The sequence below is a fragment of the Acidobacteriota bacterium genome (genome assembly GCA_040754075.1).
Lineage (GTDB): Bacteria > Acidobacteriota > Blastocatellia > UBA7656 > UBA7656 > JBFMDH01.
This window is the reverse complement of sequence record JBFMDH010000024.1, coordinates 1-57,671: the sequence shown is the minus strand read 5'-3', so window position 1 is coordinate 57,671 and position 57,671 is coordinate 1. Positions and strand designations below refer to the sequence as shown.

The 57,671-nt window shown below is 46.1% G+C and carries 48 protein-coding genes and 1 riboswitch (1 of these 49 running past the window's edge); of the genes, 26 read left to right on the top strand and 22 right to left on the bottom strand.

Translation table 11 applies throughout. From position 1 onward, the window contains the following. Together tyrS and AB1757_22240 are read right to left on the bottom strand one after the other, a co-directional pair. A protein-coding gene (gene tyrS / locus AB1757_22245; GenBank protein MEW6129777.1) for a tyrosine--tRNA ligase crosses the window boundary here: on the bottom strand, positions 1-527 show its 5' end (the start). The gene continues 748 nt to the left of window position 1, outside the view; the window shows 527 of its 1,275 coding nt (coding positions 1-527); it begins with the start codon at positions 525-527; its stop codon lies beyond the left edge, outside the window. 149 nt (positions 528-676) lie between these two features. After that, positions 677-1,291, bottom strand: a complete 615-nt coding sequence (locus AB1757_22240) for a hypothetical protein (protein ID MEW6129776.1) — start codon at positions 1,289-1,291, stop codon at positions 677-679. Positions 1,292-1,328: 37 nt separating this feature from the next. Here AB1757_22240 and pruA point away from each other — a divergent pair, with 37 nt between their 5' ends. The 3 genes from pruA (at position 1,329) to AB1757_22225 (ending at position 5,438) form a co-directional block, all read left to right on the top strand. Next, positions 1,329-2,882 (top strand): L-glutamate gamma-semialdehyde dehydrogenase, encoded by a 1,554-nt coding sequence (pruA, locus tag AB1757_22235; protein ID MEW6129775.1) that lies wholly within the window; start codon positions 1,329-1,331, stop codon positions 2,880-2,882. A gap of 89 nt (positions 2,883-2,971) precedes the next feature. Further along, positions 2,972-4,786, top strand: coding sequence for a hypothetical protein (locus AB1757_22230; GenBank protein MEW6129774.1), 1,815 nt, complete (start codon positions 2,972-2,974; stop codon positions 4,784-4,786). A 199-nt stretch (positions 4,787-4,985) separates the two neighbouring features. Continuing rightward, a complete protein-coding gene (locus AB1757_22225) occupies positions 4,986-5,438 on the top strand; it encodes a hypothetical protein (protein MEW6129773.1) in 453 nt (150 codons plus the stop codon). 180 nt (positions 5,439-5,618) lie between these two features. Here AB1757_22225 and AB1757_22220 read toward each other — a convergent pair whose 3' ends face one another. Continuing rightward, a complete protein-coding gene (locus AB1757_22220; protein MEW6129772.1) occupies positions 5,619-7,190 on the bottom strand; it encodes a trypsin-like peptidase domain-containing protein in 1,572 nt (523 codons plus the stop codon). Positions 7,191-7,333: 143 nt separating this feature from the next. Between AB1757_22220 and AB1757_22215 the strand changes: the two genes are divergently transcribed. Continuing rightward, complete coding sequence (locus AB1757_22215; GenBank protein MEW6129771.1) at positions 7,334-8,530, top strand: hypothetical protein; 1,197 nt, start codon at positions 7,334-7,336, stop codon at positions 8,528-8,530. A gap of 4 nt (positions 8,531-8,534) precedes the next feature. Here AB1757_22215 and AB1757_22210 read toward each other — a convergent pair whose 3' ends face one another. The 3 genes from AB1757_22210 to AB1757_22200 all read right to left on the bottom strand — a co-directional run bounded on the left by AB1757_22210 (position 8,535) and on the right by AB1757_22200 (position 11,632). After that, the gene (locus tag AB1757_22210) at positions 8,535-10,727 is read right to left on the bottom strand and encodes a tetratricopeptide repeat protein (protein ID MEW6129770.1); all 2,193 of its coding nucleotides are present in this window, start codon (positions 10,725-10,727) and stop codon (positions 8,535-8,537) included. 113 nt (positions 10,728-10,840) lie between these two features. After that, positions 10,841-11,188 carry an STAS domain-containing protein gene (locus AB1757_22205; GenBank protein MEW6129769.1) on the bottom strand — a complete coding sequence of 116 codons (348 nt, stop codon included), beginning with the start codon at positions 11,186-11,188 and terminating at the stop codon, positions 10,841-10,843. 15 nt (positions 11,189-11,203) lie between these two features. Further along, a complete protein-coding gene (locus AB1757_22200) occupies positions 11,204-11,632 on the bottom strand; it encodes an ATP-binding protein (protein MEW6129768.1) in 429 nt (142 codons plus the stop codon). A 76-nt stretch (positions 11,633-11,708) separates the two neighbouring features. Here AB1757_22200 and aroA point away from each other — a divergent pair, with 76 nt between their 5' ends. After that, positions 11,709-13,055: a 3-phosphoshikimate 1-carboxyvinyltransferase gene (gene aroA, locus AB1757_22195; GenBank protein MEW6129767.1), complete on the top strand. Its 1,347-nt coding sequence runs from the start codon at positions 11,709-11,711 to the stop codon at positions 13,053-13,055. Here the strand turns inward: aroA and AB1757_22190 are convergent, their stop codons facing one another. Further along, positions 13,056-14,438, bottom strand: a complete 1,383-nt coding sequence (locus AB1757_22190; GenBank protein ID MEW6129766.1) for a rhodanese-like domain-containing protein — start codon at positions 14,436-14,438, stop codon at positions 13,056-13,058. A 179-nt stretch (positions 14,439-14,617) separates the two neighbouring features. Here AB1757_22190 and AB1757_22185 point away from each other — a divergent pair, with 179 nt between their 5' ends. From AB1757_22185 to AB1757_22175, 3 genes are all read left to right on the top strand, one after another. Next, on the top strand, positions 14,618-14,968 hold the full coding sequence (locus tag AB1757_22185; protein ID MEW6129765.1) for a metalloregulator ArsR/SmtB family transcription factor: 351 nt from the start codon (positions 14,618-14,620) through the stop codon (positions 14,966-14,968). Then, the gene (locus AB1757_22180; GenBank protein ID MEW6129764.1) at positions 14,965-15,498 is read left to right on the top strand and encodes a shikimate kinase; all 534 of its coding nucleotides are present in this window, start codon (positions 14,965-14,967) and stop codon (positions 15,496-15,498) included. The genes AB1757_22185 and AB1757_22180 overlap by 4 nt, the downstream gene beginning before the upstream one ends. Before the next feature lie 117 nt (positions 15,499-15,615). Continuing rightward, positions 15,616-15,767, top strand: a riboswitch (cyclic di-AMP (ydaO/yuaA leader). Positions 15,768-16,017: 250 nt separating this feature from the next. Next, positions 16,018-16,944: a molybdopterin-dependent oxidoreductase gene (locus tag AB1757_22175; protein ID MEW6129763.1), complete on the top strand. Its 927-nt coding sequence runs from the start codon at positions 16,018-16,020 to the stop codon at positions 16,942-16,944. A gap of 98 nt (positions 16,945-17,042) precedes the next feature. On the opposite strand, the gene AB1757_22170 is transcribed toward AB1757_22175, so the two are convergent. From AB1757_22170 to AB1757_22160, 3 genes are all read right to left on the bottom strand, one after another. Continuing rightward, positions 17,043-17,954: a hypothetical protein gene (locus AB1757_22170; GenBank protein MEW6129762.1), complete on the bottom strand. Its 912-nt coding sequence runs from the start codon at positions 17,952-17,954 to the stop codon at positions 17,043-17,045. Between the two features lie 66 nt (positions 17,955-18,020). Further along, entirely contained in the window at positions 18,021-19,070 is a 1,050-nt protein-coding gene (locus AB1757_22165) for a cytochrome c peroxidase (protein ID MEW6129761.1), read from the bottom strand. A gap of 90 nt (positions 19,071-19,160) precedes the next feature. Further along, on the bottom strand, positions 19,161-20,789 hold the full coding sequence (locus tag AB1757_22160) for an acyl-CoA carboxylase subunit beta (protein MEW6129760.1): 1,629 nt from the start codon (positions 20,787-20,789) through the stop codon (positions 19,161-19,163). A gap of 319 nt (positions 20,790-21,108) precedes the next feature. Between AB1757_22160 and AB1757_22155 the strand changes: the two genes are divergently transcribed. Both AB1757_22155 and AB1757_22150 read left to right on the top strand, forming a co-directional pair. Next, positions 21,109-22,008, top strand: coding sequence for a VWA domain-containing protein (locus tag AB1757_22155; GenBank protein ID MEW6129759.1), 900 nt, complete (start codon positions 21,109-21,111; stop codon positions 22,006-22,008). An 81-nt stretch (positions 22,009-22,089) separates the two neighbouring features. Next, positions 22,090-22,713: a DUF2238 domain-containing protein gene (locus AB1757_22150; protein ID MEW6129758.1), complete on the top strand. Its 624-nt coding sequence runs from the start codon at positions 22,090-22,092 to the stop codon at positions 22,711-22,713. Between the two features lie 36 nt (positions 22,714-22,749). Here the strand turns inward: AB1757_22150 and AB1757_22145 are convergent, their stop codons facing one another. From AB1757_22145 to AB1757_22130, 4 genes are read right to left on the bottom strand one after another with little or no spacing between them, the layout of a single operon-like run. After that, positions 22,750-24,417, bottom strand: a complete 1,668-nt coding sequence (locus AB1757_22145) for an FtsW/RodA/SpoVE family cell cycle protein (protein MEW6129757.1) — start codon at positions 24,415-24,417, stop codon at positions 22,750-22,752. Between the two features lie 30 nt (positions 24,418-24,447). Further along, positions 24,448-25,701 (bottom strand): di-heme oxidoredictase family protein, encoded by a 1,254-nt coding sequence (locus AB1757_22140; GenBank protein ID MEW6129756.1) that lies wholly within the window; start codon positions 25,699-25,701, stop codon positions 24,448-24,450. An 18-nt stretch (positions 25,702-25,719) separates the two neighbouring features. Then, positions 25,720-27,504: a penicillin-binding transpeptidase domain-containing protein gene (locus tag AB1757_22135; protein MEW6129755.1), complete on the bottom strand. Its 1,785-nt coding sequence runs from the start codon at positions 27,502-27,504 to the stop codon at positions 25,720-25,722. Between the two features lie 58 nt (positions 27,505-27,562). After that, entirely contained in the window at positions 27,563-28,366 is an 804-nt protein-coding gene (locus AB1757_22130; protein ID MEW6129754.1) for an FHA domain-containing protein, read from the bottom strand. A gap of 141 nt (positions 28,367-28,507) precedes the next feature. Here AB1757_22130 and AB1757_22125 point away from each other — a divergent pair, with 141 nt between their 5' ends. The 4 genes from AB1757_22125 to AB1757_22110 all read left to right on the top strand — a co-directional run bounded on the left by AB1757_22125 (position 28,508) and on the right by AB1757_22110 (position 32,016). Next, positions 28,508-29,281, top strand: coding sequence for a GNAT family N-acetyltransferase (locus AB1757_22125; GenBank protein ID MEW6129753.1), 774 nt, complete (start codon positions 28,508-28,510; stop codon positions 29,279-29,281). A gap of 11 nt (positions 29,282-29,292) precedes the next feature. After that, on the top strand, positions 29,293-30,405 hold the full coding sequence (gene menC / locus AB1757_22120) for an o-succinylbenzoate synthase (protein ID MEW6129752.1): 1,113 nt from the start codon (positions 29,293-29,295) through the stop codon (positions 30,403-30,405). Between the two features lie 281 nt (positions 30,406-30,686). After that, positions 30,687-31,433 (top strand): 3-oxoacyl-[acyl-carrier-protein] reductase, encoded by a 747-nt coding sequence (gene fabG / locus AB1757_22115; protein MEW6129751.1) that lies wholly within the window; start codon positions 30,687-30,689, stop codon positions 31,431-31,433. A gap of 22 nt (positions 31,434-31,455) precedes the next feature. Beyond that, positions 31,456-32,016: a GNAT family N-acetyltransferase gene (locus tag AB1757_22110; GenBank protein MEW6129750.1), complete on the top strand. Its 561-nt coding sequence runs from the start codon at positions 31,456-31,458 to the stop codon at positions 32,014-32,016. A 47-nt stretch (positions 32,017-32,063) separates the two neighbouring features. Here the strand turns inward: AB1757_22110 and AB1757_22105 are convergent, their stop codons facing one another. Then, positions 32,064-32,651 (bottom strand): phosphoglycerate mutase family protein, encoded by a 588-nt coding sequence (locus tag AB1757_22105; GenBank protein ID MEW6129749.1) that lies wholly within the window; start codon positions 32,649-32,651, stop codon positions 32,064-32,066. Positions 32,652-32,772: 121 nt separating this feature from the next. Here AB1757_22105 and AB1757_22100 point away from each other — a divergent pair, with 121 nt between their 5' ends. Further along, positions 32,773-33,489 carry a PilZ domain-containing protein gene (locus AB1757_22100; GenBank protein MEW6129748.1) on the top strand — a complete coding sequence of 239 codons (717 nt, stop codon included), beginning with the start codon at positions 32,773-32,775 and terminating at the stop codon, positions 33,487-33,489. A 216-nt stretch (positions 33,490-33,705) separates the two neighbouring features. On the opposite strand, the gene AB1757_22095 is transcribed toward AB1757_22100, so the two are convergent. The 6 genes from AB1757_22095 to AB1757_22070 form a co-directional block, all read right to left on the bottom strand. Further along, positions 33,706-34,365, bottom strand: a complete 660-nt coding sequence (locus AB1757_22095) for a hypothetical protein (protein MEW6129747.1) — start codon at positions 34,363-34,365, stop codon at positions 33,706-33,708. Between the two features lie 62 nt (positions 34,366-34,427). Then, complete coding sequence (locus AB1757_22090; GenBank protein MEW6129746.1) at positions 34,428-35,831, bottom strand: NAD(P)/FAD-dependent oxidoreductase; 1,404 nt, start codon at positions 35,829-35,831, stop codon at positions 34,428-34,430. A gap of 8 nt (positions 35,832-35,839) precedes the next feature. Then, positions 35,840-37,204, bottom strand: a complete 1,365-nt coding sequence (locus AB1757_22085; protein ID MEW6129745.1) for a coproporphyrinogen-III oxidase family protein — start codon at positions 37,202-37,204, stop codon at positions 35,840-35,842. 151 nt (positions 37,205-37,355) lie between these two features. After that, positions 37,356-38,387 (bottom strand): hypothetical protein, encoded by a 1,032-nt coding sequence (locus AB1757_22080; GenBank protein ID MEW6129744.1) that lies wholly within the window; start codon positions 38,385-38,387, stop codon positions 37,356-37,358. Between the two features lie 53 nt (positions 38,388-38,440). Continuing rightward, the gene (locus AB1757_22075) at positions 38,441-39,886 is read right to left on the bottom strand and encodes a DUF1501 domain-containing protein (protein ID MEW6129743.1); all 1,446 of its coding nucleotides are present in this window, start codon (positions 39,884-39,886) and stop codon (positions 38,441-38,443) included. 58 nt (positions 39,887-39,944) lie between these two features. Next, the gene (locus AB1757_22070) at positions 39,945-43,115 is read right to left on the bottom strand and encodes a PSD1 and planctomycete cytochrome C domain-containing protein (protein MEW6129742.1); all 3,171 of its coding nucleotides are present in this window, start codon (positions 43,113-43,115) and stop codon (positions 39,945-39,947) included. A gap of 164 nt (positions 43,116-43,279) precedes the next feature. Between AB1757_22070 and AB1757_22065 the strand changes: the two genes are divergently transcribed. The 11 genes from AB1757_22065 to AB1757_22015 all read left to right on the top strand — a co-directional run bounded on the left by AB1757_22065 (position 43,280) and on the right by AB1757_22015 (position 55,503). Then, positions 43,280-44,767 (top strand): sodium:solute symporter family protein, encoded by a 1,488-nt coding sequence (locus AB1757_22065; GenBank protein MEW6129741.1) that lies wholly within the window; start codon positions 43,280-43,282, stop codon positions 44,765-44,767. Then, complete coding sequence (locus AB1757_22060) at positions 44,764-44,910, top strand: hypothetical protein (protein MEW6129740.1); 147 nt, start codon at positions 44,764-44,766, stop codon at positions 44,908-44,910. Before AB1757_22065 ends, AB1757_22060 begins: the two co-directional genes overlap by 4 nt. A 7-nt stretch (positions 44,911-44,917) precedes the next feature. Beyond that, positions 44,918-46,297 carry an ectonucleotide pyrophosphatase/phosphodiesterase gene (locus tag AB1757_22055; protein MEW6129739.1) on the top strand — a complete coding sequence of 460 codons (1,380 nt, stop codon included), beginning with the start codon at positions 44,918-44,920 and terminating at the stop codon, positions 46,295-46,297. A 28-nt stretch (positions 46,298-46,325) separates the two neighbouring features. Next, positions 46,326-46,625 (top strand): putative quinol monooxygenase, encoded by a 300-nt coding sequence (locus AB1757_22050; GenBank protein MEW6129738.1) that lies wholly within the window; start codon positions 46,326-46,328, stop codon positions 46,623-46,625. Between the two features lie 38 nt (positions 46,626-46,663). Then, entirely contained in the window at positions 46,664-47,494 is an 831-nt protein-coding gene (locus tag AB1757_22045; GenBank protein ID MEW6129737.1) for a hypothetical protein, read from the top strand. 74 nt (positions 47,495-47,568) lie between these two features. Beyond that, positions 47,569-47,907: a hypothetical protein gene (locus AB1757_22040; protein ID MEW6129736.1), complete on the top strand. Its 339-nt coding sequence runs from the start codon at positions 47,569-47,571 to the stop codon at positions 47,905-47,907. Next, the gene (locus AB1757_22035) at positions 47,904-49,283 is read left to right on the top strand and encodes a Gfo/Idh/MocA family oxidoreductase (GenBank protein ID MEW6129735.1); all 1,380 of its coding nucleotides are present in this window, start codon (positions 47,904-47,906) and stop codon (positions 49,281-49,283) included. Before AB1757_22040 ends, AB1757_22035 begins: the two co-directional genes overlap by 4 nt. 33 nt (positions 49,284-49,316) lie before the next feature. Beyond that, entirely contained in the window at positions 49,317-52,505 is a 3,189-nt protein-coding gene (locus tag AB1757_22030; GenBank protein ID MEW6129734.1) for a DUF1553 domain-containing protein, read from the top strand. 4 nt (positions 52,506-52,509) lie between these two features. Continuing rightward, positions 52,510-52,860 (top strand): four helix bundle protein, encoded by a 351-nt coding sequence (locus AB1757_22025; protein ID MEW6129733.1) that lies wholly within the window; start codon positions 52,510-52,512, stop codon positions 52,858-52,860. A 152-nt stretch (positions 52,861-53,012) separates the two neighbouring features. Further along, the gene (locus AB1757_22020; GenBank protein MEW6129732.1) at positions 53,013-54,479 is read left to right on the top strand and encodes a DUF1501 domain-containing protein; all 1,467 of its coding nucleotides are present in this window, start codon (positions 53,013-53,015) and stop codon (positions 54,477-54,479) included. A 64-nt stretch (positions 54,480-54,543) separates the two neighbouring features. Further along, the gene (locus AB1757_22015; protein ID MEW6129731.1) at positions 54,544-55,503 is read left to right on the top strand and encodes an MBL fold metallo-hydrolase; all 960 of its coding nucleotides are present in this window, start codon (positions 54,544-54,546) and stop codon (positions 55,501-55,503) included. A gap of 90 nt (positions 55,504-55,593) precedes the next feature. On the opposite strand, the gene AB1757_22010 is transcribed toward AB1757_22015, so the two are convergent. Continuing rightward, positions 55,594-57,465 (bottom strand): trypsin-like peptidase domain-containing protein, encoded by a 1,872-nt coding sequence (locus AB1757_22010; GenBank protein MEW6129730.1) that lies wholly within the window; start codon positions 57,463-57,465, stop codon positions 55,594-55,596. Between the last annotated feature and the right edge of the window lie 206 nt (positions 57,466-57,671).

Genomic DNA, 57,671 nt, shown 5'->3' with positions numbered 1-57,671 from the left:
TCATAGGCTTGCAGCAGGGAATAGCTGAACTCTGTAAACGAGATGCCCTCTTCTTTTTCGAGGCGACGTTTGACCGATTCTTTATCGAGCATTGAATTGACGGTGAAATGTTTTCCCACATCGCGCATGAAATCAATCATCGAAATCGAAGCCAGCCAGTCGGCATTGTTGATGATTTGCGCGGGGTTGGTTGCGCTCTCGAAATCCAGGAACAATTCCAGTTGTTTCTTTATGCCTTGCAAATTTTCTTCGACCAATTCTTTAGTGAGCAACAGACGTTCTTTGGCTTTGCCGCTGGGGTCGCCGATTAAACCTGTGCCCCCGCCGACAATGGCGATGGGTGTGTGTCCATATCTTTGCAAACGAGCCAGGCACATAATGGGCAGCAGCGAACCCACATGCAGACTTGCTGCAGTCGGGTCGAAGCCAATGTAGGCGGTCACTTTTTCACTGGTGACTTTTTCTTTAGCGCCTTCAGTAAAATCATAAATCAAACCTCTGGACTGGAGGTCATCAAACAAATTCATCGAACCGTTCTCCTTTTAACAACTGGCAGTTTTGAATAAAGAAGAAATGAAAGCACACCAAAGTAGGAAACGCAATCAATGGGAATTTCCAAATGAGATAAAGTGGATTGAATCGACGGGCTGAAAGTAGAATCAATCAGCCCGGCTGTTTATTGAGAAATCAGGTAAGGTTTAATTTCCGTGTATAATCCATCAGCCGCGCCGACGATATTTTTCAGATTGGCGATAAAATCTTCTGCGGTCAGGGTGTCAATTTTTCGTTCAACCCGCACAAACAAATCATCGTCGTTATCAAAACCGATTTTGGCGAAATCACGTTCGTGATTCAATTTCAAAAGTTTGTAAAGAAAGTCAGTTGAAAGCTTGAGATTTTTCTTGTTTGCCATGACCACGCCGATAACCACGACGCCCTGGTTGGTGGCGACCAACATTTCAAAATTCGGCATCGCTTCGCCTTTAGCTTGAACCACCCAGACTTCGTCGGCAGCCTGTTTGTATTGAAAGCCCGATTGTTTCAACCACTCGCCGACTTTGGTTGGCGCAGGTCTAAATGGTGTCGGGCTGGCGAAAGTTGAAAGACTGAAAAGCAATGTTGTTAAACAAATCACCAAGGTTTTTTGCGCGATACCGGTTTTCATCATTTCGACATTCTCCCACATAAATTTGAATATGCAACAGGTGATAATTAATTGCTCAAAGTTGAGCAAGAGTTTTATCTTGCGGCGTAGTTGACGCCAGAACAGGGCGATTGATACCTTTTTCATTCAGAGTCTCAGCACATTCAGAAAGGAAACAAAATCCATGCTACCTCCCTTTGCCAATGAACCGTTTACTAACTTTGCGGATGAACGCCATGCCGCTGCCATGCGTGAAGCCATTGCCCATGTTGAAACCCAACTCGGGCGTGAATATTCCCTGATAATCGGCGGCAACCGCTATACAACCGGCGATATGCTGATTTCGCCCAATCCATCGAACTTCAATGAAATCATCGGTAGTTGTCACAAAGCTGACATTGCGCTTGCCGATCAAGCGATGGATGAAGCCACTAAAGCCTTCAATGAATGGAAACGGGTGTCTGCCGAAGTTCGCGCACGAGTTTTACTGAAAGCCGCCGCGATTATGCGGCGTCGAAAGGCAGAGCTATCAGCATGGATTATTCTCGAAGTCGGTAAATCGTGGGCAGAGGCTGACGCAGATGTTGCCGAAGCCATTGATTTTGCCGAATTCTATGCCCGCGAAGCCATCCGTTATAGTCGCGGGCATGAATTAACCCCGTTGGCGGGTGAGCAAAATGAACTCTATTATATTCCGCTCGGCGTTGGCATCGTCATTCCCCCCTGGAATTTTCCATTGGCAATTATGGCGGGAATGACGATGGCGTCTGTGGTTACGGGCAACACGGTTATTTTAAAACCATCGAGTGACAGCCCGGTGATTGCTGCAAAATTCGTAGAGATTTTAGAAGAGGCAGGGCTGCCGCCCGGAGTAGTGAATTTTGTTCCCGGTAGCGGCGGACGCATCGGCGATTATCTGGTGGGCAACGCCCGCACTCGTTTCATCGCCTTCACCGGTTCCAAAGATGTCGGCTTGCATATCAATGAACTCGCGGCAAAAACCGCCGAAGGGCAATTATGGATAAAGCGTGTGGTCGCTGAAATGGGCGGTAAGGATACGATAGTGGTTGATGAAACGGCGAACCTAAATGACGTGGTTGATGGCGTGGTGGCTTCGGCATTTGGATTTTCCGGTCAGAAATGTTCAGCCTGTTCGCGTTTAGTTGTGGTCGAAGATGTTTATGATGAAGTGGTGGGTCGGGTAGCGGATCGCGCGGCGAAAATCAAAGTCGGTCCGACCAAAGACCAAACTAACTGGATGGGTCCGGTTGCCAGTAAAAGCGCCTATGAATCTATCACGAATTACATCGACATCGGTAAAGGGGAAGGGCAACTTAGAACCGGCGGCGTGCATGTCCCAGGATTGGAACAGGGGTGGTTTATTCAACCAACCGTGGTTTCCGAGGTTGACCCGATGGCGCGCATTTCTCAGGAAGAAATATTTGGCCCGGTTCTCGCGACCTTTAAAGCCAAGGATTTCAATCAGGCATTGAATATTGCCAATAACACACAGTTCGGACTGACTGGCGCAGTCTATTCAAATGTTCGGGCGAGGCTTGAACAGGCGCGACTCGATTTTCATGTTGGCAATCTTTATCTAAATCGCAAATGTACAGGCGCATTGGTAGACGTTCATCCGTTCGGGGGATTCAATATGTCCGGTACGGATTCAAAAGCCGGTGGACGGGATTATCTCTTGCTCTTTATGCAGGCGAAATCGGTATCCGAAAAGTGGTAACAATTTTATGTATGAGAGAACGAGACAAGTTTGTGTTCAGGTTTCGTTCTCATTTTGAACCCAATTTCAATCAGAAAAATTACGAAGTTATGAGAAGATTTTTTTACTTGTTGATTATCGCAGTGTTGTTACAACCCAATTTCAACGCGCAACAACCGCAACCTAAAACTGAAAGTAAACCACCAACAACAGCGAGTAAGCCGGCGCAGTCAGTGACCCAAACCGGCGGCAGCTACATCGTCCCGGCAGATGTCAATGTTCGATTAGAATCCGATGTTCGGACGTTTGTGGTGATGGCAGCAATCAATGCGGCGGGTTTTGACTATGAGCCAGGCGGGCAACCCCTGTCGCCGGCGCGCGCCGAACTCAGAAAAGACCTCGAAGGACGTGTTCCTGCGGATGTAAAGCAGAAATTAAAAGCTTTTTATCAGGCTAACCGGCGTCAGGGGGTAGATGAAGGCGCAGATGCAGCGCGTTATGCGGCGCTCAGTTTGATGATGAACCCGCCGCCTTCGTTCACGATTTATACACGTGAAGGCGTCAATGTGCCGGAAGATTTAAAAACCTTAATGCCATTTAGCGACCTGGTGCGCGAATTTTATATTCGCTCGAATATCAGAGAACTGGCGCAAAAATACCTGTCGGTTTCGGAAGCCTACGCCGCCGAATATCGCCGTCCGGTCGGGTCGTTGATTTTCCAGATTCTTGAATATTTCAAAGTGCGACCGGAAACCGTGGTTAATATGAAACCGTTGGTGTTGACTCAGGAGCAACAAGGGGCAAAGGTGAAAAAAGAGATTACGGTTGCCAGAACCCGCACACGTCAGGTGTTTATTGTTCCTGATCCACTGGCTTCATTGAATTCGGCGTTTGCGAGAGATGATTTATTAAATGCCCGTGAAGATTTATCGCGTCGTGTAGGCGATGATTATAACGTCGCTTTTGGTCCATCCAAATTTGTCAACCTGGATGCGATTCGCAATGCCTTGATTCGCTTTGTTATCGACCCGATGATTGAACGCAAACTCAAGACCTCGCTTGCTTACCGAGACCAGATGTTGAAGCTGGTGAAAAGTGTACCGTCAACCTCGAAAGAATTTCAGGCAAGCGTCTATCAAATCGTTCGCGAGTCATTGGCGCGGGCTGCGGCTGCGAGAATGAAGCGTAATAGTTCAAATTTATCCGACCCCTACACCGAAGATGAAGCGACCTATGATATTGCTCAGGCATATCTGAGTGGCGCGGTATTGGTGTTCCATTTCTATGAACAACTCAAAGGGTTGGAACAGGTCGGCATCGGAATTGAAGATTTTTACGATCAAATGCTGGCTACGGTGAAATGGGAGAGGGAAGAGAAACGCCCCGATGAGTTTATGGCAGCGGTCAATCGCGTGATGGCAGCAAGAAAGAAAGCCAGCGAAACCAGTTCATCGGTTGGCGAACCGGCGATGACTGCAATTGCGAAAAAAGTCATTGAATCGGATGACCTGATTCGCCAGAAACGGTTTGTTGAAGCGCGCGCGGTTTTGGAAGAGGTATTGGCTGCTGACCCGAAAAATGCCCGTGGACTTTATGGCATGGCGCGCATTATCAATCAATCGCTGAGCAAAGCCGAAGAGGATGCAAAATCCGATGAAAACGATATGATTCAGGCGCAGCATGACCGATTGGAAATGGCGATTAAACTTTATCGTCAGGCAATTGCTAATGCTTCGCCGGAAACCGAAAGATGGCTGATTCAATGGTGTCATGTTTTGATTGGTCGCATTTACGATTTTCAGGAATTTCGCAAAGATGCGCTCGAAGAATATGAGAAGGCGATTGCCCTTGGCGACAATATCCCTAACGGCGCATATAAAGAAGCGTTGGAAGGCAAACAAAAACCTTTCGGACAAAAGCAATAATCACACCGAAGTTTGAAGAAAATTGTTATAAAATTATTCTTCAAACTTCGGCAACTTGACTCCGCAAAAAACAATCCATATTATCTCACGCAGGTTTGAGGAAAAATCAATAGACTCTGCCCTGCGAATATTAATAAACAACCTCACAATAAAATACTCCTCACAAAAAATTTGAAATCATACATAGCGAGGTGAAGACATGGCTGTGAGTTTGCAACCCAGCAACTCTGCTGAAATTACGGTGGTCGCGGGTAATAAGTTGATGCTCAGAATTCGTGCAAGTGACCCGGCAGGCATCCAGAAAATTTATGTTCAATGCTTTCAATTCAGTGTTTCTAACACCAGTAAAGCAAAATTTGCCTATGGTGAAGTCCACATCCCGCCGGAAGCAATTTATCAATATTCGCTTTTTGAAATACCGGTTGAAATCCCGGAAAACGCTGCCCTCGGAAAATGGGGAATTCAGACCATTGAATTTACCAACGGGAGAGGCCATCGAACGGCTTTTTATCGCGGGCAAAGCAAATTTGATAACATTACCTTCGATGTGGTTTCTCCGCCGACCAAAGAAGATGAATTATTGAAATTCAGCGGTGTGGAAATTGCCAATTGGAATGATGAGAGTTCGCTGACCCTCAATCACAACTCTTAATTTTTATAAAACTAAAGTAAAGCCAAAATTTGGGTTTTTACGAAGTGGTATTTCAGATGAACTTTGAATTGAAAATGCTCTCCCAAAGTTCATCTGGAGTACCAAACTGTTACGCCGGTGGGTTTGCACATCCGCTAAAGAGGTTAGATAGCATTGCCGGGAATTGACCCTCCACAGAACTTACTGTTTCTGAAAAGCAAGGAGCAAGTCATAGGTGGCTTTGATGGGAACCCCAAAATTTGATCCGCCAAAACTTTGTCCGCCATCAGTCGGCGTCAAGATTGCTGAATTGATGGCAATCACTCTGCCTTCACGATCAAAAATCGGACTGCCGGAACCCCCTTCAGTCGTTTGGGCGCTGTGAACCAGCCGGTTCGGTAAAGCGTCAGTGACATTTCCGGTGGTCGTTAGCGGGCGAATCAATCCACGGCTGGCAAGTCCGACCGCCACATCTTCAGCCGACGCGCCGTGTTGACGCAATATTTCCCGGCGCATTCCTTCATCGTCTATGCGTTGTAAAAGCCCATCAACACCGGTCGGGTAACCGAGCACGACCACTGATTCACCGATAATTGAACGCGGATCATCCGTACTCATGGGAATTTCCGGCAAAGCGGTTTCGTCCTGTTCAAATGAACAGAGCGAAATATCATACTTATCCGAAGAGATAGCTTCTTTCAAATCAAACTCTTTTTTAATCGAAGGAAAGAATGCCGCGAGTTTATCCAGTTGGGGGCGCAGATTTGAACTTTGACTCAAGATGAGTTGCGCCACCGAATCGCTCGCCCAGGGCTTTACGATATGGCGATTGGTGGCAATCATTCCCTGTTTAATCACAAACCCGGTTCCGGTGTAATCAATCCGCACCGGTTCACCCGCGCCGTCTACGGATGCCAGCAGATTGCCATTTTTATCAATTGGCGCGCCGCTCGAATTATCTACGGTTTCATATTTCAAAACCTTGCCGGTGCCTTTTTCAACAAAGGTATAACTGCCGACAATCAAACAAACGCTCTGGCTGAATTGTTCGGCAATGCGTTGGGTAAATTGTCTGGATTGTTCGGTAATATCACGTAAACGTTTTATCTCATCCTGTTGCTCCTTGATGATTTCCTGATCCTGTAGGCGTGTAGTTTCCGATTTTTCCGCTTGCTTTCGCAAACTTTCAATCTGTGTGGTATTGCGATGAAGAATCAAAAAATTAAAAAAGATGATAAACAGTAAAATTAATGTCAGTATACCAACCGAACCCAGTCCGATGAGTTTGATTTTGCGTGGCACCTCAGCCCATAAACTGGCTGACAATTCTTTTACAAATAAGGTCGCAGTTAAGGGGTGTACGGGTTGCGGGGAGGGCGTCGGGTCTAATGCCCTGCGTCCCTGATGAACCAGACTGGCAGTCGAAAAATTTTCAGGCATTACCTGAAATAAAATACTGGCGCTCGATAGCCCGTGCCCGAAATGAATGGTGTCGCCATCCTGCAATTCGATGCCATTCATTTCCGGTGAAACCGGTTCCCCGTTTATCGTAATGGGAAAAAAATCGGTTTTATAACGGGGTATCAATTTAAGAATGTCGTTCGGCTCGTTAGTGATTTCTGCAATTAGCCCTTCAGGTAATAAACCACCTTCTTCGGCAACCAGCGTCAGGTCATAGGAGTCTGAGGTGCCGATGGAAACGGTTGATTGAGTAAAAATTCTGGTTTTGCCTTTTTCAGTTCCTGAAAGGAAAACGAACATCAAACGACTCATAATGATTTACCCTCTTGAAATTTGAATCATAGCATCGAAAAAACCGAAACTAAAGAGAGGCATTTGAGGCGGAAATGAATCTCCAAGTTGCTTGTGGAAAATTGAAGTGGCATCATTTTTGAAATCCAATTTTAGGAAATAAAATGAAAAATAAATCAAAGCAATATACTGTCTGGCTTGCCCTGGGATTATACCTTGTGAGCGTTTTAACGTTGAATTTTGCGGCATTTGCACAAAAAGACAAGAAGGAGGAGAAAGACAAACCGCTGCCGGAAAAATTTGCGGTGAAGAAATTAACGGTTGGGGTTGGATTATATGCCATCGGGTCGATTTCACCGGATAAAAAATACCTGGCATTCATCGCGAAAAAACCGAATTTTCCGCCCAATCTCTATGTCATGGATTTGACTGACTTTTCGGTTCGCGCACCGCTTACCAACATGAAATGGGGCGCAAACGACCCTGCCTGGTCTCCTGACAGTTCGACCATTGCCTTTGCCGGTTTCGGCGATATGGGAAGTTTCGCAGACATTTATACAGTGAAACTGGATACCGGGACGATCAAGCGATTGACCGCCAATAATTTCACCGATAAAGAACCGGTCTTTGCACCGGATGGCAAAAAAATTTTTTATACAACCGATGAAAGCCCGCTCGAAGGCGCGGCTTTTGGCATCTTGCACATCGCTTCGATTGGCTTAACCGGCGGCAAAGGCGAATATTTCACCGATGATGAAGCCTCCACGATTCGGGCAACTATACTCAAAGACGGCAAATCCATTTTTCTGGTTAAAATTGAAGAATCCAGCGGTCGGCATTCGCTCTGGGAGTATGACTTGAAAGGCAAACCGCTTCGCGATTTAACCGAAGACCGTCTCGCTCGCATTCATAAATTTGTGTTTATTCCACAAAAAAATTCCGTAGTGCTTTGGGCACAGAAACAACCGGAACAACAGGACAATCTTTATCTGCTGGATATGGCGACTCTGGAGATAAAAGATTTCCCGGAACCTGATTTGCCGAAATATGCACCGGCGGTTTCTCCTGATGGTAATTTAATCGCTTTTATTGCGCCTTCGGAAAGAGGCGCGCATCTCTTCATGTACGATTCAACTACTCAACAAATCATCCGATTAACCACCAAAGGCTATAACATTCATTCACCGGTTTTTTTAACCAATGAGCAGATTATTTTTGGCGGCGAACGGGAACTGCCCAAACCGCCGATTCAAAAGCAGGTTTCAAAAAATACAGTAACCTTGGAAGACCAGGAGCCGGACAAGGAAATTTACTTGATTAACCTGTCGCAAAAAATTGAAGAAGAAAAAAAGAAAAAGTAGAGAGCTATTGTTTGCTGCGTAACTCTTTGGCTTTTTGATACTCGCGATTGGCTTCGTCGCGCAAACCTTGACTATAAAGCGCGTGACCTAATTTGGTATGCAAGGTGTCATCGTAGGGTTTGAGGTTTACCGCTTTGCGATAATTTTCTGCCGCCTGTTGCCATTTGCTTTGTGAAAAATATTCATCACCAAGCGCAAGAAATATCGCCGCATTTTTGCTTTCAACTTTTGCCGCCTGCTCAAATGCGCCGAGCGCTTCCTCTTTTTTCTGAGCGCGAAAAAGCAAGCCTAAATTGTAATGCGGCGCAAACCAGTTGGCATCCTGCGCAATGGCATTTTGGTAAGCACGTTCGGCTTTCCAATAGTCCAGCCGCCCGGCGTATACCAAACCGAAGGCATTTTCAACGAATGCCGATTTAGGTAATTGCATCAGTGCCCGCTCGGCTTCATCGTAAAATTGCAAAGCGAGGAGGGCTTGCGCGGCGCTCAGTTTTTCAAGCAGCAAAGCCTCGTTAGTTTCAGGTGAAAGCGCGCGGGCTTTGGAAAACATTTGTCCAGCCCGACGAATATCGTCCACACGATCCGACACCGAATCGGTTGTTGAATAGCTGCCAATGATTTCTTTCCCGCCTTTTATTAAGGCTTCAGTCAAACGGAGTTTTAATTTATACACATCAGCCGAAGCATTCGCTTGCGTGCTCAGTTGTTGATAGTAATCCCAGGCGCAATTGCCTTTGGGTTCAAGCAGGCGAGCGGTTTTTATCGCCTCTTCAAATTCAAAAAGCATAGGCGATGGCGGAGCCGCAGTTTCTTTAGAGGTAGCGATAACACTGGGTGCATTTGGCGAGGTTTTTACCGCACTGGGCGTTTCGCTGGTAATGATTGCGGGTTTGGGAACCTTCACCGGTTCCGGTTTAGTGATAACTTTCGGTTCCGAAATTGTAGGTTGTGCAGGCGCTTTATTGGGTTGAGCAGATGATGTTGGAGAATTAGTTGCCACCGATTTAGGCGGCTCAACCTTGGTTGTCGGTGAAACCGGCGGATTGGACTTGGCGATTTGCGCAGGTTGATTCACGGGTGGCGTTGTAGTCTGAGGCTTATTAACCGGTTGTTGCTTGGGTTTTGGCGCTTGAACTTGGGGTGCCTCAATCACTGATGGACGGTTGATTGGTGGTTGTGGTGATTGCTGATTCGTCGTGGAATTAATCTGAGGTGCCGCAGGTGAAGGTTTATTTTCCGGTGCTTTGGTTTCAACTTTTGCTGTTTCCAGTTTCGGAATTTGCGGCTCTTCGGCTTTGGCTACGATTACCGGTTTGTCAGGTTTTGTAACCGCATTGACGGGATTCGACGAAACACTCTTTTCCGGTGAACCTGCAACCTTTGCCCAGGCGATTTCTGAAAACCCATTTCCTAAACGTGTTGGATGCTGTTTATTGGAAGTGTCTTGAGAAATTCTCGAGGCGATGAAATCGAAAAGTTCATCCCCGTTTAAGACGCCATCGCGATTTTTATCCGAAGCCTTATTGATTGCTTCAAGCACATACCGTGTAAAAACGCCGTGTCCTTCCCATCGTTGACCTTCGCGGGAAAACTCGCCGCCTTTATTGGCAAGCAAACTTGAAATACCGGAACGCGACTCGGTTACTTGATCGATTGCCTGAACAAAATTTTTCGACGCATCGCCATATTTCTCGCTATCAAAATAATCCTGTCGCATGGCGTCGGCAATTAGTAATACCCGGCGGGCGCGCACACGTTTACCAATTGCATAGGCGAAATCTTTTAATGAAACAGCCGATGAGTAGGGAACATTGGCATCCGAATCGAAGGTTAAAAAATAGGATTCTCCGTATTCTTTTTCATAAAATCCGTGACCGGAAAAGAAGATGTAAACCGTATCGTTTTCGGTAGTCGAACGCGCCAGCCAGTTACCCACGGCTTCCTTAATCGAGGAAACTGTCGCTTCCTGATTGATAAAGGTGCGAACATTATCACCGCAGATTTTCCGCATGGCTTCAGCGAAAGCCAATGCATCTTTATCGGCAAATTGGATTTGGTATCCGCCGGGAAGTTTTGGATATTTAGAAACCCCAATAACAACTGCCCACGATTTAGATGGAGGGGAAACGGGCTGGGTGGTTTGTGCGTAACCCAAGGGAAGCCACACGAACAGAAGGTTGAGTAGAAAGAATCCCATCCCTATTCGTCTGCTTTTAGATTGACTCATGATGCTACTTACAAAGCAAAAAGGCGCGGCATTCTCGTTCAGGAATCTCGCGCCGTTTTGGGTTCAAAGATGATTGGAAGATTTTATTTAAAGCTGCTTAAAGCGGTGCCTTCATCTTCATGAATTTCAAATACCGTGAGGAGTTTGGTAATCGCCAGAAGGTCTTGAATTTTTTTTGTCAAATTTAAAAGTTTCAACTGTCCACCGGCTTTATTTACGGTTGTATAGGAACTGACCAATTCACCGATGCCTGAACTGTCAACATAAGAAACATCACCAAGGTTCAATAAAATTTTATTTTTGCCGTTATCGAGTAATCCGCGAACCGCTTCGCGCAATTGCACGCTTCCTTCACCGATGGTGATTTTTCCTGATAAATCCAAAACCGTTACATCACCTGCTTCCCGTTGTTTGAGACTCAATTGAGACATTTTCTTATTCTCCTTTTAAGCTGATTGTTGTTGGCGCTTCCATTTTTTTAATCGCACAATGGTTCCCCCTTCGGGGTGCAATGAATGCTCGACTTCGTCCATGAAAGTACGCATATAAAAAATTCCCCGACCACTTGGTTTCAACAAATTATCGACATCCGTTGGGTCTGGCAATTGCGTTGGATCAAACCCCTCGCCTTTATCGCGTATGTAAACCGTCAAGGCATCATCTTCAATGATAAGCTTGACCTCGACCTTTTTCACATCTGAGTGTTTATTGCCATGTGTAATCGCATTGATTACTGCTTCATGAACCGCCAATTCTACCCAGTTTGCATCATCATCTTCAAATCCGATTTTGGCTGCAGCAATTTTTACCTCAGAGCTAACCGTTTCGGCAGATTCCAATTTGCTCGGAAGGGACAGGTCTAAAGTTTCCGTCATCAAGCGTCAGCCTTTCTTAAACCTAAAAACTGAGTAGTCACGAAGCGCGTCATTGTGTAACATAGCGAAAGTTACCATGTCAAGAAACATAAGAATCAGAGGCAATTCAAAGGTTATCGGAACCGTTCAAGTCCCCGGTGATAAATCCATTTCCCATCGTGTGGCAATGTTGGCGTCGATTGCCGAGGGCTGTTCAACCATTCAGGGATTTGCATCGAGCGCCGATTGTCACGCCACCCTCGATTGTATAAAAAAACTGGGAATCGCAGTCGTCGAAAATAATCAAACCATCGAAATTCATGGTCGCGGTCTTCGCGGTTATCAGCCGGCAAAATTACCGGTTGAATTATTTGTCGGCAATTCCGGTTCGACCATCCGAATGTTAAGCGGCATCCTTGCCGGGCAAAATTTTCAATCAATTGTTGACGGGGATGCCAGCATCCGACGAAGACCGATGAAGCGCATCATTGAACCTTTAACCCTGATGGGCGCGACGATTACCGCGACTGAGGGGAATTTTGCTCCCCTGACCATTCACGGAAACCGACTTCGCCCGATTGATTATCACACGCCGGTTGCCAGCGCCCAGGTGAAAACCTGTGTCCTGTTTGCAGGGATATTTGCCGATGGCGAGACCACCGTTTCAGAGCCTGAATTATCGCGCAACCACTCGGAACTCATGCTCAAGGAATTTGGCGCGAAGATTGAAACTTTGCGGGCAACCAATAAAATTTCTATTCAGGGACAAGTCGAACTTCATCCGGTTGCCTATCAGGTTCCCGGTGATGTCTCATCTGCGGCTTTTTTAATTGCGGCGGCTTTGTTGCTCCCTGATTCGCAATTGCTCATAAAAAACATAAATTTAAACCCGACCCGAACTGCATTTCTAAATGTACTGGAAAACCTCGGAGCCACTATTATTCGAGAAAATATTACCCTGCGACATATGGAACCGGTTGGTGATTTGCGCATTTTCTTTTCGGAATTGAAAACTGAAAAAGAAGGAATGGTTTTGTCCGGTGACATCATTCCAAACCTCATTGATGAAATACCCATTCTTGCTGTCATCGCAACACAAATTGCCGGTCGTTTGAAAATCCGCGATGCTCGCGAATTGCGAATTAAGGAAAGCGACCGACTCAAAACTGTAACCGAAGGATTGCGAGCGATGGGCGTTGAAGTCGATGAGTTCGAGGATGGCTTGGCAATCAGCGGCAAACAGACCTTGAAGGCAGCAAAGATTCATTCAGAAGGCGACCATCGAATCGCAATGGCATTTACCATCGCCGGGTTGCTTGCATCCGGTGAAACGGAAATTATCGGTGCAGATTGTGCAGCGGTTTCGTTCCCTGAATTTTATGAATTACTCACGGAACTCTGCGGTGAAGGAACGATCATTGAAAACCCTCGTAATGAAAAATGACTAATTTTCGATTGGCAACCCGGCATTAATCCAGGCGCTGGTTCCACCAACTATATTGCAGAGATTTTGAAAACCCCGGCGCTCTAAAATACTGGTTGCCGCACTCGAACGATAACCGCCCGCACAAATCACCAGTGTAGGTTCAAGCGAATCCACCGAAAGATTTGCCTTTGCAATCGACGCGAGCGGGATATTGATTGCGCCGGGCGCGTGCCCGTTCTTAAATTCACCCGTGCGTCTTACATCAATTAATTGGAGATGTTTATTTTCATTGAGCCGTTGTTGAAGTTCTTCAACACTGATTTGTGCAATGGTTGCCAGCGGCAAGCCGGCATCGCTCCAGGATTTAATACCACCGTCGAGATAACCTTTTACGTTTTCAATGCCGACACGCGCTAAACGCATTTGCGCTTCATTCACGCCTTCCTGGCTTTCCGAGACGATGATGATTGGCTCGTTTAAATTCAACAAACATCCAGACCACGAGGCAAATTGTCCGCCAAGCGCGATATTAATTGAATCTTTGATGTGTCCGGCTCCATAAGCGGCAGCATTTCTAACATCCAGAATGGTGGCTCCGTGTTGGAATAACGCAATAATTTCCTTGGGCGAAAGCGCCGGAAGCTCTGGTAAATCCTTGAGTGAACCTGCACCCTGTCGGTTCAATTCGGCATCAACCGGAAAATAGGCAGGCGCTTCGGGAAGGTCTGTGGTCATTAATTTAATGAATGATTCTCTACTCATCGGTTGCAGCGCGTAATTAAATCTCCGTTGGTTGCCGAGGGTTGAAAAGGTATCACTTGAAATATTTCTACCGCACATCGAACCCGCGCCATGTGCCGGGTAGACCTCAACCTGGTCATCAAGGGTTAATATTTTATTATGCAGGCTATCGTAAAGCATTCCCGCCATGACTTCAGCGGTATAGCCTTTTGCGCCAACCAGGTCGGGTCGTCCGACATCACCGATAAACAGGGTGTCGCCGGTAAACAGCCTTTTCGGAGTTTCACTACCGGTTGCATCAATGGCGAGAATCGAAATACTTTCAGGGGTATGTCCCGGAGTCTCTAAAATCTTCAAGGTTATATTGCCAACCGGTAATTCATCGCCATCCCGAACCGCAAGATGCGGAAAGTTCGCCCTGGCTTTTTCTCCGAAAACGATTTGCGCGCCGGTTTTTTCAGCCAACTCTCGATGACCGCTGACGAAATCGGCGTGCAGATGGGTTTCGATAATGTACTTGATTTTCAAGCCTGCTTGGCTGGCTTCGGATAGGTATTGTTCGATGTCGCGTTGCGGGTCAATGACAGCGGCATCCCCCTGGGAGCCAATTAAGTAAGAAGCATGAGCCAAACAGCCCAGATAGAATTGTTTGAAAGACATACCCCCTCCAAATTGCAGAATTTTTTCTACAATCTTTCCGATGAAAGGGAAAACTACTATTTATTCAGAGCAATGGCAACCCAACTGAGTCGGATGTTGCTGCCAATATTAAAAATTTATCCAGTTGTTTACATATATAACTATGTGGTAATTTAGTGTTGCGGTTTTAAGGAGGAAGCATGGGAAAAAAACAGCGAAAAGAATTGACTGATGAGGCGCTTGAACTTATCGCCGTTCGATTTCGGGCATTATCTGAACCGATGCGGTTGAAAATTTTAAATGCCCTTGGAGAGGGTGAGATGAGCGTTACGGAAATCGTTGATGCCACGGGCAGCGGGCAAGCAAATGTCTCGAAACATTTAGGCATTTTACTTAACGAAGGAATCGTCACCCGACGCAAAGAGGGTTTGAATACCTTTTATAAAGTCGCGGACGAAGGGATTTTTACTCTATGCGAGACCGTCTGTTCAAGTATCGATAACCACCTTGCCGCAAAACATGGGGCGGTCAGAGGTTTTTCAAACCGATGAATGATGTGTGTAAAAATTCATTGAAAACCAACGGGCATATTTTTCTGGTCGGATTTATGGGCGCTGGCAAAACCACCATCGGTCGGGCGCTGGCTGAAAACCTGAACCGGCAGTTTTTTGACCTTGATGATTTAATTGTCAAGCGAGTTGAAAAAAGTATCCCGGATATTTTTCGCGAATCGGGTGAAGCGTTTTTTCGAGAACTTGAAAGTCAAACTTTGAGTGATTGTAAACAATTGTGTGAGGCGGTGATTGCCCTTGGTGGAGGGGCATTTGTGAACGAGAAAAATCAGCAGTTGACCAGAGGAATGGGCGTTTCGATTTGGTTGGACTGCCCGATTGCCACGATACTTACACGGATTGAATTTGACGGGTCAAGGCCGCTTGCTCGCAATAAAACCTTGGTTCAAGAGTTGTTTAACCAGCGAAGCAGCGCTTATGCCCAAGCTGATTTGCGGATTTTTGCCGGTGAGCAAACCATTGACCAAATCGTTGAGGAAATAATTAAACTGCTACGAAATCGCCGGTAATTCAGCCATTTATTCACTTTCCGAAAGCCCAAGGGTACAAGCCCATAATAATCCCACTCATCAAGATGAATTACCGGTTGACAGCGTTCAAGATAAAAATTTACCATTCACTCGTTGACAATTTATCTGCCGAAGTCGTTCACACGCTGTGAACGACACGGGGGAACCAACGCTCTTGTTTAAGAGCATGGGGCGCATCGCAGATTTTGCGTAGGGTACTTCCAGCCCAAGCCCGTCAGCTAACCTCGTAGGCTAAAAGGAAGGGAACCGATTCATCAATCCGCTATACAAAAATTTCGATTGATAATTGGTTGGGAATAGAGAATCTTCGATTGGTTACGAAGCCAATTCCTCTAAAGTAACTTTCCCGCATAACTCCCTTCTAAAATTTATTGGAATTCTAAAGATACGGCGTCCGTGTCGGTGAATTTCATTTACTCGAAACCAGGGATAAATCGGTTTTATCCAATTCTCGACAGGTCTATTTCCCTAATTGGGATTAGATGGAACGGAGGGTTTATGTTCAGTGCCAAAATGCAAAAGGATTATTCAAGTCAATCAATTTCATTTGAAGCCACCGCGCTTGACGCCGCGCCGGATGCAAATATTTTCCCAGGCGAGCATTCATTTCAATCAATCCCCGGATTCAACAGCGAAAGTTACCGGTTGACCGTTGATGGCTTGGTCATAAAAAGATTGAGTCTGACGCTTGATGATATTCATGAGGATTTTCCCAAAGTAAATTTAATGGCACCGTTTTGCCGTGATGGAGTGACCAAGAATAATCAACTAGCCAAATGGGGAGGCATACGTTTGCGTCACTTATTATTAGCCACAGGGATTAAACCAGAGGCGACTCACGTGGTGTTTTTAGGTGGAAATGAAGGTTTGGCTAACCCCAAAGTCATGACCTCAGCAGGGGCAATCCCGATTAAAAAAGCGCTTCATCCTGAAGTATTGCTGGCTTACGAAATGAATGGCGAACCGCTCACCAGGATGGATGGCTATCCATTGCGGGTGATTATTCCAAACGACTTTGAAACCAGCGCGATTAAATGGATAAACGAAATTCAACTGCTCACCAAAGTTGAACAGGGCGTGACGCATTCGGTGGCGCATTCAGACCCCGATAATGAAGTAAGGGTAATTATTTCCCGACCGCGAAATGGCGATATGGTTTTTGATGATGTGGTGGTGGTTGAAGGATATGCGATTGCCAGCAACGGCAAATTGATTCGTCGGGTTGAAGTCACAAGCGATAGTGGAAAATCCTGGAAACCCGCTAAAGTACACAAAAATTATAACCCCTGGGTTTGGAGTTATTGGGATGCTCATTTAAAACTCAGCCCTGGAACTCATAAGCTCATCGTGAGAGCTTTTGATGAAGAGGGGAACCAAACAACTACCTACCCAAGCATTAAACTCAAAGTAGCAGATGAAGATTAGCGATTGGGGCGTTATTGATTGACCGAATGAACTCAAAAGGGAATCGGGCAATGTGAACTCATGATGGCATTGCCCGATTCAATATTCAGAATCCCGAATTAATTTTCCGCTTTTGAGGGTCTTTCACTTTCGGCAAGGATTTTAAATGTCCTTTCAACCTGATTGAAATCCTGATTACCGACTTTGAATGGCACGTGTTTGTTATCTTTATCGACCAAATCCATTACGATGGTGAACTCCCCCGGCGATAACTCTTCCCACTTAATCCATTTTGCATCCCAGCGACTGATTAATTGGGGTTTGCCATTGTTGATTGAATAGCGAACCTTAAAGTCGCTCTGACCAATTCTTGCATTGCTGACATAAAAATCAATCATCACGCCGCGCGGATCGCCTTGCCAGCGATATTCACCCGCAGGTTTTGAATAGGTCAGAAGCGGTTTGGTTAAATCTACGGTCTCACGAGTTTGGTTTTTAACGTAAAAAGTTGAGATGGCAAAACAGGAACCGTCCTCCTTTTTAATTGATTCGTGCCATTCTCTTGCCGGAAAAGCCCGTAAGATATGCAACCCTTCTTTTAGATTATCGAATTTTCCATCGGCTGCTTTAAACGGTTCGTTGAGATTGTAATTTGAATAATACGGTTCATTGTCCAGCACCACATGAATACTTTGTCCGCGATTTCGTTGAACATCTTTATAAATCGGATAATCGGTGATTGAAAAAGTCGGAGCGATTGCATTTCCGGCTATTACTTCACCGGCTTTCGGCGCGGTGATTTGTAATTTTACTTCCGCGTCATCCCCGATGGTATAAAAACCGGGCGCGGCGCTTCCCATCGGTTTTGCATTGGCAGGCGTTTCATCCGGTGCATAAGTTCGGGTGTTGGCGTTTTTGGATGATGGAGTATTGGCATTATTTGCAGGTTTCGAGTCGGAACAACTGATTAGCCAAAATGTTGCCAGAATGGAAAAAGCGAAAAACCATAACCGTGTATTTTGAGTTTTCATGAAGCGTACCTCGAAGGAAGGAATGGGTAATGGGTTAATCAATTTTTAACCCATTACCGCTGAAAATTATTTTTGGGGAAGCGCGGGTTTGATAATTTTACAATCTTCAACCGATAAAGACTTCAAAAAGGCAATCAAATCAGCCCTTTGTTCTTTGGTGATTTCATTCTTTTTCAAATTTTTATCCTTATACTGATTATCCTTTCCACCGCCGACCATGAAATCAACCGCTTCTTCCAAGGTCGCGATGCTGCCGTCATGAAAATATGGGGCAGATTTTGCCACATCGCGAAGCATCGGGGTTTTGAATGCCCCGGTGTCTTCGGGATTTTGGGTTTGTTTGAAACGCCCGACATCCGGTTCCGGCTTATCCATTCCGATACCGACATTATGATAACGCTGGTCGGTAAGCAAAACACCGTCGTGACAGTCATTGCATTTCAAATCCTGAAACACTTGCCAACCGCGCTTGGCTTCATCGCTCATTGCTGATTCATTCCCGGCGCGGAATTTATCCCATGCCGTATCATTGGCAATGATCGTTCGTTCATAAGCAGCAATCGCCATCATGATATTTTCGGCGGTGGCGTCGGAATTAAAAACCTTTTTAAATTGCGCTCGATACCCGGCGAGGGCATTTATCTTTGCGACGATCTCCTGTTCTTTGCCTTCCGCGCCCATGTTTTTAGCTTTCCATGCCGCCATTGCCTGCTTTTCAAGCGAGATACTTCGTCCATCCCAATAATATTCTTTGTGATAACCGATATTCCAAAGAGTTGGGCTACTACGTGCCAAAGTTTGATTGTTTACCCCGACGGCTTTCGGTAATCCGTCGGTCAAGCCTTTCTCACACACATGACAGGAATAACAGGAGCGAGAACCGTCAACGCTCAACCGTTCATCAAAAAACAATTGTCGCCCCAGGGCTACTTTTTCAGGAGTCATCGGATTATCACCGGGAATTTCCATTGCCGCGTAGGCATCCCAGGGTTTGGGAAGCGGCTGGATTTCCGGCTTGTACCCACCATCGTCAACCCGATTGCACCCGCTCATCATAAATCCGGCAAATAAAATGAAGAAGGTAAAGCAAAACACTTTAATTGCTCTGGTATGCATTTTCTACTCTCCTCTTAGTTGATTAGATTTGCTCTTCGTCAAGCTTCGATTTCCGCTCATCGAAACATAATCGGCTGTTTACACCCGCACTCAATTTTGGGGTAAAACGAAAACGCCGAGATGCGGGCCGGGATTGTTCAAAGTGGCTCTGAGAGCCAGTTCCAGGACGTTGCGTAATTCTTCAGGGGTCACAATGGCATCAACGAATCCGCGAGCCGCAGCATACCTGGCATCCAGTTCGAGTTCGTATTTGGCGCGTACCCGTTCCATTTCGGCTTTCATCTCAACGCTTGGTTCCTTACCGGCTTTTTGTAATTTTTCGAGTTCGGCGCTAAATAGTGCCATCACCGCCGAATCACCTTCCATGACGCCCATTCGACCGGTTGGCAAAGTGAAAATGAAATCGGGGTCAAACCCTTGTCCTGCCATTGCGTAATATCCGGCTCCCGATGCGTGATTGATGGTCAACACGATTTTCGGCACATTGGTGGTCGCCATCGCTTCGACAAACTGCGCACCGGCGCGAATGATTCCCGAATACTCGGCATCGGTGCCGACCATAAACCCGGATACGTCTTGCAAAAATAAAAGCGGGGTCTCATGGCGATTGCAATTTTCGATAAAGTAAGCGACTTTTTCGGCTGAATCTTTATAGATAATACCGCCGAATTTCGGCGGTTTGCCTTTCGCCCCGCGAATCAATCCCCGATTATTGACTATCACGCCAACCGGAATGCCGCAAATCCGCCCAAACCCGCAAATCATCTCTTTGGCATATTCAGCCTGAAATTCATCAATCTCGCCGTCATCAAGAATGCAGGCAAGCAAGTCATACATATTATAGGGATGGCGATGGTCTGCCGGGATGATGTCGTAAATCTCGGATAATGGTTTTTGGGGTTCGTGACTTTCAGCGATGGTTACATGCGGAGCCGGTTTTGCTGGCAGTTCCAATATCAGTTTGCGAAGTTTCGCAATACACGCTTCGTCATTTTTAACCAGATAATGCGCTACGCCGGAAATTTCATTATGAACGCGCGCTCCACCGAGCGATTCGGCATCAATGGTTTGACCGACTGCGCCCTTTACCAGGTTTGGTCCGCCCAGTCCCATAAAAGAGGTTCCTTCAACCATGATAATGACATCCGATAGTGCCGGAAGATATGCGCCACCGGCTACACATTGCCCCATTACCGCAGCCAGTTGCGGGACTTTTAAATGTCGTCGCATTACCGAGTTATAAAAAAAGATTCGACCGCCTCCGTATTGCCCCGGAAATACGCCGCTTTGATACGGCAAATTGACCCCGGCAGAATCAACCAGATAAATAATCGGAATCCGGCAACGCATAGCAGCTTCCTGCATCCGCAAAACTTTGCGCACGGTTTCGGGCCACCAGGAACCGGCTTTCACGGTTCCGTCATTGGCGACGACGATGACTTCACGTCCATGAATTGTCCCAAGCCCGGTGATCACGCCTGCCGCCGGAGCCTGACCATCGTATTGGTCATAAGCGATTAATAGTCCGGTTTCGAGAAAAAAGGTATCCTCATCAAGCAGCAGACGTATTCGCTCGCGGGCAGTTAATTTTCCGCGTTTATGTTCTCTCGCGATGCGGTCGGCACCACCGCCCATTTTCAATTGATCTTCAAGGGTTTTCAGGTCATTGACTAAGGCTTCAAAATGTTGCCGATTAGTGATTGTGGTTTGATTTTCCATAGAGAAATTATCGTAATGAAGATGCAGTGGAAGGATATATTCTTGAATAGTGGATTGTCCATCGCGCGATTGCCCGGCGCGAATATTAAATTTTCAAATATGCTTCAGTGCAGGTTGCAAGAGTTTTTGAACGATGAATTGAGTGATAGATGGTCGTAAAGATTAAACGGAAGTTCACGCCGATAGTTTAAAATTGAATAACCGGAAATTCATCGAAATAAAACCGGGAATTGAAAAATTCCATTGCATAAGAGGGAATTTGACTGAAATAATTCCACTGGCTCGTGCAATTTTTTTTAATTCATTCGGGAGTCAATTCGTGCGGTCAATCAAATTTATTTTTATTATTCTGCTGGTATTTATTTCGGTCAATTCGTTGCAGGCTGTAGGGCAATCAGGGAAGAGCGGTTCGGCTGGACGCCGCAACGTGACCTTAAACGTCATCGTTCATTGTCCTGAAGGAAAAGCCATATCCAAGGATGATTTTGAATTGTATGACCAGGCGGTTCAACAGGAGGTTGAAACCTTTTATAAAGTGGATGCCGGCTCGCGAATCGTCCTGATGATTGATAGTAGCGGTGATTTACGGGTTGAATCGGAAATATTACAAAAGGCGGTCGGTTCGCTGATTAATGAATTATACGAGGATGACCAGATGATGATTGTCGGCTATAACGAGAATGCCGAAATCATCGAAGACATGACTCCTGATCTGAAAAAATTGCAAACCAGTGCCACTAAAATTATCCGCAAGGGTTTCCCGAATTTGTTCGATGCTTTGGTTGCGGTCACGGACGCATTGGAGCAGCAGGCAAAAACCGGTATTGAAAAACGCGCTATCATCCTGATTACCGATGGCTATGATAGCGAGAGTAAAACCAAATTCGATGTCGCGCTGAAAACCTTGCAGGAAGCCAACATACTTCTATATGCGCTCAAGGTTGCAGACCGCACACGCGGCGCGCTTTTACGCGATAAGCCCAAACCCCCCGTCGTGCTGGAAAAATTAACCGGCGGCACCGGCGGTTCGATTTATCCGATTAATAAAAATGAAGAAGCGGCAAAGGTGATTTCTGAGGACTTGCGGAAAAATTGGTACAGACTGACCTATAGCCCCGTGGGCGTCAACTCTCTCAATGACCGCAAACTGTTAATCATGACCCATGATAAAAATGTGCAACTTAAAATCAAAGATTCGCACCCGGGCAAGTATAAATAATTTGCCTTTAGCGAAAACCATCCGGCTTTTATAAATTGTGGGTGGTGAATAACCTCAAGGAAAAACTGACCGGAGGGATGTTTGAAAAATTCTTCTCGATTTCACCTGATTCTGCTTGTCGGATTCCTAATCGCGCTCGGATTATCGGCTATCAAACCGCATGATTATTTCACCTGGATATTGGAAGTGTTTCCGGCAATCATCGGGGTCGGTATTTTGGCGTTCATCTATAATCGCTTCCGGTTTACCAACCTGGTTTATTTTTTGATTTTCATCCATTGTCTGATTTTAATCGTCGGTGGACATTATACCTACGCCGAAGTTCCCTTATTCAATTGGCTTCGCGATGTGCTGCATTCCGGTCGGAATAACTATGACAAGGTCGGGCATTTCGCCCAGGGATTTATTCCGGCGATGATTTCCCGCGAGGTGCTGATTAGAAATCGCGTGATAAATGGTCAGAGCTGGCAGTTCGTATTGATTGTTGCCATCTGTTTAAGCATCAGCGCGTTTTATGAATTTATTGAATGGTGGGTGGCGATTTTATCGGGAAGCGCCGGTGATTCCTTTTTAGGAACGCAAGGGTACATCTGGGATACCCAAAGCGATATGTTTCTGGCATTTATTGGCGCAATCCTGGCGCAACTTTTTTTAACTAAGTTCCACAATCAACAGCTACAGCAACTCGAAAACGAAAAGCCTTGAAATCGGCTCCCGGAGCCGGTTTTAAGTTTCGATGATTTATCTCACCGGTTGAAATATGGGTTCTTCGGCTTTTTCAATCATGGTTTGATTACGGATGGCGTTGCGGTGCGAGATTGCCAACAAAATCCCCAGCATTGCAAATGAAGTCAGTAATGACCACCCGCCGTGACTGACAAAGGGCAAAGTAATCCCGGTCATTGGAAGTAGTCGCAAGACGCCTCCTAGGTTGACGATTGCCTGAAAAGCCACGAATGCCGTCAACCCTGTGGCGAGTAACTTGGTGAACATATCACTTGCGCCGAGCGCGATAGCCGTTCCCCCGAATACAATAACCGCAAGCGCCAGCAGAATGGTTAATCCGCCGATAAAACCGGTCTCTTCCGAGATAGCGGCATAAATAAAATCCGAATCCGACACCGGAACCGTTTCGGGATAGCCCAATCCCAAACCTTCACCTTCGATTCCTCCTTCATTGATACCAAAAAGCCCCTGTGATAGTTGTAAGGTTTTGTCGCGCCAGGCTTCCCGATTTAAACGAGCAATCTCATCCGCGTCGCTTGATTCAAGGTTGATTTTTTTCAGCTTAACGTAATTCTCGAAATCCCGTTTCCACCAGGAAGTATCCGGTGCAGGCGGATTCCACATATCCAGCCAGACGTGAAAGCGAAACTGCACATAACCCGGAATCCCAAATCCGGTGGTGAGTTTTGAAACCCCGATTGATAAAACAAAAATGACAGCAACCAATGCGATGGCATAGAGCAGTTTGGCTTGATTGCGAACCGCGATGACATAGAGCATCAAAAATACGCCGAAAAAGACCAATAGTTGCCCAAAGTCATGAAGCAAGAAAAACGGAATCACCGGCATCGCCGCGATAATGACGAAGGGAATAAAATGTCTGGCGGTTGGTAATCCCCATTTGGTTCTTCGCAGGTGGCGATAGGTATCAGCAAGGATTCCGGCATAGCTTAATAAGAAGAGGATTTTAACGCTTTCCCAGGGGGTTTGTCCGAATAGCTTGCCATTGGCTCCCCAGATTAAAACCATTATCGAGAGGATGACCATAATGATTCCTGTGGCGAGTCCTAAAATGAAAGAGTGGCTTTGTATCCATAGCAGCCAACGGTCATCTTTAAAAATCAGAAATGCAACGATGAAAGTGACAAACGCCAAAATGGGAATGTAGGTGTCCGTTGATTTTAAAACATATGCCAGTCCAAAACTTTTGTCGGCTTTGTCATCGAGGTCCGCAGGTTCTTTCGGAACCGCTTCGCTACTTCCGAACATGAATGCCTTTTTCTCATCATCATAAGCGGTTTTGATATTGAGCAATCGAACCGCCTGCGCTTTTTCGCGGCGTTCGACCGATTTTGTAATGCCGCGCGCACCATATTCCGGGTCAGCAAATAAACGAAACTGGAGAAGCGTGCCGATTCCGAATAGAAAAATAGCAGCCGTGTAGATCAACATTTCTCCGCGAAATTTTTGTTTGCGAACCAACCAGAAGAAAACCATAAACACCGGAATCAATAACAGCACATCCCGAAAGGCAACCACTTTACTGGCGTCATAGCCACGCAAATCACCCGACCAGATAATCGCCAGATACCCGGTAATGCAAAGCCCGAAAATCACCCCAATCAGCAGGAGATGGAGCGTCGGACGGGTTCGTTTAAATTTAATTTTTTTAGCTTCTTCCATAGCTTATCAAATGAAACCACTCATCGGGTTTCAAAGAGATTCTAAAAATTTCATTAACAATCGCTTCTTTTCTTCCGGTAATTTTTGAAACCCTTCGGTTACGGTCGCTGCTTCACCACGATGTTTCAAAATCGCTTCAGTTAAATTTTTTGCGCTGCCGTTGTGTAACCAAAGGAGATTATCTTTTAATTTTTCAAGGCGCGCACCAATTCCCCACAACGGCGCGGTTCGGATTTTATTGCGCGATGAGGGATTATTCGTTTCGAGAATCCCGTCTCCGGTTCCCACGTCATGCAACAGAAAATCGCTGTAGGGATGAACGATTTTGTTGCCTAATGCGTCTGTGACTTTAAAAGCTCCACCATTAATCACTGTGCCGACGGCAGCGGTTTTAATCGTTGGGACATGGCAAATCGCACAGCCGATGGAGGTAAAAATTTTATCCCCTTCGAGCATTTCAGATGATTTGATTTTCTTTGAATAATTCTCAGGGGATTTGGTAGACCGTATGAAATCGGCAATCAAATTGATTTTTGATTTGTCAATTTCCGGGTCTTTGGCGCGGTCAAACTCGGCAACCGATTTGCCGAAAAATGAAATTTCATTGGGATAAAATTCACTGGTGACACCCAACTCATTTCTCAAGGCTTCAGCGACAAATGAAAAGATACTGGCGTGAGAATTTTTCCAGCCGAATCGACCAACGCGGGTTTTACCGGGTGATTCTATAACCGGAACCTCAATGATTTCACCGGCAATCTTTCCTTTACTGATTTTGGGTTGTTCGGCGGCAATGGCGCGAATGGTACTGTCATCAATTGCTTCGATAAACCCATCGCCCAGCATACTGGTTGGCATGCGGTTCGTCACGACATTGAAATCAGGTTGCACAGTCTTGCGGATTTGCGGCGGAATGGCATTGGTTTGAATGACTGTACCATCAATCGGCGATTTGAAATTTTTCCCGTCAAAGATGCCGGCGCGAATCACCATAATCAACCCGGAACCGCCGATAGTAGGGAACTGGTGGCAACGAGTACACATCTCGCCGTTAAAAATGGGTCCCAATCCTTCACGGTCAATAAAATGTTTGCGAAATAACCCGATGCCTTTATTAAAAAATTCCTGTGAAACATGTCCGTTGGTTATATCGTCGATGCCAACCGGCGCTTCCTGATAAACAATTTTTTCGCCATCAGAAACCTGGGAACGTGAATCAACTGAAAAGCAGATCGCATAACCGAACGAAAGTAATATAGCGATGAATAACTTGAAAAATTTCATAAATGCACTTCAAAAATATTATTGATTCCCGCTCGTTTTGGATGGTTTCCGAGATGGTGCCTGAGAGTGTTGACCACTACGAACATAACCGAGTGACTGAGCTTTTTCAATTAATTTTGCGGCAATCGGCGCAGCGGCTTTTGCGCCCTGCCCGCCGTTTTCAACCATCACTGCGAAGGCGATTTGCGGATTATCCGCCGGCGCAAATCCGATAAACCAGGAATCCGTATAACCTGTGAACTTATAATGTGGATTCCCGTCTTTGTCTTTGTAATCAAGCACAGGTTTTCCGGTTGCCTTATCAAAGACCAGCACATCGCGATCAGCGGTTCCGGTTTTGCCCCCGGCGGTAAAGCGTCCCGAATAACTCGAAAATGCCCCCTGCGCGGTGCCTGATTGCACCACCAGTTTCATCAGTTCGCGTAGTTTTGCGGCGGATTGCGGTTTAATAAAATCAGTTATCTCTTTTTTCTGTCCGCCAGTTTCAAAAGTCGGCGCAATATATTTGCCATCGCTGTTTGCAACCGTCGCGGATAACACCGCCATCTCCATCACCGTTAAATCCGTAAAGCCCTGTCCGATGGATTGTAACGCGACATCATAATCCGTGGCTTTCGACGAAAGATTCATTTTGTGTACCGGTGGAGCAAAAACATAATTGAAATCATCCTTATCGCCGTGTTCACTATGCCAAAGGTCAAAGGCGCGACGGGTGTTGTCATCGGGCGAAACCGTGAAATGTAATTTTTTTGCATAGGTAGCTAAACGCTCTCTGCCGATTTTCAATCCCAATTGCGAAAAATATTGATTACACGAATGTGTGAAGGCATCCCTGAGACCGATGGTTCCATGAACTTCTCCGCGATAATCCTTTATTTCACGTCCTGAACCCGGCGGTGTGAAGCCTTCTGCCCGACAGGTGAATTTTTCTTCGGTAATTCCTAAATCGATTGCGACCGCGGCAATGAAGGTTTTAAAGGTTGAACCGGGGCGATAATAAAATGCCGAGCCTCCGGTGACCAGTGTACCAAGCGCGCGGTTGACCATCGGGCTTATTGGTTGCGCGTCTTCAACCTGTGAGGTCAGTTTATCCCAGGCTTTGTCATCCTCGATGATATGCGGGTCAAAGGTTGGCGTTGATGCCATTGCCAGAACTTCATTGTTTGGGAGTAATAAAACCACAGCCGCAGCCGGTTGGTTGGTGGATTGTATTAAATTATAGGCTTCACGTTGCAAACTGCTATCGACCGATACTTTTAAATCTTTGCCCACAGGCGTAGGGGATTGGAGTTGATTCATCACACTGGTCGGTTCGGTCAACCAATCCCGATAAGCGTGTTCCATTCCGCCTGAACCAAGAATGAAATCGGAAAATCCGGTTAGGTGAACCGCCGCGCCACCGAGCGGATATTCTCGAACGATTACCCCATTGTCCGAACGGTAACGAATCAAGGCGTTTTCCAGGTTTCCGGTGCGATCCAGCACCCAACCTTTCAGTCCGCTTTCGGCAAGCCGACGATTCCTTTGATCATATTTTTTAGCCTGAATAAATTCGGGTTGATGATCGGCGCGAAATGCCCAGAAGGAATGAAACCCTAGCAGGGTGATTAACATGAGAATAAAAAAAACGCGAAGGACATATAACCAGCGATTGGTTGCCACCGGACCTAAATCTTTCAAATCTTCCAAATCAGTTTCAGGGATGGGTGGGTTGCGATGTTTCCAGGCGGCGATTATTAAAAGGACGACTAACCCTAGCGCAACCAGTATAAAAATGACCGTGAGGATTTTAGGAATCAACATAATTTTGGTTCAAAAATATTACCGACCGATGATTAACCGATTCAATCAGGTGAGTCGTTCAACTGAGGTCTTCTACGGTTAAATTCACGTCGCCTATTGAAAGTACATCTCCGATTTTTATCACTCCCGCTTCGTTTTGGTTCAGGAAGCGATTATTGATCGCTGTGCCATTGGCGCTTCCCAAATCGGCGACGACAATCCGTCCATCACTGCGCAAGGAGATTGAACAATGTTGCCTGGAGATGCTGGCATCTTCGATGCGAATACGGTTTCCGGCAGTCCGTCCGATGCTAACCGGAGCGGCATTGGCTTTCAATTCGACCTGAAAGAGTTGCCCATCATCTGAACGAAGATTTAATTGGCAAACATCGGTTGATTTTTTTGCCGGCTCTAACACTTTGGACGCATCAAGTTTGGGAGCCAGTAAATCATTGCTTAACACCTGCCAATCCTTTTCCTCAAAATAACTTTTAACCCCAATCGATTTTTCAAAAAAGTCCCGCGCGATTGCCAGGCGAATCACTTTTGGTCGCTCATATCGCCGGTTTACCATGTGTTCCAAAAGCGCAGTTTTTAATTCGCTGACCAGCGATTCCAGATACTTAGGGTTGATTTGTGGTGCCCGTTCATAGGGAATTAAAACTTTGAAAAAAGGCGGAGGAATTGATTTCAAGCCCTGTGAATTGGGCTTTAAATGGCTGTCAATTTCGCGTTCCAACTTGTCGATTAAATCACTGACCTCACGCTGGCTTAGGGTCGATACATTTTCGGATGAAAATTTTGCATCAACCCTGGCACCGAGTTTTTCAAATATGCGGCGTGCTTTGATTTCGGCTTTATCAAAAAAATTTTGGTCAGACATAATCACCCCAATAATAAGTCACCCGCTCACACAATGTACATACGCTGCCAACCGATTAAAGTTGCCATCTGATTTGGACTCGTTTGTACATCGCTTTTCATCGCTTTCCTTGTATGAGTTGGTAGATTATACTCAGCCGTTATGTCCGATGAAATTACGATCAGGGAATGTGTCTCAATCGACGATTACCAACAATGTATTGCTCTGGAGCGCGCGGTTTTTGATGATGATGACATCGATATTATGCCAATTCGGTTGTACATGATTTCCAAAAATTGCAATGCCCCGACCTTCGGAGCCTTCGACTCATCAGGGAGAATCGTCGGCTTTGTGCATACCTCAATTGCGCTAAACAATAAACAGGTCGTTTATCATTCACACCTTGCAGGAGTGGTTGAAGAATTGCGACATCGTGACATCGGCTTTCGCTTGAAACTGGCGCAACGTGACCATGCCATCGCTAACTCTGTGCCGATGATTTTCTGGTCATTCGACCCTCTGCAATCGCGCAATGCCCATTTCAATATCAACAAACTCGGAGCCATCATTCGCACCTATAAAATCAACTATTATGGAGAAGGCATTTCCACGGTTTTTGATGCGCATTTACCATCGGATCGCGTGATTGCCGAATGGTGGGTGAAGTCTCCGCACGTGGAATCGGTTTTAGCAGGCAATCGTCCGAAAATTGAATCGCCGTTGGGGGTGGTTGAAATCCCTGACAATATTGAAAAAGTGAAAGCGATTTCCTTGGAGCAACATATCGAATGGCGACTGGGCGTCAGGGAAAAAATGCTAGGAGAATTGGAAAAAGGGTATATCGTTCGCGGGTTTGTTCGTGATGAACAAACCCAAACCAGTTCGTATTTATTTGGCAATGATGAAGCGCAATTTCGTTATGAAACCTACAATTAAAAGGAATGATTATGCAATTAGAAAAAATTGATTTACGAGAAATCCATCTGCAATTAATTCATCCGTTTGAAACCAGTTTTGGGGTGACCACGCACCGTCGGATTTTATTGATTCGGGCTTTCGATAAATCCGGGGCTATCGGTTATGGCGAATGTACCGCACCCGAAGACCCTTTCTTCAATCACGAAACTATCGAAAGCGCCTGGCACATCATCACGAAATTTGCCGTTCCACTTCTTTCACAAGCGAAAATTGAGAGCGCCGAACAAGTGAATAGCGCGTTGGATAGGATTCGCGGCAATCGTATGGCAAAAGGTGGCGTCGAATGCGCCATCTGGGATTTGGAAGCTCGTCTCAATCATTTACCATTGTGGCATCATTTGGGCGGCACCCAGAGCGAAATCAATTCCGGCGTTTCCATCGGGTTGCAATCAAGCATAGAGGTTTTACTGGAAAAAGTTACACGGGAAGTTGAAGCCGGTTACCAACGCATTAAGCTCAAAATTAAACCGGGTAAGGATGTTGAACTGGTCAAAGCGGTTCGCAATAAATATCCTGATATTAAACTGACGGTCGATGCCAACTCAGCCTATACCTTAAACGACGTTGCCGTATTTAAAGCCCTTGATGAATTCAACCTGTTGTTGATTGAACAGCCTTTGCAACCCGGTGACCTCGTCGATCATGCCAAATTGCAACGCCAGATTAACACCGCCATTTGTCTGGATGAATCAATCACTTCACTTAAAGATGCCAGAGACGCCGTTGAACTGGGTTCCTGTAAAATAATCAATATCAAACTTGGGCGGGTCGGCGGTCATACGGAAGCCAGAGCCATTCAAAATTTCTGTGCCGATAATGGCATTCCGGTTTGGTGTGGCGGCATGCTTGAATCCGGCATTGGGCGCGCGCATAACATCGCCATGTCAACACATCGAGGCTTTACCTTGCCCGGTGATGTCTCTGCCTCAAAACGTTACTGGGAACAGGATATTATCGAACCGCCGGTTGAAGTGAGTGAACGGGGCACGATTCCCGCTCCGTCAGGCATCGGCATTGGCTATGAAGTCAATGAACAGCGCATCGAATCACTGGTCGTGAAAAGGGAAGAAGTCAATCTTTAAGATTTAATCGCAATTAAAGCGTAAGAGGGAATTGCTAAAAAAAATATTTACGAAGCCAGGTTTATTACTGCCAAACTGGCTACAGGAGCCGATTTCAGAGCAGTTCGCAAAACAATTAGAGTTGAGCAAGCGGTCTTTGACCGCGTTTGCATTACAATTTACCAAAATTGAGGAAGCGGTTTTTGACCGCGCCTTAATACTGCTTAGTTATACCAATCGCGAACGGCTCTATGATATTGGCATAAAAAATTATCATTAAAGAATTATTTATCGGAGGAGTCATGTCAGGTTTTGAGGGGAAGTCAGCAATTGTAACCGGAGGGTCGCGAGGCATCGGACGCGCCATTGTGAAGGAGTTGGCAAGACTTGGTGCAAAGGTCGCGTTTACTTATAGCAAAAACACAGAAATGGCGGATGCGCTGGTCGCCGAAATTGAATCTTCAAGCGGAAAAGCCATTGGCTTTCAAGCCGATGCCGTCGATGCCGATGCGGCTGAAAAAATCGTTCAGGAAGTTAAAACACAATTCGGTTCAGTGGATTACCTGGTCAACAACGCCGGTATCACCCGCGATAATTTGATTATGCGCATGAGCGAAGCCGATTGGGATGCGGTGATGGATACCAATTTAAAAGGCGTTTTTAATATCACCAAACCCGCGGTTGCCGTGATGGTACGCCAGCGCAAAGGCTCCATCTTGAATATTTCTTCAATCAGTGGGGTTGTCGGAATGGCTGGGCAAACCAATTACTCAGCGTCTAAAGCCGGTCTAATCGGGTTTACCAAAGCCCTGGCTAAAGAGGTTGCAAAACGCAATGTGACGGTCAATGCGCTGGCACTGGGATTGATTGAAACCGATATGACCAGCAGCTTGACCGAAGATTACCGGGCGAAAATGATTGAAAATATCCCGCTGGGCAGATATGGAACGGTTGATGAAGTCGCCAAGATTGTTGCTTTTCTGCTTTCAGATGAGGCGCAATACATTACCGGTCAGGTGATTCAAGCCGACGGTGGATTGGCGATTTAATAAGTAATTTTGGCGGTGCAACATGGCTGTTGAAATTCGTTTGGCAACCAGAGACGATATTCCGGTACTTGAAGAATTGATCCCCTTATCGGTTCGCGGCTTGAGCGGCGGATATTACACACCTGCACAAATCGAGAGTGCCATCATTCACATCTTTGGCGTGGATAGTCAGTTGATAGATGACGGGACTTATTTTGTTGCAGAAAGCAATCATCAAATTGTTGGTTGCGGCGGGTGGAGCAAACGAAAAACGCTTTTTGGCGGCGACCAGATGAAAGGTGATGAGGATGGTTTACTTGACCCGCAAAGTGAACCGGCGCGCATTCGCGCCTTTTTTGTCCATCCTGACTGGACAAGAAAAGGAATTGGCAAACGGATTATTTCAGCTTGCGAAAATGCTGCCCGTGAGTCTGGATTTAATCGCCTGGAACTTGCAGCAACTTTACCTGGCGAACCACTCTATGCAGCAGTTGGCTATCACCCGATTGAAAAAATAGATGTGCCAATGCCCGATGGAGAATTCCTGGCGATTATTCGCATGGGAAAAACCATTCAGCTTACCGAACCTCAGCCATCGGGTTGAGGCTGGCATTATCATGCCTTCTGAATTCGCAGATAGTTTGCAGGATTTTAAAATCGCATTCGCGCTATTTTAGCTTTGCCCTTCCCAAGCACCGTGACGATGAACAGGTTGTCATAATCGGTTTCGGGAATTTCGGCAATCGTCCCGCCGCCCAGCATCTTAATGACTTCCGGCAAGGTGTTGGTATGCCCGACCACTAAAACCGATTCTCCGCCGCTTTGATAAATTTTCTCGACAATATTTTTAATGGATTGCTCGGAAACCTTATTGCGGTCTGCGGGGGCAGCCGAAATCGGCAAAACAATCGCAGTTAAATTCAACGATTCAGCCAGCGGTTCGGCGGTCTGTTTGGTGCGCAGATATTGCGAAGTGATGATGGTTTTGATGTCAGCTTTGCCGAGCATTCGCGCTAAATTTCTGGCTCGCGCTTTCCCTTCATCAGTCAGTGGCGGGTCGTTTGCGGACATCATTTGCTGACCGGATGAAACAACCTGTTTTTCTGCATGACGAACAAGATAGACCGTGGTGATTTTTACCGGTTCGTCGGCACTGATTGGCGAAGGGGTAAACGATAACAGCAGCAAGGTTATGAGCATATAAAACAACAGGCGATTTTTTAATTTCAAAAAGGTCATTCTCTTAACTCCACGGCTTGAAGTAGTCTGGTTTCTCGAATTTTTAAGTCTAGTCCACTGAGTACGACTGTAGTAAAAATGAATAACGAGAATTAACAGATTACACGATGAGGTTGGGGATTTGAAAACTGTTGCAATCACGTCGGAACATTTTGCCGTAGAATTCGAGAGCGAAGACGAGTTGCGAATTGAATACGCCAACAATATTTCTGCCGGAGGTTTGCTGATTCCCACCAGTACCGAACTCCAGCCGTTTTCGCCTATGCAACTGACATTAAAATTAATTGATGCCGGTGAAGCGCAAATCTCAGCAACCGTAGTTCAAGTTATGGCGTCGGCATTTGCGGTGGCTTTCGATATAAAACCGGATGAGATACTGGCTGCTCTTTTATCCAAACCCGCAGTCAACCAAACGTCCTCCACCCCGGCAGAGTCGAATACCTGGGATCGAATTCGCAATCTATCGCGTGTAGAAAAATTATTGCTCGCGCCAAAAGCCGACCGCAGTGAACGAACCGTTTTGCTTCAGGATAACGATGCACAGGTTTTGTATTCGCTGCTCAAAAATCCCCGCATTACAACTGAAGAGGTTGTGCGCATTGCCCGCTCACCCTTGTTGGCAACCGCGACTGCCGATTTAATTGCCAAAACCACAATCTGGGCGAGTAACTCGGAAATCCGCAGCGCCCTGGTTCATAATCCCCGGACACCTACACCGTTGGCATTGAAATTACTTCCGACCTTACCAGAACCGGAAATCCGTCAGATAGCCAAATCCAGCGCCGTCAGTCAGGCGCTCAAACAAGCCGCATTGAGAATCGTGATTAATCGAAATTGAGTTAGATTAAAGCGAGAATCGAACGAAGGATGGAATCCTAAGAGATTGACTAAATATCTACAATTTTCTTTGCTGACAGGCACGCCGAATGACTATTAACGAATTTTATATTTTAGTGGCATTGGAGAAACCATTTTCGCTAGTTTGAATATTTGTTTGGAAATTTCTTGACCATTGTTGGTTTCATCATTGATGCGGATTTTGAGAGTGGGGGGGCTAAATGTTTTTCAAAAATTTCTGTAATTCATTTAAATGTTTTTGACAAAGCCCAGAACCGTGAATAGCTTCATATTGCATCCAACAATTAACACAATCTGGATATGTGTCTTTTGTATTTTCATCGTAACCTTCTGAAACGCCAAAAATATGCAAGCATTCATGGAATATAGATTCTTTGTATTCTGAAACCTCAATTGCAACAGCACCAGGATATACACCTATACATTCACCCCACATACCTTTCCCAATAGAAAGTGGTAAATCAGGTGCTGAGATAAAAATCGCCTTTGGGATTTCATGAGTACCAATAGAAGTATCCATGATTTCCTTTATGAGAGGTTTTAGGAAAATAGTTTCTTGGTCAATAAATGAGAAGGCGACATCTCTGGTGTAATTTGAAACTGAAACTAGGGTGGAAATAAATTTTGAGCTAATAAAACCTTTCGTTTTTAAAGAATTATCAATTACCCGATTTATAATGGTTGACCAAGTAGGGTACTGCTCCTTCAAATTGACAAACTGAATACGTTTATCAACTTTATGATTTTCTTTTAACCATTGAAACAAATCTTCAAGTTTAAGAAGTGTTCTCTGTATAAGAGAATCATCTGGTGGATAGGAAGTTACAGCAACGAGTAAAGGGTTTGACTGTTCCATAAATTGAGAAAAAATTTAGGTTTTGTAATAAATCAGAAGGCGGTCATTGACCGCCTGTTTATTTAGTCGCCGGTTTCTGTTATGAAAGGCCCGATGTTGGATTGACTGAGGGTTTGTGTTGTCACCCCGTCATCGAAATATTTATACTTCGCGGAAAATCCGTTACCTTCTTCTATGCCCTTTGCCCCGTTGCCGTTGCTGGCGTTACTTAAAACTTCTTCGTACAGCGGTGGCGGGATGTCTGCGAATTCAGCCATCGGTCCATAGACTTCATCAACCCCTTCGCGAAATACATCGCCGATTAACAGGTTGATGATATTGACGCGATAATCGGGATATTTCTTGAGGAATCGCGAAAAACTGAAGCCCTCGTTATAAAACGCATAAACCAGTTTGCGCATCGACTCGATGCCTTTATCGAGTTTCGGTTGAAATTGTCCGAGCCGCGCTCGCGAAAAATCATTATGCTTAAAAGCATCGTGAATAGCATCGGCAGCAAGTTCCGCCATCTTGAATGCCAGGAGAATTCCCGATGAATAAATCGGGTCGAGAAAGCCATAGGCATCGCCGATTAAAATAAACCCATCGCCGGAGTTTTGTTTCGAGCGATAAGAATAATCGAGAATCGAATAGATTTTATCGACTCGTTCACCATCTGCCACGCGACGACGACACGGCTCACACTTTTCAACCTCTTCGTTGAAAATTTTGGCGAGGTCTTGTCCGCGACCTTTCACCAGATAATCCGGGTCAGCCACCACACCGACACTGGTGATGTCATTTTCAAGCGGGATATACCAGAACCAACCATTGCTGCCGGTCTGAGTTCTTAACACCAGGGTCGCGCCGCCATTTAAATCCGGCTCACGATGCGCGCCTTTAAAATAAGAATAAAGAACAGCTTTTTTCAGCCTGGGGTCGCGCATGCGCCAGCGCAGTTTGTTCGATAGCATAGCGGTCTGACCTGTGGCATCGACGACGACTTTCGCAAAAAATTGTTGAACCGTGCCATCAGTCATTTGCGCTTCCACCCCGATTGCCTGTTCGCCATCAAAAATCACCTGTTTTACGGGGGTTTTTTGATGAACGGTGACGCCTTGTTCGGCAGCATGATTGATGAGCATTTCATCAAATACCGCGCGGGTCACTTGCCACGTAACTGCGCTTTCGTGATGGTTGGCTTCAAAAAAGTAGAAAGGACGGGATTCTTTTCCCGCAGGGTTGGCGAACTGAACACTGTATTTGTGAACAAAGGGGCTGGCTTTGAGCTTTTCCAAAAAGCCCATTCGTTGAAATGTCCAGTAAGTGTCGGTCATAAACGATTCGCCAATGTGATGACGCGGGAACTGCTCTTTTTCAAAAAGAATGACCTTGCGACCTTCGCGGGCAAGAATGCTGGCTACCGAACTACCGGCAGGTCCTCCGCCCATAACAATAACATCATATTGATTGTGGTGTTTTTCCATAGTGATATTTAAACGTAACGAACCGGTTTCTGCTCCGGTTCAAAAAATTCCGATAGAAAACTATCGACCTGTAATAATCCACTGCGTGTGAGTTCAATCTGTGATTCGGTTCGGAATAAAAATTCTTTTTCAACCAGGCTATTAAATACCGCTGCAAATTCCTGCCAAACATCGACTGAAAATTTCCTGGCGAAATATTGCAAATCCAGTTTTCCGGTTTTGAGTTGTAAAATTAATTCGCGAATCAAGCGTTGCTTTTTGGTAAGCGGCAAAGCGCGAAGCAAGGGCAACGCTTCGGTTTCGAGCAATTGCGTATATTCCTCGAAATGATGAAGGTTTTGAAAATGCACGCCGTCAAAATGCGAAAACGAAGAAACCCCCAGCCCAATCATATCGCCGCCATGCCACAAGGCATCCGTATAAATAAACCGGCAATGTTTTCTGGCGTTCGCGACGGTATAGGCGCTGATGATTTCATAGCCGCGTTTTTGAAATTCCGCAAAAGCGAAATCGACCCAACGCCGTTTGTTCTGCCAATCGGCAATCGGCGAATCCAGACCTTTTTCAATCATCTCTCGCGAAATCACCGTATTGAACGGCAACTCCATCTGGTAAATGGTTACCGAATCGGGTTCGAGTTCGATGGCTTTTTGGATGCAGCGTTGCCAGCGTTCTTCGGATTCGCCTATCATTCCGGCGATTAAATCGATATTGATTTGCGGGAAGTCAACTTCACGCGCCCAATCGTAAGCGCGATAGATTTCCGGTGAAAGATGGGCGCGTCCGTTGGCTTCCAAAATATCGTCATCGAAATGCTCGACGCCAAGACTCAAGCGGGTGACGCCGATTTGTTTAAGCATTTCGAGTTTCGATTTTTGCAAGGTTCCCGGTTCACATTCAAACGTCACCTCTTCGGCATTTTGCCAACTAATGTGTTGATTTAATCCTTCAACCAGATATTGCAATTGCCGTTCGCTGATATAGGAAGGCGTCCCCCCGCCGAAATAGGCAAATCTAAGTTGCCGACCTTGAAAGGCATTCGTCCGGCTGTACAGTTCGTTCTCTTTAATCAAGGCGTTCAGATAGGTTTCAATATCCGAAGCGTTTTTGTCTGTGTAGATTTTAAAGTAGCAGAATTTGCAGCGTTTGCGACAAAAGGGAATATGAATGTAGAGACCAAGCGGTTCTTCGACTCGCGGCGGACGGTTCAATGTTTCGTAGACATTCGGAATAAATTCCGGTTGCCACTTAGAAAACGCCGGGTAATTTGAAACGAAGTAATTACCGACTTCGGTTTTTTTCGGCTCCGTAACAATGGGTAAACTCGGCGAATTCGGGCTGGGACTTTGCGACGCATCTAAATCATTTGCCATTAAACTTCTTGATACTCCTACATTGTGATAGCACAAGGCAATCCACTAATGTTTTGTGCGAAAAAACAGAAATACCATAATTTAAACGATATGAGCAATGGACGGTTTCGCCTGAAACAATTTTTTACAACTAATTTTCAATTTTTGATGGTCATTTCAAGCGTTTCAATTTGGAAACTCTCCCGGTCGAAAGCCACTCGGCAACATAGAGATTTCCTTGTGTATCCCAGCGCACACAATGGGGAGAGATAAATTGTCCGTCTTTCCATTTGTCCGGCAAAACCGGGTTTTGCCCGCGTAATTTCGGGTCTTGATTATCGCCTAAGTGAGTTACCACGCGATTATTTTTATCAATTATCGTCACACGCCCTTCGAGGTCAGCGATGACAATGTCGCCGCCGCGTTGATGGAAATTACTCGGCAATCGCAGGTCTTCCGTGACCATGCTTAAATATTTTCCATCAAGCGAAAAAAATTGCAGTCGATGATTGGCGCGGTCTGCGACCAGAACTCTTGGGGTCTTTTCACGGGTATCGACCCAGATGCCATGCGGTTGACGCAGTTGACCTGCATCTTTTCCAGCGCCACCCCAACTGCGAACATATTCGGCTTTCGAGTTGTAATGATGAACGTAGGATTTGCCATAGCCATCGGTCACATAAAAATCGCCATTCGGGGCAAAGGCAATTCCCGTCGGTTTGAACTCATCGGCTTTTTGATAAACACCCGATTCTTTCGGATAATCTTTCACCCATACGATTTCGCCTTCCAAAGTGCATTTGGCGAATTGATGGCGATTGAAATGCGTCAGGTAAACATATTCGGTTTTACCTTCTTTGAATAAAGCCATGCCGTGTGTGCCGTTTTGCCATTCCTTGCCCCAGGCTTTGATAAAGTTACCGTTGGCATCAAAGATCATGATGGCGTTTTCCGAATCGGTGTTCATCAACACACGTCCTTTGCCGTCAATTACCACTGCGCCATGTGTGTTGCCGAATTTCATGCCTTCGGGAAGTTTCGCCCAATTCGGAATCCATTCATAGCGATGATTGCCGCTTCCAAGAATGATTGGTGAAGCGGAGGGTTTAGCCAGGAATCGAGGCGCGAGAGTCGAGATGGTTAAGGTTGCGGATAATCCGAATAAAAAATTTCGCCGGGTCGGCATATTGGAATTTGAAAACATTTTTCCTCGCTTAATAACTATTTTGTCAGGTTGTAGTTTGGTTGCGGTTATTTTCAAGCAAGTAATTTTTGCATCACCTTGCCGCTCACATCGGTTAAGCGAAAATCACGACCTTGAAATTTGTATGTCAGTTTCGTGTGGTCGATTCCCATTAAATGCAAAATCGTGGCGTGCAAATCGTGAACTTCGACGGCATCTTCGACAGGGTGATAGCCGAGGTCGTCGGTTTGTCCATAGGTCACTCCGGGTTTTATTCCACCCCCAGCCATCCACATTGAAAAGGCTTTAGGATGATGGTCGCGCCCCAGATATTTTGAACCTTGCCGCTCTTCATTCATTGGCGTTCTGCCAAACTCGCCACCCCATACCACCAATGTTGAATCGAACAAGCCCTGTTGCTTTAAATCGTTGATTAACGCTGCGGCGGCTCGGTCCACCTGACGGCAAAGCGTCGGCAGGGAATTGACCAAATCATCGCCTCTTCCGGTTCCGTGATGATCCCAACCGCGATGATAGAGTTGAACGAAGCGAACGCCACGTTGCACCAGCCTTCTCGCCAACAGACAGTTATTTGCAAAAGACGATTTGCCGGGTTCAGTGCCATACATTTCATGTATGTGTTTCGGTTCGCTGTTGATGTCTGTAAGTGAAGGCACGCTCGATTGCATGCGATAAGCCATTTCATAAGCCGCGATTCGGGTGGCGATTTCCGGGTCGCCAATTTCTGCACTATGGATTTGATTTAAATCTTTCAAAGCGTCCAATGATGCGCGACGGGTTTCCGAAGTCATGCCATCGGGATTGGTAACGAACAGCACCGGTTCGCCTTGTCGACGAAACTCTACGCCTTGATAGTAGGTCGGTAAAAAGCCGCTACTCCAACAGGATTTTCCGCCGTCGGGGTTGCTTGCGCCCGATAGCAAAACCACGAATCCCGGCAACTCCTGACTTTCGGTTCCCAGTCCATACGAAAGCCATGCGCCCATACTCGGTCGCCCGACGATTTGATGACCGCTATTCATGAAAATCTGTGCCGGGGCATGATTGAATTGGGTGGTGTGAACCGTGCGAATGATGGATATATCATCAGCAACGCCGGCAAGCTGCGGTAAGAGTTCAGAAATTTCCGCGCCTGAGTTGCCATGTTTTTTGAAAGCATATGGTGAACCCAGTAGCTTGGGCGTTCCTTTAATGAAGGCGAATCGTTCGCCTTTAATAAACTCTTCGGGAATGCTTTGCCCGTCATATTTATTGAGATTTGGTTTGTAATCGAATAAATCCAACTGCGATGGCGCGCCTGCCATAAACAGATAAATGATGCTCCTGGCTTTTGCTTTAAAATGCGGGCTTCGCGGGGCAAAGGGATTCGTGTTGGATTGACCGGCAAATATATTTTCGTTGAGCAGCGAAGCGAGCGCCATTCCACCAATGCCCAAACCCGACTGCTTAAAAAAATGGCGGCGAGTAATTTGTTTTAAACTGTATTGTTCATTAGCCATTGTATCCACCGAAACCCATCAAGCATTTTTTAAGACGACCACAAAAAATGAAATCAAGCTACTCTTTGGTTAAGGTCTCATCCAGATTCAACAAGACATTGGCGACAATCGTCATTGCCGCAAGTTCGGGAATTTGGTTGTCACTCAAACCCGCAACTTGCTCTTTCAATAAATTTTTTGCGCTTTGAATATCTTGGGAATATTTCAATACCTGTTGTTCATAAAGCCCGATTAAGCGATTGACCTCCTGCTCACTCGGTTTGCGAGAGGTGCATAACCTGAATCCAAAAGTTATTTTTTCCTTTATTGCTGATTGAGATGAATGAACCATTCTTTGTGCCAAGGCTCTCGCGGCGATAAAAAATGCTTCATCATTTAATGTCGTCAACGCCTGAAGCGGGGTGTTGGTTCGCACTCTTCTCACTGTACAAAACTCACGACTCGGCGCATCAAAACTCACCATACTCGGATATGGCGCGGTGCGACGAACGAAGGTGTAAAGCCCACGCCGAAATTTATCGCCGCCTTCACTGATAATCCAACGATCCCGGTTATAGGGATTGTCCCAGATGCCTTCGGGTTGATATGGGAAAACGCTTTCGCCGCCAACTTTGGGATTTAAAAGTCCGCTGGTTGCCAGTGTGACATCGCGTATCATTTCGGCTTCCAGGCGAAAGCGCGCGCCTCTGGCAAGCAATCGATTATACGGGTCGCGCGCGGTCAACTCCGGGTTTATTTTTGAAGTTTGACGATAAGTCGACGAGGTCACAATCATTCGCAAAAAAGCTTTAACACGCCAGGTTTTCATGAACTCCGAAGCGAGCCAGTCAAGTAATTCGGGGTGCGTGGGACGTTCCCCCTGCGTGCCAAAATCTTCGCTGGTTTCAACCATGCCGTGTCCGAAAATCTGTTCCCAAAACCGATTAACCGTCACTCTCGCAACCAAAGGGTTTTCTTTACTCACCAACCAACGCGCCAGCCCTAAACGATTGGGCATTTGATCTTGTGGAAGCGGGGGGAGCGAAGCCGGTGTGTCGGCAAATACTTTTTCGCCTTTATTGGTGAAACTGCCTTTTATGCGAATGAACGTCGATGGGCGTTCAAAGGTTGGTTTTTCACCGAGAATTTCAGCGGTTGGGATATTGAGTTTATCGACCGTGCTTTTTAATTCCGAAAGCAGTTTTCGCTCTTTATCCAACAGCGGTGTCATTCCGCGATAATAATCACTCAGTTGTTTCTGTTGTTCAGTTGTTCGTGAATCGCTGGCGATTTGAATAATCGGGCGCAATTTACCATGAATGTTTACCACACTTGTCGGATTGTTCGAGGCAGTGACGGACAATCTGAATTTACCCAGCAGTAATTTATTCGACGGATGAGACTGGCGTATCTTTATTTCAAGATTGGTGAGTGAAGAATTTCCAAATGGCTTTTCGGCAACCAGTACCAATTGCCTGGGGAGTCGCAGGTTTTCATTCGTCTGGTCGATCAACCAACCACTTGAGGTATTCAACAAGACAGCCGTGGCATTCCCATCATCTGCTTTCGCGTTATTGAATTTGATTTTTTGAGGGCTTGAACCATCATTCGGAGTCACTGCCATTTCTATGGATTGAATGGCAAACCCTCCGTATGGATCACAACCCGGTCCTCCTCTTGGCAAACCGGCATCCGGTAAGGCTTCAAGCCTGAGCGCAGTGAGGTTCGATAAACTGGTCGTCGCCTTGATGACATACTCATCGCGATTGGCAAATGGCGCGGTCGCGAGAATCGTCTTGTCGGTTGATTTGCTTAGCTTCGTACCGTTGGTCGTCAAAACCGAAGTGATTTCCAAAGGAACCCAAGCCTTTTCTGCGTCACGAACTTCACGCTCCCATTCGCTCTGTTGTTGAATCAGCTCCGGTGTGCTGGTTTTTAAATTGTTTTCAACCTTTTTGATTTCTTCTTCAATGGCTTTTTTGCGGGCTTCCTGTTCGGTTGTTGCAAGATAGAGTTTCGGTTCAATTGCCCAACGCTCTAAAGGATTGCCTTCAAAGTGGTATTGGTTGTTATCAAAAAACGCCATGAAGCGATAGAAATCTTTTTGGGTGAATGGGTCATATTTATGATTGTGACATTGCGCGCAACCGAGTGTCGTACCCAACCAGACGGTTGAAGTGGTGTTGACGCGGTCGATTAAAACTTCAAAGCGGGCTTCTTCCGGGTCAACGCCGCCTTCCTGATTGAGCAAAGTATTGCGATGAAATCCAGTAGCGATTTTCTGGTCAATGGTTGCATCGGGCAGCATATCTCCGGCGATTTGTTCGATAGTAAACTGGTCGAAAGGTTTATCTTCATTAAAGCTGCGAATCACCCAGTCGCGATATTTCCACATCACCCGGCGATTATCTTTTTCATAACCATTGGTGTCGGCATAGCGCGCCAAATCCAGCCAGTGACGCGCCAGGCGTTCGCCGTAATGTTCGGAGGCGAGCAACTGGTCAACTACTTTTTCATAAGCGGTCGCGCTGGTGTCGGCTAAAAAATCATCAACCGCTTTGGGCGAAGGGGGCAATCCGATTAAATCGAGATAGAGTCGGCGAATCAAGGTTTCTTTGTTGGCTTCGGGTGAGGGCTTCAAGCCTTCTTTCTCTAAACGTGACAGGATGAAATTATCAATCGGGTTGCGAATCCATTGCTTATTTAACACCTCGGGAACTTTCGGTTGTACGGGTTTCACATATGCCCAATGCTTATTGATTGCGGATTGCGGATTGCGGATTGTGGATTGCGATTCACCATCAGAGTGGTTGAGGGGTCTGGGCTGATTCATGGGGTTCCAGTTTGCGCCTTCATCAATCCACCGACGGATTTTGTTGATTTGTAAATTCGAGAGCGGCGCGCTTCCCATCGGCATACGCGCTTCATCTTTTAACCCCAGAATTCGTTGCAGCAGACGGCTTTCACTGGCTTTTCCCGGAATAATGACTGCGCCGGAAATGCCCCCGTTCATCGCAGCGGTGGCGTCATCAAGCCTGAGTCCGCCCATCGCTTTTTTGGCGCTATGGCAAGCCAGACAATGGCGCTCAAATATCGGCTTGATGTCGCGGTTGAAATCAATGGCGGGCGAACTTTTCGTTTGTGAAAAGGTTGTATAAATCGAAAGCGGAATTGCCAACAAACAAATAACCTGTTTGATGAAATTGGTTTGAAGGCTTTTGGAATATGGTATTTTCACTCTGCTCATCATTTCAATTTCTCGTTGCCAACTCTTATCACGAACTTTTATAGACTGCAATAATATTGGAGAGTTTTACGGTTGACAATAGAGATGCCATCAAAGAAACTTTTGAGCCTTCAACAAAAATGATTCACCTTTGATTTTTTATTCGCAGCACCTTGAAAGGAATTGTAATGTCGCGTTTCAACTGGCTGTTGGACGGTAGCATCGTCGGTCTTTATCTCCTCGTTACAATGGTCGCTGGGCTTTGGGTTCGCAAATACGTCGGTAAAGTCGAGCATTTCCTGGTCGCCGGTCGCGAAATGGATGTCTACCTCGGCATCGCTTCACTTGCCGCTACGGAATTCGGCATCGTCACCTGCATGTACACGGCGCAGAATGGCTATGAAAAAGGCTTTGCGGGAGCAACCCCCGGAATTTTGATGGCGCTTGCAATGTTGGTGATTGGCGTGACCGGGTTTTGTATCAAGCCATTGCGCGATTCAGGAGTAATTACGATTCCCGAATTGATTGAAAAACAGTTCGGGCAACGCATTCGCTGGGCAGCAGGTGTGGTCATTGTGCTTGGCGGTCTTTTAAATATGGGAGTTTTTTTACGAACCGGCGGACAATTTCTCGTACTGGTTGCCGGGTTGGATGTTCGCTATCTCGAAATCATGATGACGGTGTTATTAATCGGGGTTGCGGTCTACACAATTTTAGGCGGCATGCTTTCGGTTTTAATCACCGACTTTTTGCAGTTCGTAGTGATGAGCGCCGGGTTGATTATCGTGACGATTTTAATTTTGGTGAATATCGGTTGGGATAAACTGGTCGCAACCGTTGAAACCGAATATGGCGCGGGAGGTTTTAATCCCTTTGTCAATTCAACAATGGGTTGGGAATATGTGCTGTTCAATGCGTTGTTGAACACCGCAGCGGTTTTAACCTGGCAGACAACGATTGCCAGAGTGCTTGCCGCCAAAGATTCCGAGACCGGAAAGAAAATTTATACGCGAACCAGTTTCTTTTTCGTCTGTCGCTTTTTAATTCCGGGCATCTGGGGCATTGCGGCGCTTGCAACAAACGTGATGTTTTCCGATAACCTTGGCGAGCCAATCAATACACTGGAAGCGATGCCGAGATTTCTCTCGACCTTTGTACCGGCAGGACTGATGGGAATTTTAATTGCGGCGATGCTTGCTGCCGATATGTCTACGGATTCATCTTATATGCTCACCTGGGGAAGCGTGATTTATAACGACATTATGGCTCCCTTTAGAAAAACCAGATGGAGCGAAAAAAAAGGTTTATTCTGGAACCGTTCGATAGTCGCAATTATCGGAATTTTCCTTTTACTTTACGGATTATGGTATCCCTTGAAAGGGGATTTGTGGACATATTTGGGAGTGACCGGCACGATTTACCTGGCAAGCATTTCGGTATTACTGATTGCCTCCTGCTATTGGAAACGCGCCAATAATTGGGGCGCGGCGGCTTCGATTTTCGTCAGTGCGGCTTTGCCCATCACTTATCTGGTAATCGAACAACTCCCATCAACCATTGATTTGGCAAAACGCATCGGCCCGTATTATTCGGGGATTGCGGCTTATGTAGCATCGGCTGTGGCGATGGTCATCGGTTCATTATTAAAACCTCAAGCGAAGGAGGCGAGTCAATGAATCATTGGTTCTGGTGGGCAGTCACGATGGCGTGTGTGGTCTGGTATTTGACGATTACCGTCTATGTGGCAATCAAAGGTGTAGCGGACATAAAACACATGCTGGCGCGTTTATCTAAAAATCAGGCGGATGAACATGAATAAATCTTTTATGCAAAGAACTCTTCTTTGTCTTTTAATTCTAAATTTAATTTTCGGAATAAGTTTTCAATCCACCTTGGCGCAACAACGGACGAAGGCGAAAATCCCGGTTGTCCTGCTCTCGATTGATGGAATGAAACCCGATTATATTCTCGAAGCCGATAAACTCGGTCTGAAAATTCCCAACCTTCGCCGTCTGGTTAAAGAGGGCGCATTTGCAACCGGCGTCAAAGGCATGATGCCAACCGTCACCTATCCGAGTCATACGACGATGGTGACAGGTGTCGCTCCTGCGCGGCATGGGATTTATGCGAACTCGCCTTTCGACCCGTTTAGCAAAAATCAAGGTGGCTGGATGTGGTATGCCGAAGACATCAAAGCCCTGACGCTCTGGGAAGCGGTCAACCATGCGGGAATGAAAAGTTCAAGCGTGGATTGGCCGGTGACGGTCGGCGCAAACATCACCTTTAACATCGCGCAAATCTGGCGCGCTTCGACCGCCGAAGACCGGAAACTGTTGCGCGCCGTTTCAACCAAAGGGTTACTGACCGAAGTTGAAAAAGCCGTAGGCAATTATCCCGAAGGTTACGATTATTCAATCAAAGCCGAACGCCAACGCTCAGCCATTAACAGCTACATTCTGGAAAATAAAAAGCCGAATTTTCATACGGGATATTTTTCGGCGCTTGATGAAGAGCAGCATTCACATGGTCCCTACAGTAAAGAAACCTATCAAACCCTTGAAGAACTTGACGAACTCATTGGCAACGTTCGCGCTTCGGCTGAAAAAGCCGGAAATGGGCGTGCCTATTTTTGCGTGGTATCAGACCACGGCTTTTTTAAATTGAATAAAGAGGTGCGGTTGAATTTCGCTTTGCGCGAAGCCGGGCTGATTGAATTGGATGAGAAAGGGAAGTTGAAATCGTGGCGGGCGATTATCTGGAATTCGGGAGCGACTTCGGCGGTGATTTTAAAAGACCCGAATGATAGGGAAACGAAAAATAAAGTGCGCGACATTTTAACCCGCCTGGTCGCCGACGAAAAAAGCGGTGTTTACAAGTTTTTTGAAGGCGAAGAACTCAACCAGACCGGCGGCTTTCCGAATGCGGCATTCATCGTTTGCACCAAGCCCGAACATTACATCAGCGGCAATTTTGAAGGACCGATAACCGTTGGTCGCCTTCCCGGAGGAGGACATGGATTCCTTGCCGATTTTCCCGAAATGAATTCGGCATTCTTTATTGTGGGACCCGGCATTCAAGCGGGGAAAAATCTCGGTGTTATCGATATGCGCGACATTGCGCCTACGCTTGCGAGTTTGCTTGGTGTTAAACTCCCCAATGCCGAAGGGCGAAATGTTCTGCTCATAAACCGTTCAGCAAAACCTTAATTTCAAATTTATTGAAGGAGCGATTTTCATGTCGGATGAAAAGGTAATTATTTTAGGTATGGCGGAAGTTAAACCGGAACACATTGAAGATTTCAAAAAAGTTGGACTCGAACTGGTCGCTGCCAGTCGCACGGAAGCCGCCTGCATCAGTTACGATTGCCATCAATCAAAAGAATCGCCCAACAAATTCATGTTTTATGAAGTCTGGGCAAATCAGGACGGCATCGACACACATTTCAAGATGCCTCACACGCAGGAACTCTTCGGCAAAGCGCAGACTTTTTTAGTAAACCCGCCAAGCATTACGTTCTGGACAAAACTGAGCTGAAACGAAAAGTAGAAGTATAGAGATATAGAAGAGCAGACATGGAATCTAAAGAAGTTTGCATCCAAAAATATGAAGCGTTTAAAAAAGAATACGGGCGCATTCCCAAATATAAGGAATTTTTGGAGTATGCGGGTTTCCACTCGCGAGGTTTAATCAAAATTTTTGGAGAAGATGCTTATTCAAAGCTACAAATAGCGTGTGGCGATACCGCCAATAAATTGAGCCTTGAAAGAACGCCGCGAGAAAAGATCATGCGACAATATGGCGATCTTGTTTTAGAACTGGGGAAGTTGCCTTCCTCTTCCACTTGGATTCATCGCGATCTTAAACCTGGCATTGAAGGGTTAGCGAAAGAGCCGCATAGCATCAAATGGAGCGACTTTCCAGAGAAATTTGAAGAGTGGGTTAAAGAAACAAAATTTAAGGGTTATGAAAGTGTTTTGGAACTAATCAAGGAGGCAATTTCAAAGAAAAAGCCAAGAACGGAAAAAATAGACCAAGAATTTGAAGAACTGATAAAAGTAATAAGATTATGGTCGCCCGCAAGACGAAGAAATAGTGAGGGAGAGTATAAGATTGAATTGAGAAAGCATTTGGAGTCTTTGGAATTTTCCCTCAACGAAGAATTTGGTGAAAGTAATTTTGATCTATTAGTGAAGAAAAAGTACGCGATTGAAATTAAAAAAGCTCCAAACCTAAGTGAGTACGATAGATTATTTGGTCAATTAGCCAGACATCTTCAGCATCAGCCGAATATTATTGCATTGATCATGGATGCTCCAAGCGAAGACAAATTTGAAAACTTCGTTTTGTTGGTAGATACCTATTTGAATCAGGATAGCAAACTTATAGAGGTTGTTAAGAAATAATAGCCGGTCAAACCTTCGGTCAGGATACAAGTGCATTGACTTGATTATGTGGAGTTTTAATTAGGAGTAGAAAGATGGACGAATTGACGCGACGACAGATTTTAAAATCGATGGCAGTTGCCGGAGCGGTTGCCGGTATGCCCAATGTGACGGATGCTCAGGTAACTGCCGAGAGAAATGAAGACGAGAAGAAACTGGATCGCCAACGGGTGATTGCTTGCGGGATGACCGAAGCCGAAGCGGATTGTTGGGAAGCGGTCGCCGAAGCCGCAGGCAAATTTTTCCGGTTGCCCAAACTGCATCCGACCGATGCCGATGAAGTAGCGCAGGCAATTCATATTATTCAGTACAAACTCCTCAGTCGTCCCACCTATCGCAAATATCTGGAGTTGGCAAAAGGACAGAAGAAATGAAAAAGAAGGAATCGAATTTGTCGCGCAGAGATTTATTGAAATCCGCCGCCGTTGCAGGCGCAGGAATGAGCCTCGCGGGAATTTTCCCTGACCATGCCAAAGGCAATGCGATTGAATTTCTAACTGAACCGCCAGCCAATAATAAAACCATGATTGGTGTGCCGTTTGAAAAACGCGACAAAGTGCGAATCGCGATTGTCGGCACAGGGCTTCGCGGGCGCAGCGTGCTCGGAGAACTACTGGCGGTAGAAAATGTCGAAATCACCGCGCTCTGTGACAATGTCAAAGAGAAATGTCAAAAAGCCGTTGATATGGTCACCAAAGCCGGAAAGCCAGCGCCGGCAATGTATACCAACGGCGATACCGATTTTGAAAATCTTTGCAAACGCGAGGATATTGATTTTGTTTACACGGCGACACCCTGGGAATGGCATGTCCCGGTGATGTTATCGGCAATGAATAACGGACATCATTGCGGCACAGAAGTCCCTGCGGCTTACACGTTGGAAGAGTGTTGGAAACTGGTTGAAACCTCAGAAAAAAACCGACGCCATTGCATGATTATGGAGAACTGTTGTTATGACTACAGTGAAACCATCGTTTTGAATATGGTACGCGAAGGCTTGCTCGGCGAGTTGATTCACGGCGAATGCGCTTATAATCATGACCTGCGCGGCATTCTGTTCGAGAAAAAAGATGAAGGGTTGTGGCGCAGACGCCATCACACCTTGCGGGACGCCAATTTGTACACTACGCATGGATTGGGTCCGGTCGCCAATTATATGAATATCAATCGCGGTGAACGGTTAGAGACGATGGTGGCAATGAGTTCGGTGCATCTGGGATTAGAGGCGTTTCGCAAAGAAAATCTCGCGGCAGATGACCCGCGCCAGAAAGAGGTTTACAAAACCGGAGATTATCACACGGCTTTGATTAAAACCGCTTCGGGGCGAACCATTATGCTGCAACACAATGTCTCGACACCGCGCCCCTATGACCGCATTAACCTGATTCAGGGAACCAAAGGAATTTTCCGCGATTATCCGCCGCGCATTTTTGTTGATGGGCAAAAAGGCGGGCATCGCTGGGCGACCCTTGATGAGTACAAACAGAAATTTGAACACCGGTTGTGGCGCATTGCCGGTGAAGTGGCGCGCAAACTCGGCGGGCACGGCGGCATGGATTACATCATGTGTTACCGTCTGGTTGAATGTTTTCGCGAAGGACTGCCGCCGGATATGGATGTTTATGACGCAGCGACCTGGAGTGTGCCGGGACCACTAAGCGAAATTTCAGTTAAACGCGGCAGCGCGCCCGTAAGATTTCCCGATTTCACACGCGGTAAATGGAAAGCTGCGCGCCCGACGGTAATTTGAAGAATAAAACCATCGCGAAATAATAAGGATGAAATGAAAAGGATTTTTCAACTATTCATTCTCGCTTGTTTGATCAGTATCGGCGTATTTGCCGCTTTGCCGCGAACCTCAGCAAATACCACGACCAATAAGCCGATAGATTTTAATCGTGATGTGCGACCGATTCTTTCGGATAATTGTTTCACCTGTCACGGGCCCGATGATAAAAAACGAATGGCGGAGTTACGCCTTGATACTAAAGAAGGCGTATTTGCAAGCGGCGGGGTGATTGTTTCCGGCAACGCTGCGAAAAGTCGATTGTATCAACGCATTTCTGCAACTGACCTGATGATGCGTATGCCGCCGGTTGATTCGGGGCATAAACTCACAGATGCGCAAATCGAAATCATCCGCCGGTGGATTGATGAAGGCGCGAAATGGGAAATGCACTGGGCATATGTTGTGCCGAAACGACCGGAAATTCCCACAGTTAAAAACCGGCGTTGGGTTAGAAATCCAATTGATAATTTTATTCTCTCAAGGCTCGAAAAAGAGGGCTTGAAACCGTCGATTGAAGCTGACAAAATCACTCTGCTTCGCCGCCTCCATCTGGATTTAACCGGACTTCCACCGACCCTTGAAGACATCGACAAATTCCTTGCTGATCAATCCTCGAATGCTTATGAAAAGGTAGTAGACCAACTTTTAGCATCTGAACATTTTGGCGAACGCATGGCGCTTCCGTGGCTTGATCTGGCGCGTTATGCAGACACCCACGGCTATCACATCGACTCTCACAGGGATATGTGGGTGTGGCGCGACTGGGTGATTCGCAGCTTCAATGAAAACAAACCGTTTGACCAATTTACTATTGAACAACTGGCAGGCGATTTATTGCCCAATGCGACAACCGAACAAAAAATCGCTTCGGGGTTTAATCGCAATCACATGATTAATTTTGAAGGCGGCGCGATTCCCGAAGAGTATCAAACCGAATATGTGGTTGACCGGGTTGAAACCACAGCCAATACCTGGATGGCGATGACTTTGGGGTGTGCCCGTTGTCACAGCCATAAATATGACCCGATTACCCAAAAAGAGTTTTATCAGTTCTTTGCATTTTTTAATTCAGTAAACGAAAAGGGACTGGACGGACAAACCGGCAACGCCATGCCGATTTTGCCATTGCCCTCGGATGAACAAAAAGCCCAATTGGATAAGCTCAATAATGAAATTAAGTTTAGAGAAAATACTTTAACCGATGAAAAGATAAAGCCGCTTCAGGTTGAATGGGAAAAAGCATTCAGAACGACCAAGATGGCTTCGCTCAAACAGGGATTAGTTGCGCATTATAATTTAGAAAATAATTATCTGGATGCGACCGGCAACCAACCCGAAGCCAGGAAAATTCGCGGCGATCCGAATTTCAGCAACGGAATAATTGGAAAATCACTGAGTTTTGACGGCGATTCCGAAGTCAGTTTAATTAATCCGGAGAAATTCAATACCCAACAACCGTTCAATCTCTCTTTCTGGATACGCCCGTCCGGGAATCGCCTGACGCACATCGTTCAAAAACTTGAAAGTGCGGGTAGCCGCAAGGGAATTGAAATTGCGCTTGATGATTTTGCCTTGATTGGCATTCAACATTGGGCAGGAAAAATTGTCGTTACCTTGTCATCATCGGCAAACTCAGCCATTCAAATCCGGTCAACATCGCGGTTGCCGATGAATAGCTGGCAGCATCTCTCAATCAATTTTGATGGGAAAAATTCTGCAAATGGGTTGAAATTATTCATCAACGGGAAACCTGAAAATCTCGACATCATTCAGGATAATTTGAGTGGCACGTTTCAAAACGAAGCGCCATTTTTAATTGGCAATAAGGAGTTGGGCAAACCCTATCGCGGGCAGCTTGATGATTGGCGAATCTATCAACGCCTGTTGAACGAAAGCGAAATCCCGCAACTTGCGCGTGACTATCCGATTCAACAAAGCCTGCTCCGCATCTTCACTAAACCAGCGAAAGAAGAAAGCCAACGAATTCGGGACTATTTTTTAACCTATATCGCGCCCGATACATTAAGAAAGACATTTGCAGAATTGACTGATTTGAAAAAACAACGCGAAGCGTTGAACAAACAAATCAATACGATAATGGTGATGAGCGAGATGGAAAAACCTCGCGAAACCTTCATACTGGGACGCGGCGATTATCGTAATAAAACCGAAAAAGTCAGACCCGGTGTGCCCTCGATATTGCCGCCATTGCCAGGCTGGACTGTACGAAATCGTTTGACCCTGGCGAGATGGTTGGTTGCGCCGTCGAACCCACTGACCGCGCGGGTTACGGTGAACCGATTCTGGCAAATGATATTCGGGCAGGGAATCGTCAAAACCGCAGAAGATTTTGGTTCACAGGGTGAGCCTCCCGTCCATCCAGAATTGCTTGATTGGTTAGCCAATGAATTTATTCAATCGGGTTGGAATGTTAAAGCGATGATGCGAATGCTGGCGACCTCTGCAACCTACAGACAATCATCCAGAGTTACACCTGAACTAATCGAAAAAGACCCGGAGAATCGTTTGCTGGCGCGTGGCGCGCGTTTTCGATTACCGGCAGAGTTTGTGCGTGACAATGCCTTATCCGTAAGTGGATTGTTAAACCAATCAGTTGGTGGTTCGAGCGTTTTTCCTTATCAATCCCCCGGTCTTTGGGAAGAGATGGCTTTCGGAGATGGATTTTCGGCGCAGGAATATAAACAAAGTCACGGCAAAGACCTTTACCGACGAAGTATGTATACCTTCTGGAAACGCACTGTACCGCCGGCATCGCTTGCGACTTTCGATGCGCCTGATAGAGAGAAATGCACCGCGCGGCGGTCAGTTACCAACACACCATTGCAGGCATTGGTGTTGATGAATGACCCGACCTACATCGAAGCCGCGAGAAAACTTGCCGAACGTATATTGAGTGAAGGCGGGGTAACGACGCAAAGCCGAATCGGTTTTGCTTTTCGATTGGCAACCTCGAGAAAACCCTCAGTGAACGAATTGCAAATATTAAATCGGCTTTTGGATGAGCAATTGCAGATTTATAAAAATAATAAAGGGCTTACCGAGTCCCTTTTAAAAATAGGTGAATCCGCAATTGCAATCAAAGTTGAACCGGAAGTTCTGGCTGCCTGGACGATGGTTGCCAGTGCGGTTTTAAATTTGGATGAAACGATTACCAAAGAGTAAAGCGATGGGCGAAAATATTTTGCTTGAGAAATCCTATAAATTTGCGCTTAGAATTGTTCGTCTGTACAAATATCTATGCGAAGAGAAACAGGAATATATTTTAAGCAAGCAAATTTTGATTGCCGGAACTTATGTTGGCGCACATATCAAATCAGCGCAAGAAGCCGAAAGTAAGCTCACTTTTACGAATGAAATGGCTATCGCTTTACGTAAAGCTTCGGAGACGGAGTATTGGCTACAACTTTTGCAGGATGGTGAATACATCGATGGGAAAGCGTTCAATTCAATTCAGGATGATTGTATTGAGTTGAAAAAATTATTGACGACCGTTATCAAGACATCGAAAAGGCAATAGGCTAGAATTCACTCTCCATTATCCATTTTACATTGTCCACTAATGTGCAAAGCCGTGTACTTGAGTTTCGTGCTAAAACTTTTGCAAAACAATGGATAATTGAAAATGAATAATTGAGAATAATCTGTAAAAAGATTAAGTTGCAGGTTTGTATGATTCAGATTAAAGAATTGGCATTGAAATTGACGCGCCGCCAGCTTTTCGGAATGGCGGGTAAAGGCATAGGGGTTGCCGCGCTTGCCGGTTTGTTCAAACAGGAAGGTTGGGCAGTTCAGGATGCAAATCGTGACCCCAAGACCGGCGGACTCCTCGGTTTTCCAAATTTCGCCCCGAAAGCCAGGCGCGTCATCTTTCTGCATCAATCGGGTGGTCCTTCGCAAATCGATACTTTTGATTACAAACCCGCTTTGCAAAAAAATCATGGCAAAGAATTACCGGCATCGGTTCGCATGGGGCAACGCATCACTGGTATGACTTCCGGGCAGAGTTCGCTGCCTTGCGTCAATTCGATGTTCAAGTTTTCACAGCATGGACAAACCGGCACCTGGCTCAGTGAACTGTTGCCGCATACCGCAAAAATCGTTGATGACATCACCATTATTAAAACCGTCAATACCGATGCCATCAATCACGACCCGGCAATCACCTTCATTCAAAGCGGCAGTCAGCAACCCGGTCGTCCGAGCATGGGCGCCTGGGTGAGTTACGGACTTGGAAGCGAGAATCAAAACATTCCCGCCTTTGTGGTTTTACTCTCACAGGCGCAGGCGCTCAATACCGATCAACCGTTGTTTTCACGTTTGTGGGGAAGCGGTTTTTTACCCTCAGCTTATCAGGGGGTGCGGTTTCGTTCAGGCAGCGACCCGGTGCTTTACCTGCAAGACCCGCAGGGAATCAATCGAACCACACGCCGACAGATGCTCGACGCGGTTGTGAAATTGAATAAATTAAATTCTCAAGCTTATGGCGACCCGGAAATCGAAACCCGCATCGCTCAATATGAGATGGCGTATCGCATGCAAACCTCTGTGCCGGAGTTGATGGATTTATCCAAAGAACCGGATTCGACTTTTGAATTATATGGCAGGGATTCGCGAAAGCCCGGAACCTATGCGGCAAATTGTTTACTGGCGCGGCGACTTGCCGAACGTGATGTTCGCTTCATTCAACTCTATCATCGAGGTTGGGATCAACATAATGATTTGCCCAGGGATTTAGCTTTGCAATGTCGCGGCACCGATCAGGCGAGCGCCGCTTTGATTGCTGATTTGAAACAGCGAGGGCTTTTGGATGATACGCTGGTCATTTGGGGCGGCGAGTTTGGGCGAACGGTTTATTGTCAGGGAAAATTAACCGAAAACAATTACGGGCGTGACCACCATCCGCGTTGTTTTGCCATGTGGTTTGCGGGAGGCGGAGTTAAACGCGGATATAGTCTCGGTGAAACCGATGATTTCAGTTATAACGTAGTTCGTGACCCGGTTCATGTTCATGATTTACAGGCAACCATCATGCATTGCCTGGGGATTGACCACAAACAATTGACTTTTAAATTTCAAGGACGCCATTTCCGCTTGACCGATGTTCATGGTGAAGTCGTGGAAAAAATTCTCGCCTGAATTTTTTGTATTGATGCGACCGTTGATTGCCTTGCGGCAATTATTTGATTGAAGGAGTAAATGATTGAATAAGCCATTAGCAGGAATGCAGCTCGAAGAAATCGGCAAAGATGTTTATGCCTGTTTGCAAGAGGATAAGGGATTAGGCTACAGCAACTCCGGTTTTATCAATCGCGGGGGCGGTCTGGTCGTGGATACCTTCTGGGATTTACCACATACCAGAGAACTCATCGAAAATTATAAACGGGTTCAGCGTCAGTCGATCAAACGTGTGGTCAATACCCATAGTAATGGCGATCATTGCTGGGGTAATCAGCTTTTTGAAGGTGCCGAGTTAATCGGTCACCGGCGTTGCCCTGAGTTAATGCAACGCGAAAGTCCGCAGACATTGCAGGGTTTAAGAAACGCAACCGGAAGTCCAGACCCAGCCATTGCCTCGATGGCAAAGAAATTATCCGAATGGAATTTTGAAGGGGTAGAACTAACGCCGCCAAACACCTTGTTCGATGAGCGGTTGGATTTAAATTTGGATGGGCTCCCGGTTCAATTAATTTATGTGGGACCGGCGCATACTTCGGGCGATGTGATTGTGCATTTACCTGAACAGAGAATCGTATTTGCCGGTGATGTGCTTTTTCGATTTTGTACCCCAATCGGTTGGGATGGCACATTCAATGGATGGGTGAAGGCATTGGATTTTATCAGTAAACTTGAACCTGAAGTGATTGTGCCGGGGCACGGGCAGATGTGCGGTGTTGAAGGGATCACGGAAATGAAAGAATACCTGTTGTACGTCCTTCACGAATCCCGTTATTGGTTTGACCGAGGGGTAACGATTTTTGAAGCGGCGAAGAAAATTGATTTAGGAAAATATGCCGGATGGAATGAACCGCAGCGAATTATATTTAATGTTGAAAGGGCATATCGAGAATTTCGTGACCTATCATTTGATCAGGCAGAGGAGGCGATTTCGCTTTTCCGTGGAATGTATGAACTGGAAATGCAGTACAACCGGAATGGTTGATTTGCTCTATCGTTGCACGCAAAACTTGAATGCCGCCGCATAAAAAAGCCTCGTGATTTACGAGGCTTTTGGGTAAATAGGAGAAAAGAATTAATCGAGCGGAATTCTTAAATAAAATATCTGACCGTTTCTTTCGATTTGAATGGCGATTTCCTCGCTTCCTTTAATCGCTTTTTCCGCCTGTAGTACATCGCTCACCGAATTGATTTCAAATTTATCAATGCGATGAATGACATCTCCGTGGCGCAATCCACCATCACCACTTGTCGGGCTACTAGCATCAATGTTATTGACGACCACGCCGGATTTAATTTTGAGGTTTAAACGCGCGGCGATTTCCGGGGTAACGGCTTGAACCGTGATGCCCAACCCCGGCGCAGTGACCTGTTCAGGGCTTTGCGGGGTTGGCGGGTTTGGAGTTTGGGCGCGCGCTTGCTGGGCAGTACGTTCAGCTAACACCACGTTTGCCGATTGGGATTGTTTGTTGCGAATAAAATCGACCTTGCAGGATTTGCCTACCGGTTGCGAGGCAACAGTTTCGGTAAGTTCCGATGGGGTTGTGACCTTTTTTCCTTCAAAGGCGGTGATGATGTCACCGGTTTGCAGTCCGGCTTTTTCCGCAGGCGTATCCGGTATCACTTCGCGCACCAAAACGCCGGAATGCGGTTCAATGCCGTAAGAGTTGGCAATCGCTTCATCAACCTCTTCGGGTCGAACACCTAAAAATCCGCGTGACACTTTGCCGCGTTCAACGATGCTGCTGAAAACATTGCGAACGACGTTTGAGGTGACGGCAAAGCCAATTCCGAGACTTCCGCCCTGACCCATACCGAGTTGTTGCGGAATGATGAAGGAGTTAATGCCGACGACTTCACCGTTCATCGAAATCAACGGGCCACCGGAATTTCCCGGATTAATCGAAGCATCGGTTTGAATAAATTTTCCGAGATTACTGCCAAACTCACGACCTGTGGCGCTGACGATTCCCGCGGTTAAAGTTTGTTGCAAACCGAACGGGCTGCCGAGCGCCAGCACCCAATCACCCTGTTGGACATCATCGGAATTTCCGAGAACCGCGGTTGGCAAATTACTGTCATTTATTTTAATCACTGCCAAATCGGTTTCCGGGTCGGTGCCAATCACCGTAGCTTTGTATTTGCGATTGTCGCTCAAGGTCACATCAATTTTTGAGGCATTTTGCACAACGTGATTATTAGTGATGATGTAGCCGTCATGAGTAACCACGACCCCCGACCCCGCGCTTTGCTGGCGACGCCGTTGTTGGGGCAGTCCAAATTGACCGAACAAACCGGAATCTTCCTCAGATTCTCCGGTAATGCGAATAAAAACGACTGCCGGTTTAATGACTTTGGCAATTTCACGAAATGAATTAGACAGTTCCGTAGGTGAAGGGGCGCTCACTACTTTCGATGAACCGGGGGGTGGTAAAACCGGCGCTTCACCGGTGGGCTTACTTCTAAAAACCGCCAGCGCGATTAGAATCGAACTGAATAACAAACAGGCAATCACTCCCAGAGCAATCCACATGGTTGCCTTTTTTCGCCGAACCGGAATCGGTTCATCAGGAAAGGCAGGAGTTGATTCAACTACTCTAGCCTGATTAAAGGAACCCTGAGCAGATGAAACGTTGTATTGTGCATCGCTATAACCTGACTCATCGTTGAATGTTGGATAATACTGTGGCTGCGAAGGAAATGGCTCGACCGGACGGGGAGCCTGCCCGATGGGGTTTGTAGATTTATTATCAACGTTTGTCCATTCCGTAAACCGAACTTCCTGATTTGCAGGAAGGGTATTGGAAAAATCATTAACCGGTTCAGGAATTTGTTGCCCGGATTCAATCATCGGTTGCGATATATTATTGGTGGGCGTTTCGATATTATTTTGAGTTAAGTCATCCGTGTGGATGAGATTATCCGAATGATTATTGTTGTCTGCCATTTACCCATATCCTTTCTCTGGAAAGCGTTCAGAAATTCAAGATTAACGAAAATTCTAAACCTTATGCAACTGTTGTCTTACAATGGTTCGGACAAAAAATGAGATGAAAAAATAAGCCAATACCGATTAAATGGATGTTTCCAGACACCAGACAATCGGAGATTGGCTTATGACTTTCGTCAACCAGATTTTAGATCAGATGACCA

Bases quoted from the DNA above. Each gene is read 5' to 3' on its own strand.
- AB1757_22085 (MEW6129745.1), bottom strand. From the start codon at position 37,204: ATGGCAAATGATTTAGATGCGTCGCAAAGTCCCAGCCCGAATTCGCCG.
- AB1757_22140 (MEW6129756.1), bottom strand. From the start codon at position 25,701: ATGAAATTTTTCAAGTTATTCATCGCTATATTACTTTCGTTCGGTTAT.
- AB1757_22010 (MEW6129730.1), bottom strand. From the start codon at position 57,465: ATGGCAGACAACAATAATCATTCGGATAATCTCATCCACACGGATGAC.
- menC (MEW6129752.1), top strand. From the start codon at position 29,293: ATGCAATTAGAAAAAATTGATTTACGAGAAATCCATCTGCAATTAATT.
- AB1757_22055 (MEW6129739.1), top strand. From the start codon at position 44,918: ATGCAAAGAACTCTTCTTTGTCTTTTAATTCTAAATTTAATTTTCGGA.
- AB1757_22075 (MEW6129743.1), bottom strand. From the start codon at position 39,886: ATGGCTAATGAACAATACAGTTTAAAACAAATTACTCGCCGCCATTTT.
- AB1757_22035 (MEW6129735.1), top strand. From the start codon at position 47,904: ATGAAAAAGAAGGAATCGAATTTGTCGCGCAGAGATTTATTGAAATCC.
- AB1757_22040 (MEW6129736.1), top strand. From the start codon at position 47,569: ATGGACGAATTGACGCGACGACAGATTTTAAAATCGATGGCAGTTGCC.
- AB1757_22220 (MEW6129772.1), bottom strand. From the start codon at position 7,190: ATGAGTCGTTTGATGTTCGTTTTCCTTTCAGGAACTGAAAAAGGCAAA.
- AB1757_22030 (MEW6129734.1), top strand. From the start codon at position 49,317: ATGAAAAGGATTTTTCAACTATTCATTCTCGCTTGTTTGATCAGTATC.
- AB1757_22125 (MEW6129753.1), top strand. From the start codon at position 28,508: ATGTCCGATGAAATTACGATCAGGGAATGTGTCTCAATCGACGATTAC.
- AB1757_22160 (MEW6129760.1), bottom strand. From the start codon at position 20,789: ATGGAAAATCAAACCACAATCACTAATCGGCAACATTTTGAAGCCTTA.
- AB1757_22170 (MEW6129762.1), bottom strand. From the start codon at position 17,954: ATGAAAACTCAAAATACACGGTTATGGTTTTTCGCTTTTTCCATTCTG.
- AB1757_22210 (MEW6129770.1), bottom strand. From the start codon at position 10,727: ATGGGATTCTTTCTACTCAACCTTCTGTTCGTGTGGCTTCCCTTGGGT.
- AB1757_22045 (MEW6129737.1), top strand. From the start codon at position 46,664: ATGGAATCTAAAGAAGTTTGCATCCAAAAATATGAAGCGTTTAAAAAA.
- AB1757_22175 (MEW6129763.1), top strand. From the start codon at position 16,018: ATGTTCAGTGCCAAAATGCAAAAGGATTATTCAAGTCAATCAATTTCA.
- AB1757_22215 (MEW6129771.1), top strand. From the start codon at position 7,334: ATGAAAAATAAATCAAAGCAATATACTGTCTGGCTTGCCCTGGGATTA.
- AB1757_22225 (MEW6129773.1), top strand. From the start codon at position 4,986: ATGGCTGTGAGTTTGCAACCCAGCAACTCTGCTGAAATTACGGTGGTC.
- AB1757_22180 (MEW6129764.1), top strand. From the start codon at position 14,965: ATGAATGATGTGTGTAAAAATTCATTGAAAACCAACGGGCATATTTTT.
- AB1757_22165 (MEW6129761.1), bottom strand. From the start codon at position 19,070: ATGCATACCAGAGCAATTAAAGTGTTTTGCTTTACCTTCTTCATTTTA.
- AB1757_22090 (MEW6129746.1), bottom strand. From the start codon at position 35,831: ATGGAAAAACACCACAATCAATATGATGTTATTGTTATGGGCGGAGGA.
- AB1757_22205 (MEW6129769.1), bottom strand. From the start codon at position 11,188: ATGTCTCAATTGAGTCTCAAACAACGGGAAGCAGGTGATGTAACGGTT.
- AB1757_22240 (MEW6129776.1), bottom strand. From the start codon at position 1,291: ATGAAAAAGGTATCAATCGCCCTGTTCTGGCGTCAACTACGCCGCAAG.
- AB1757_22200 (MEW6129768.1), bottom strand. From the start codon at position 11,632: ATGACGGAAACTTTAGACCTGTCCCTTCCGAGCAAATTGGAATCTGCC.
- AB1757_22095 (MEW6129747.1), bottom strand. From the start codon at position 34,365: ATGGAACAGTCAAACCCTTTACTCGTTGCTGTAACTTCCTATCCACCA.
- AB1757_22230 (MEW6129774.1), top strand. From the start codon at position 2,972: ATGAGAAGATTTTTTTACTTGTTGATTATCGCAGTGTTGTTACAACCC.
- AB1757_22135 (MEW6129755.1), bottom strand. From the start codon at position 27,504: ATGTTGATTCCTAAAATCCTCACGGTCATTTTTATACTGGTTGCGCTA.
- AB1757_22080 (MEW6129744.1), bottom strand. From the start codon at position 38,387: ATGTTTTCAAATTCCAATATGCCGACCCGGCGAAATTTTTTATTCGGA.
- AB1757_22020 (MEW6129732.1), top strand. From the start codon at position 53,013: ATGATTCAGATTAAAGAATTGGCATTGAAATTGACGCGCCGCCAGCTT.
- AB1757_22130 (MEW6129754.1), bottom strand. From the start codon at position 28,366: ATGTCTGACCAAAATTTTTTTGATAAAGCCGAAATCAAAGCACGCCGC.
- AB1757_22050 (MEW6129738.1), top strand. From the start codon at position 46,326: ATGTCGGATGAAAAGGTAATTATTTTAGGTATGGCGGAAGTTAAACCG.
- aroA (MEW6129767.1), top strand. From the start codon at position 11,709: ATGTCAAGAAACATAAGAATCAGAGGCAATTCAAAGGTTATCGGAACC.
- fabG (MEW6129751.1), top strand. From the start codon at position 30,687: ATGTCAGGTTTTGAGGGGAAGTCAGCAATTGTAACCGGAGGGTCGCGA.
- pruA (MEW6129775.1), top strand. From the start codon at position 1,329: ATGCTACCTCCCTTTGCCAATGAACCGTTTACTAACTTTGCGGATGAA.
- AB1757_22105 (MEW6129749.1), bottom strand. From the start codon at position 32,651: ATGACCTTTTTGAAATTAAAAAATCGCCTGTTGTTTTATATGCTCATA.
- AB1757_22190 (MEW6129766.1), bottom strand. From the start codon at position 14,438: ATGTCTTTCAAACAATTCTATCTGGGCTGTTTGGCTCATGCTTCTTAC.
- AB1757_22185 (MEW6129765.1), top strand. From the start codon at position 14,618: ATGGGAAAAAAACAGCGAAAAGAATTGACTGATGAGGCGCTTGAACTT.
- AB1757_22060 (MEW6129740.1), top strand. From the start codon at position 44,764: ATGAATCATTGGTTCTGGTGGGCAGTCACGATGGCGTGTGTGGTCTGG.
- AB1757_22065 (MEW6129741.1), top strand. From the start codon at position 43,280: ATGTCGCGTTTCAACTGGCTGTTGGACGGTAGCATCGTCGGTCTTTAT.
- AB1757_22070 (MEW6129742.1), bottom strand. From the start codon at position 43,115: ATGATGAGCAGAGTGAAAATACCATATTCCAAAAGCCTTCAAACCAAT.
- AB1757_22110 (MEW6129750.1), top strand. From the start codon at position 31,456: ATGGCTGTTGAAATTCGTTTGGCAACCAGAGACGATATTCCGGTACTT.
- AB1757_22145 (MEW6129757.1), bottom strand. From the start codon at position 24,417: ATGGAAGAAGCTAAAAAAATTAAATTTAAACGAACCCGTCCGACGCTC.
- AB1757_22025 (MEW6129733.1), top strand. From the start codon at position 52,510: ATGGGCGAAAATATTTTGCTTGAGAAATCCTATAAATTTGCGCTTAGA.